General features: G+C 66.6%; 55 protein-coding genes and 1 tRNA gene. 34 read left to right on the top strand and 22 right to left on the bottom strand.

The window, feature by feature from the left end:
- Window positions 1–693 (top strand): amidohydrolase family protein (locus ACFDS3_RS07085; protein ID WP_375261650.1); only part of this gene is annotated, 693 nt, incomplete at its 5' end.
- Window positions 690–1,100 carry a CAP domain-containing protein gene (locus tag ACFDS3_RS07080; RefSeq protein WP_375261649.1) on the top strand — a complete coding sequence of 137 codons (411 nt, stop codon included), beginning with the start codon at window positions 690–692 and terminating at the stop codon, window positions 1,098–1,100. The genes ACFDS3_RS07085 and ACFDS3_RS07080, both read left to right, overlap by 4 nt.
- Here ACFDS3_RS07080 and guaD read toward each other — a convergent pair.
- Window positions 1,097–2,383: a guanine deaminase gene (gene guaD / locus ACFDS3_RS07075; protein WP_375261648.1), complete on the bottom strand. Its 1,287-nt coding sequence runs from the start codon at window positions 2,381–2,383 to the stop codon at window positions 1,097–1,099. The genes ACFDS3_RS07080 and guaD overlap by 4 nt on opposite strands.
- Before the next feature lie 265 nt (window positions 2,384–2,648).
- Here guaD and mgtE point away from each other — a divergent pair, with 265 nt between their 5' ends.
- The 9 genes from mgtE (at window position 2,649) to ACFDS3_RS07030 (ending at window position 11,438) form a co-directional block, all read left to right on the top strand.
- On the top strand, window positions 2,649–4,028 hold the full coding sequence (gene mgtE, locus ACFDS3_RS07070) for a magnesium transporter (RefSeq protein WP_375261647.1): 1,380 nt from the start codon (window positions 2,649–2,651) through the stop codon (window positions 4,026–4,028).
- On the top strand, window positions 4,025–4,582 hold the full coding sequence (locus tag ACFDS3_RS07065) for a 5-formyltetrahydrofolate cyclo-ligase (protein WP_375261646.1): 558 nt from the start codon (window positions 4,025–4,027) through the stop codon (window positions 4,580–4,582). The genes mgtE and ACFDS3_RS07065 overlap by 4 nt, the downstream gene beginning before the upstream one ends.
- Window positions 4,583–4,669: 87 nt before the next feature.
- Window positions 4,670–6,301: a glycerol-3-phosphate dehydrogenase gene (gene glpD / locus ACFDS3_RS07060; protein WP_375261645.1), complete on the top strand. Its 1,632-nt coding sequence runs from the start codon at window positions 4,670–4,672 to the stop codon at window positions 6,299–6,301.
- Window positions 6,302–6,389: 88 nt separating this feature from the next.
- Window positions 6,390–7,877 (top strand): glycerol kinase GlpK, encoded by a 1,488-nt coding sequence (gene glpK, locus ACFDS3_RS07055; protein ID WP_375261644.1) that lies wholly within the window; start codon window positions 6,390–6,392, stop codon window positions 7,875–7,877.
- 162 nt (window positions 7,878–8,039) lie between these two features.
- The gene (locus tag ACFDS3_RS07050) at window positions 8,040–8,669 is read left to right on the top strand and encodes an ATP-dependent Clp protease proteolytic subunit (protein ID WP_375261643.1); all 630 of its coding nucleotides are present in this window, start codon (window positions 8,040–8,042) and stop codon (window positions 8,667–8,669) included.
- Window positions 8,670–8,805: 136 nt separating this feature from the next.
- Window positions 8,806–10,062 (top strand): ATP-dependent Clp protease ATP-binding subunit ClpX, encoded by a 1,257-nt coding sequence (gene clpX, locus ACFDS3_RS07045; RefSeq protein WP_375261642.1) that lies wholly within the window; start codon window positions 8,806–8,808, stop codon window positions 10,060–10,062.
- Between the two features lie 81 nt (window positions 10,063–10,143).
- Window positions 10,144–10,500 carry a RidA family protein gene (locus ACFDS3_RS07040; protein ID WP_375261641.1) on the top strand — a complete coding sequence of 119 codons (357 nt, stop codon included), beginning with the start codon at window positions 10,144–10,146 and terminating at the stop codon, window positions 10,498–10,500.
- A gap of 69 nt (window positions 10,501–10,569) precedes the next feature.
- Window positions 10,570–10,953, top strand: a complete 384-nt coding sequence (locus tag ACFDS3_RS07035) for an NADH:ubiquinone oxidoreductase subunit NDUFA12 (protein ID WP_375261640.1) — start codon at window positions 10,570–10,572, stop codon at window positions 10,951–10,953.
- Window positions 10,950–11,438, top strand: coding sequence for a DUF2155 domain-containing protein (locus ACFDS3_RS07030; protein WP_375261639.1), 489 nt, complete (start codon window positions 10,950–10,952; stop codon window positions 11,436–11,438). Before ACFDS3_RS07035 ends, ACFDS3_RS07030 begins: the two co-directional genes overlap by 4 nt.
- Here the strand turns inward: ACFDS3_RS07030 and aat are convergent.
- From aat to accB, 3 genes are read right to left on the bottom strand one after another with little or no spacing between them, the layout of a single operon-like run.
- Window positions 11,405–12,046: a leucyl/phenylalanyl-tRNA--protein transferase gene (aat, locus tag ACFDS3_RS07025; RefSeq protein ID WP_375261638.1), complete on the bottom strand. Its 642-nt coding sequence runs from the start codon at window positions 12,044–12,046 to the stop codon at window positions 11,405–11,407. The genes ACFDS3_RS07030 and aat overlap by 34 nt on opposite strands.
- The gene (gene accC / locus ACFDS3_RS07020; RefSeq protein ID WP_375261637.1) at window positions 12,043–13,389 is read right to left on the bottom strand and encodes an acetyl-CoA carboxylase biotin carboxylase subunit; all 1,347 of its coding nucleotides are present in this window, start codon (window positions 13,387–13,389) and stop codon (window positions 12,043–12,045) included. The genes aat and accC overlap by 4 nt, the downstream gene beginning before the upstream one ends.
- Before the next feature lie 7 nt (window positions 13,390–13,396).
- Window positions 13,397–13,885: an acetyl-CoA carboxylase biotin carboxyl carrier protein gene (accB, locus tag ACFDS3_RS07015; protein ID WP_375261636.1), complete on the bottom strand. Its 489-nt coding sequence runs from the start codon at window positions 13,883–13,885 to the stop codon at window positions 13,397–13,399.
- Window positions 13,886–14,175: 290 nt separating this feature from the next.
- Between accB and ACFDS3_RS07010 the strand changes: the two genes are divergently transcribed.
- Window positions 14,176–14,451, top strand: a complete 276-nt coding sequence (locus ACFDS3_RS07010) for a hypothetical protein (protein ID WP_375261635.1) — start codon at window positions 14,176–14,178, stop codon at window positions 14,449–14,451.
- Entirely contained in the window at window positions 14,444–15,259 is an 816-nt protein-coding gene (locus ACFDS3_RS07005) for an urea carboxylase-associated family protein (RefSeq protein WP_375261634.1), read from the top strand. Before ACFDS3_RS07010 ends, ACFDS3_RS07005 begins: the two co-directional genes overlap by 8 nt.
- Before the next feature lie 93 nt (window positions 15,260–15,352).
- On the opposite strand, the gene ACFDS3_RS07000 is transcribed toward ACFDS3_RS07005, so the two are convergent.
- The gene (locus tag ACFDS3_RS07000; protein WP_375261633.1) at window positions 15,353–16,852 is read right to left on the bottom strand and encodes a CoA-acylating methylmalonate-semialdehyde dehydrogenase; all 1,500 of its coding nucleotides are present in this window, start codon (window positions 16,850–16,852) and stop codon (window positions 15,353–15,355) included.
- A gap of 105 nt (window positions 16,853–16,957) precedes the next feature.
- Between ACFDS3_RS07000 and ACFDS3_RS06995 the strand changes: the two genes are divergently transcribed.
- From ACFDS3_RS06995 to ACFDS3_RS06975, 5 genes are all read left to right on the top strand, one after another.
- Window positions 16,958–17,836, top strand: a complete 879-nt coding sequence (locus ACFDS3_RS06995) for a LysR family transcriptional regulator (protein WP_375261632.1) — start codon at window positions 16,958–16,960, stop codon at window positions 17,834–17,836.
- Between the two features lie 59 nt (window positions 17,837–17,895).
- Window positions 17,896–18,327, top strand: a complete 432-nt coding sequence (locus tag ACFDS3_RS06990; RefSeq protein ID WP_375261631.1) for a CBS domain-containing protein — start codon at window positions 17,896–17,898, stop codon at window positions 18,325–18,327.
- 63 nt (window positions 18,328–18,390) lie between these two features.
- Window positions 18,391–18,882 carry a pantetheine-phosphate adenylyltransferase gene (gene coaD, locus ACFDS3_RS06985; protein ID WP_375261630.1) on the top strand — a complete coding sequence of 164 codons (492 nt, stop codon included), beginning with the start codon at window positions 18,391–18,393 and terminating at the stop codon, window positions 18,880–18,882.
- Between the two features lie 52 nt (window positions 18,883–18,934).
- A tRNA-Val gene (locus ACFDS3_RS06980) sits at window positions 18,935–19,010 on the top strand.
- Window positions 19,011–19,039: 29 nt separating this feature from the next.
- Entirely contained in the window at window positions 19,040–19,498 is a 459-nt protein-coding gene (locus ACFDS3_RS06975; RefSeq protein ID WP_375261629.1) for a GNAT family N-acetyltransferase, read from the top strand.
- A 3-nt stretch (window positions 19,499–19,501) separates the two neighbouring features.
- Here ACFDS3_RS06975 and ACFDS3_RS06970 read toward each other — a convergent pair whose 3' ends face one another.
- Entirely contained in the window at window positions 19,502–20,515 is a 1,014-nt protein-coding gene (locus tag ACFDS3_RS06970) for an aldose epimerase family protein (RefSeq protein ID WP_375261628.1), read from the bottom strand.
- Between the two features lie 103 nt (window positions 20,516–20,618).
- On the opposite strand from ACFDS3_RS06970, the gene ACFDS3_RS06965 reads away from it, so the two are divergent.
- On the top strand, window positions 20,619–20,741 hold the full coding sequence (locus ACFDS3_RS06965; protein WP_375261627.1) for a hypothetical protein: 123 nt from the start codon (window positions 20,619–20,621) through the stop codon (window positions 20,739–20,741).
- Window positions 20,742–20,753: 12 nt separating this feature from the next.
- On the top strand, window positions 20,754–21,269 hold the full coding sequence (locus ACFDS3_RS06960; RefSeq protein WP_375261626.1) for a DUF1236 domain-containing protein: 516 nt from the start codon (window positions 20,754–20,756) through the stop codon (window positions 21,267–21,269).
- 61 nt (window positions 21,270–21,330) lie between these two features.
- Here ACFDS3_RS06960 and ACFDS3_RS06955 read toward each other — a convergent pair whose 3' ends face one another.
- The 7 genes from ACFDS3_RS06955 to ACFDS3_RS06925 form a co-directional block, all read right to left on the bottom strand.
- A complete protein-coding gene (locus ACFDS3_RS06955) occupies window positions 21,331–22,191 on the bottom strand; it encodes an SMP-30/gluconolactonase/LRE family protein (protein WP_375261625.1) in 861 nt (286 codons plus the stop codon).
- On the bottom strand, window positions 22,188–22,793 hold the full coding sequence (locus ACFDS3_RS06950) for a 2-dehydro-3-deoxy-6-phosphogalactonate aldolase (RefSeq protein ID WP_375261624.1): 606 nt from the start codon (window positions 22,791–22,793) through the stop codon (window positions 22,188–22,190). Before ACFDS3_RS06950 ends, ACFDS3_RS06955 begins: the two co-directional genes overlap by 4 nt.
- 4 nt (window positions 22,794–22,797) lie before the next feature.
- Complete coding sequence (locus ACFDS3_RS06945; RefSeq protein ID WP_375261623.1) at window positions 22,798–23,688, bottom strand: 2-dehydro-3-deoxygalactonokinase; 891 nt, start codon at window positions 23,686–23,688, stop codon at window positions 22,798–22,800.
- Window positions 23,689–23,760: 72 nt separating this feature from the next.
- Entirely contained in the window at window positions 23,761–24,612 is an 852-nt protein-coding gene (locus tag ACFDS3_RS06940; RefSeq protein ID WP_375261622.1) for a dimethyl sulfoxide reductase anchor subunit family protein, read from the bottom strand.
- Between the two features lie 58 nt (window positions 24,613–24,670).
- Window positions 24,671–25,411 carry a 4Fe-4S dicluster domain-containing protein gene (locus tag ACFDS3_RS06935; RefSeq protein WP_375261621.1) on the bottom strand — a complete coding sequence of 247 codons (741 nt, stop codon included), beginning with the start codon at window positions 25,409–25,411 and terminating at the stop codon, window positions 24,671–24,673.
- Between the two features lie 37 nt (window positions 25,412–25,448).
- Window positions 25,449–28,322, bottom strand: a complete 2,874-nt coding sequence (locus ACFDS3_RS06930; protein WP_375261620.1) for a molybdopterin-dependent oxidoreductase — start codon at window positions 28,320–28,322, stop codon at window positions 25,449–25,451.
- Between the two features lie 107 nt (window positions 28,323–28,429).
- Window positions 28,430–29,806 carry an NAD-dependent succinate-semialdehyde dehydrogenase gene (locus tag ACFDS3_RS06925; protein WP_375261619.1) on the bottom strand — a complete coding sequence of 459 codons (1,377 nt, stop codon included), beginning with the start codon at window positions 29,804–29,806 and terminating at the stop codon, window positions 28,430–28,432.
- Between the two features lie 198 nt (window positions 29,807–30,004).
- On the opposite strand from ACFDS3_RS06925, the gene ACFDS3_RS06920 reads away from it, so the two are divergent.
- Window positions 30,005–32,506: an FAD-dependent oxidoreductase gene (locus ACFDS3_RS06920; RefSeq protein WP_375261618.1), complete on the top strand. Its 2,502-nt coding sequence runs from the start codon at window positions 30,005–30,007 to the stop codon at window positions 32,504–32,506.
- A gap of 75 nt (window positions 32,507–32,581) precedes the next feature.
- Window positions 32,582–33,424 (top strand): hypothetical protein, encoded by an 843-nt coding sequence (locus ACFDS3_RS06915; protein WP_375261617.1) that lies wholly within the window; start codon window positions 32,582–32,584, stop codon window positions 33,422–33,424.
- A gap of 6 nt (window positions 33,425–33,430) precedes the next feature.
- On the opposite strand, the gene ACFDS3_RS06910 is transcribed toward ACFDS3_RS06915, so the two are convergent.
- From ACFDS3_RS06910 to ACFDS3_RS06895, 4 genes are all read right to left on the bottom strand, one after another.
- Window positions 33,431–34,201, bottom strand: coding sequence for a GH25 family lysozyme (locus ACFDS3_RS06910; RefSeq protein ID WP_375261616.1), 771 nt, complete (start codon window positions 34,199–34,201; stop codon window positions 33,431–33,433).
- A 109-nt stretch (window positions 34,202–34,310) separates the two neighbouring features.
- A complete protein-coding gene (locus tag ACFDS3_RS06905; protein ID WP_375261615.1) occupies window positions 34,311–35,246 on the bottom strand; it encodes an aldo/keto reductase in 936 nt (311 codons plus the stop codon).
- Window positions 35,247–35,315: 69 nt separating this feature from the next.
- Window positions 35,316–36,212 carry a 1-acyl-sn-glycerol-3-phosphate acyltransferase gene (locus tag ACFDS3_RS06900; RefSeq protein WP_375261614.1) on the bottom strand — a complete coding sequence of 299 codons (897 nt, stop codon included), beginning with the start codon at window positions 36,210–36,212 and terminating at the stop codon, window positions 35,316–35,318.
- Between the two features lie 111 nt (window positions 36,213–36,323).
- Window positions 36,324–36,881 carry a type 1 glutamine amidotransferase domain-containing protein gene (locus ACFDS3_RS06895; RefSeq protein ID WP_375261613.1) on the bottom strand — a complete coding sequence of 186 codons (558 nt, stop codon included), beginning with the start codon at window positions 36,879–36,881 and terminating at the stop codon, window positions 36,324–36,326.
- A 105-nt stretch (window positions 36,882–36,986) separates the two neighbouring features.
- Between ACFDS3_RS06895 and kynU the strand changes: the two genes are divergently transcribed.
- The 5 genes from kynU to hflX all read left to right on the top strand — a co-directional run bounded on the left by kynU (window position 36,987) and on the right by hflX (window position 42,792).
- A complete protein-coding gene (gene kynU, locus ACFDS3_RS06890; RefSeq protein ID WP_375261612.1) occupies window positions 36,987–38,171 on the top strand; it encodes a kynureninase in 1,185 nt (394 codons plus the stop codon).
- A gap of 87 nt (window positions 38,172–38,258) precedes the next feature.
- A complete protein-coding gene (trkA, locus tag ACFDS3_RS06885) occupies window positions 38,259–39,635 on the top strand; it encodes a Trk system potassium transporter TrkA (protein ID WP_375261611.1) in 1,377 nt (458 codons plus the stop codon).
- Window positions 39,635–41,137, top strand: a complete 1,503-nt coding sequence (locus ACFDS3_RS06880) for a TrkH family potassium uptake protein (RefSeq protein ID WP_375261610.1) — start codon at window positions 39,635–39,637, stop codon at window positions 41,135–41,137. The genes trkA and ACFDS3_RS06880 overlap by 1 nt, the downstream gene beginning before the upstream one ends.
- Before the next feature lie 118 nt (window positions 41,138–41,255).
- Window positions 41,256–41,495: an RNA chaperone Hfq gene (gene hfq / locus ACFDS3_RS06875; RefSeq protein WP_375261609.1), complete on the top strand. Its 240-nt coding sequence runs from the start codon at window positions 41,256–41,258 to the stop codon at window positions 41,493–41,495.
- A gap of 40 nt (window positions 41,496–41,535) precedes the next feature.
- The gene (gene hflX, locus ACFDS3_RS06870; protein WP_375261608.1) at window positions 41,536–42,792 is read left to right on the top strand and encodes a GTPase HflX; all 1,257 of its coding nucleotides are present in this window, start codon (window positions 41,536–41,538) and stop codon (window positions 42,790–42,792) included.
- Window positions 42,793–42,907: 115 nt separating this feature from the next.
- Here hflX and ACFDS3_RS06865 read toward each other — a convergent pair whose 3' ends face one another.
- A complete protein-coding gene (locus tag ACFDS3_RS06865; protein ID WP_375261607.1) occupies window positions 42,908–43,474 on the bottom strand; it encodes a YcbK family protein in 567 nt (188 codons plus the stop codon).
- A 328-nt stretch (window positions 43,475–43,802) separates the two neighbouring features.
- Between ACFDS3_RS06865 and ACFDS3_RS06860 the strand changes: the two genes are divergently transcribed.
- From ACFDS3_RS06860 to ACFDS3_RS06845, 4 genes are read left to right on the top strand one after another with little or no spacing between them, the layout of a single operon-like run.
- Window positions 43,803–45,419, top strand: a complete 1,617-nt coding sequence (locus ACFDS3_RS06860) for a murein L,D-transpeptidase (RefSeq protein ID WP_375261606.1) — start codon at window positions 43,803–43,805, stop codon at window positions 45,417–45,419.
- A gap of 38 nt (window positions 45,420–45,457) precedes the next feature.
- Complete coding sequence (locus ACFDS3_RS06855; RefSeq protein WP_375261605.1) at window positions 45,458–46,549, top strand: UDP-3-O-(3-hydroxymyristoyl)glucosamine N-acyltransferase; 1,092 nt, start codon at window positions 45,458–45,460, stop codon at window positions 46,547–46,549.
- 33 nt (window positions 46,550–46,582) lie between these two features.
- On the top strand, window positions 46,583–46,849 hold the full coding sequence (locus ACFDS3_RS06850; RefSeq protein WP_375261604.1) for an acyl carrier protein: 267 nt from the start codon (window positions 46,583–46,585) through the stop codon (window positions 46,847–46,849).
- Window positions 46,846–48,060 (top strand): beta-ketoacyl-[acyl-carrier-protein] synthase family protein, encoded by a 1,215-nt coding sequence (locus tag ACFDS3_RS06845; protein WP_375261603.1) that lies wholly within the window; start codon window positions 46,846–46,848, stop codon window positions 48,058–48,060. The genes ACFDS3_RS06850 and ACFDS3_RS06845 overlap by 4 nt, the downstream gene beginning before the upstream one ends.
- 1 nt (window position 48,061) lies before the next feature.
- On the opposite strand, the gene ACFDS3_RS06840 is transcribed toward ACFDS3_RS06845, so the two are convergent.
- Window positions 48,062–48,262, bottom strand: a complete 201-nt coding sequence (locus ACFDS3_RS06840; RefSeq protein ID WP_375261602.1) for a hypothetical protein — start codon at window positions 48,260–48,262, stop codon at window positions 48,062–48,064.
- 142 nt (window positions 48,263–48,404) lie between these two features.
- Window positions 48,405–49,067, bottom strand: a complete 663-nt coding sequence (locus ACFDS3_RS06835; RefSeq protein WP_375261601.1) for an invasion associated locus B family protein — start codon at window positions 49,065–49,067, stop codon at window positions 48,405–48,407.
- A gap of 412 nt (window positions 49,068–49,479) precedes the next feature.
- Between ACFDS3_RS06835 and ACFDS3_RS06830 the strand changes: the two genes are divergently transcribed.
- On the top strand, window positions 49,480–50,070 hold the full coding sequence (locus tag ACFDS3_RS06830) for an NUDIX domain-containing protein (RefSeq protein ID WP_375261600.1): 591 nt from the start codon (window positions 49,480–49,482) through the stop codon (window positions 50,068–50,070).
- 13 nt (window positions 50,071–50,083) lie between these two features.
- Here ACFDS3_RS06830 and ACFDS3_RS06825 read toward each other — a convergent pair whose 3' ends face one another.
- Window positions 50,084–52,558 (bottom strand): penicillin acylase family protein, encoded by a 2,475-nt coding sequence (locus ACFDS3_RS06825; protein ID WP_375261599.1) that lies wholly within the window; start codon window positions 52,556–52,558, stop codon window positions 50,084–50,086.
- Between the two features lie 85 nt (window positions 52,559–52,643).
- Here ACFDS3_RS06825 and ACFDS3_RS06820 point away from each other — a divergent pair, with 85 nt between their 5' ends.
- Window positions 52,644–53,516, top strand: coding sequence for an NAD(P)-dependent oxidoreductase (locus ACFDS3_RS06820; protein ID WP_375261598.1), 873 nt, complete (start codon window positions 52,644–52,646; stop codon window positions 53,514–53,516).
- On the top strand, window positions 53,513–54,055 hold the full coding sequence (locus tag ACFDS3_RS06815; protein WP_375261597.1) for a histidine phosphatase family protein: 543 nt from the start codon (window positions 53,513–53,515) through the stop codon (window positions 54,053–54,055). The genes ACFDS3_RS06820 and ACFDS3_RS06815 overlap by 4 nt, the downstream gene beginning before the upstream one ends.
- A 6-nt stretch (window positions 54,056–54,061) precedes the next feature.
- Here the strand turns inward: ACFDS3_RS06815 and ACFDS3_RS06810 are convergent, their stop codons facing one another.
- A complete protein-coding gene (locus ACFDS3_RS06810; RefSeq protein ID WP_375261596.1) occupies window positions 54,062–55,063 on the bottom strand; it encodes a hypothetical protein in 1,002 nt (333 codons plus the stop codon).
- Between the last annotated feature and the right edge of the window lie 157 nt (window positions 55,064–55,220).

Raw genomic sequence — 55,220 nt, 5'->3', positions numbered from 1 at the left:
GGCTTCGAAGGGGGCTTCAAAAGAGACACCAAACTGCACACGCACCTGGCCGAGAATGACGAGGACGTGGCCTATTCCCTCGAAAAATTCGGCTGCCGTCCCGGCCAGTACGCCGAGGATCTGGGCTGGACGGGCGACGACGTGTGGCACGCCCATTGCGTCAAGCTCGACGGGGCCGAGATCGACCTCTTCGCGCGCACGCGCACGGGCGTCGCGCATTGCCCCTGCTCGAACTGCCGCCTCGCCTCGGGGATCGCGCCGGTCCGGGCGATGCGCGACGCGGGCGTGCCGGTGGGGCTGGGCGTCGACGGGTCAGCCTCGAATGACGCCGGAGGTCTCGCGGCCGAGGCACGTCAGGCGATGCTGCTGCAACGGGTCGCCGGCGGGGCAGGCGCCATGTCCGCGCGCGAGGCGCTGTGGATCGCCACGCGCGGCGGGGCCGAGATCCTCGGCCGCGACGATTGCGGCCGCATCGCACCCGGCGCCCGTGCCGACCTTGCGATCTGGAACCTGCACCGGGTCGAATCCGCGGGCAACTGGGACCCTGCGGCGCTGCTGCTCGCGGGGCCGATGCAGGTGCGCGACCTCTTCGTCGAGGGGCGGCAGGTCGTGCGCGACAGTCACCTGACGACCGTGGACCTGCCGGCCGTTCTGCAAGACCACCGCCGCCTGACGCAGGAGCTGATGTCGTGATCCGCCCCCTCCTTCTGGCCCTCGCGCTGGCGGCCTGCGGCCCGGCAGAGCGGCACGTGGCGGACGGTGACGTCAACGCGCGCCGCGCCGCGGCTGGTCTGCCACCTGTCACCCGCTCCGTTCGAGCAGACCGCGCGGCGGCCCGCCACGCGCAGGACATGGCGGCGAACGGGTTCTTCGCGCATCAAGGCTCGGACGGGTCGAGCCACACCGACCGCCTTCGCGCTGTCGGCTGCGGACCGGGGGCCGAGAACCTCGCCTGGGGCCAGACCTCGGCCGAGGCGGCAATGGATGCGTGGATGGCGTCCGAGGGGCATCGCCGCAATATCCTGAACCCGGACCTGCGCGCCTATGGCCTCGCCAACGCGGGCGACATCTGGGTCATGGTGCTGGCGACGCGCTGCTAGGCCAGCCGGTCGCCCGCGACCCAGACCGCCCGCACGGCGCGGTCGTCACCCATCATGATGGTCGGGAACACGGCTTCCCACAGGCTCTCGGCGCGGACGGACCGCTGCTGGATCGCCGGCGTCGAGCCGAGGTCGAGCGCCACGAGATCCGCCGCCGTTCCAGGCGCAAGCGTTCCGACCTCGTCCTCCATCCGCATCGCGCGGGCCGAGCCTTCGGTCGCCAGCCACAAAAGCTGGTAGGGATGTAGCGGCGCACCGGTCAGCTGCCCGATCTCGTAAGCCGCCGCCATCGTGCGCAGCATTGAGAAGGACGAGCCCCCGCCCGTGTCGGTGGCCAGCCCCACGGTCATTCCGTCCGCCTTGGCCGCCGCCATGCGAAACAGCCCCGAGCCGATGAAGGTGTTCGATGTCGGGCAATGCACCAGCGACGAGCCGCTCTCGCGCAGCCGGTCCCGCTCACGCGGGTCAAGATGGATGCCGTGGCCGAAAAGTGCGCCAGGGCCGATCAGGCCGAACCGCTCGTACGTGTCGAGGTAGTCGCGCGCGTCCGATTCCAGCGACTTCACCCAGTCGATCTCGTCCACCTGCTCGCTCAGATGGGTCTGCATCGCGCAGGACGGGTTCGCGGCCCAGAGCGCACCCAGCGCTTCCAGCTGCTCGGGCGTCGAGGTCGGCGTAAAGCGCGGCGTGATCGCATAGCGCGCGCGGCCCCGGCGATGCCAGCGCGCCAGCAAGGCGGCGCTTTCGTCATGGGCAGACTGGGCGGTGTCGCGCAGGTTGTCGGGCGCGTTGCGGTCCATGCAGGTGCGCCCGGCCATGACCGCCATCCGCCGCGCCTCGGCCGCCTCGAAGAAGGCGTCGACGCTCGCCTCGTGGATCGTGCAGAAGCTCGCCAGCGTCGTGGTGCCGTTGGCAAGGGCGAGGTCCAGCGTCGTCTCGGCCTGCTGGCGCGCATAGGCGGGGTCTGCGAACTTCGCCTCTTCGGGGAAGGTGTAGGTGTTCAGCCAGTCGATCAGCCGCTTGCCCCAGCTCGCGATCATGCCGGTCTGGGGATAGTGCATGTGCGCGTCGACGAATCCCGGCAGGATCAGCGCCTCGCCCAGCGCCGTCTCGGGCGCGTCCGGCGCCTTGGCGCGCACCTCGTCCACGGGGCCGGCGGCGACGATGCGCCCGTCGTCGATCAGCACCGCACCGTAGGCGTCGTGGATCGCGGCCTCTTCGGGCGGGGCGCCGAAGGGATCGGCGCTGAACCGCAGAAGCTGTCCGCTGACGAGATCGGGCATGGGGCGACACTCCTGTGGGTCTGGCCGCCCTACATCGGCCAAGCCCGCCGGGGGTTCAAGACCGGCCCGTGGTAAGGCCGGCTTTACCCCTTGGCGATATGACCATTCGAGGCCCGGCCACACGCAGGCTCTGGCGCTGTCGGCCTGCTCGGGCCGGGCGCGGGGAACCACGGACACCGGACTTCCGCCGGTTGCCCGGAACCGTCTGGCGCCGCGTCCCGCCTTGTCCTAGACCTGCCCCGCGACCAGCCCCGAGGAGACGCGCATGGCCGAGCCCGAAGAGATCATCGAGCCCGACGAGGATGCCTATGCGCTCGACCGCGAGACGATGCGCGACGTGCGCAGCGCCGTCGAGGCCGAGGATCGGGCGGCGCTGCTCGAGGCGATGGAGCCGCTGCACCCGGCCGACGTGGCCGACCTTCTCGAACAGCTCGACGAGGGGCCGCGGCACAAGCTGATCCAGCTGCTCGGGCACGACTTCAACGGCGCGGTCCTGTCGGAACTCGACGAGGGCCTGCGCGAGGACGTCATCGAGGCGCTGTCGCCCGCCGTCTTGACCGAGGCGGTCCGCGAACTCGACTCGGACGACGTGGTGGACCTGCTCGAAACGCTCGAAGCGCCGCAGCAGGAGACGATCCTCGGCGCTCTCGAACGGCCCGACCGGATCGCGATCGAGCGCGCGATGGCCTTCCCCGAAGGCAGCGCCGGCCGCTTGATGCAGCGCGAGGTCGTCACCGCGCCCGAGCACTGGACCGTGGGCGACGCCATCGACTTCATGCGCGCGTCTCTCGACCTGCCCGAGCAGTTCTACCACATCGTGCTGGTCGATCCGCGCTACCAGCCGATCGGGCAGGTCACGCTGGGCCGCGTCATGTCGTCGGACCGCGTCACGAAGCTCGCCGACCTGACCGAGGAAAGCTACCGCACGATCCCCGTCACCCAGGACGAAGAGGACGTCGCCTACGCCTTCAACCAGTACCACCTGATCTCGGCGCCGGTCGTGGATGACGACGGCCGGCTTGTGGGCGTCATCACCATCGACGACGCGATGATCGTCCTGAGCCAGCAGAACGAGGAAGACCTGCTGCTCCTCGCCGGCGTCGGTGACGAATCCATCGCCGACCGCACGCTTCAGATCGTGCGGCAGCGCTTCCCGTGGCTTCTGGTGAACCTCGGCACCGCGATCCTCGCCTCGATGGTCATCGCCCAGTTCGAGGACGTGCTGGCCGCCATCGTCGCGCTGGCCGTGCTGATGCCCATCGTCGCGTCGATGGGCGGCAACGCAGGCACGCAGTCGATGGCCGTCGCCGTGCGGGCCATCGCAACGCGCGACCTGACGGGATCGAACGCGTGGCGGGTGGTCCGGCGCGAGATCACGGCCGCCTTCCTCAACGGCCTCGTCTTCGCGGTCATCATCGGGATCGTCGGCATGGTCTGGTTCGGCAATCCGATGCTGGGCGCAGTGATCGCGATGGCGATGGTCATCAACCTCGTGGTCGCGGGGCTTGCCGGGGTGATGCTGCCCATCGTGCTCGACAAGGTCGGCGTCGACCCCGCGCTGGCCTCGGGCACCTTCGTCACCACCGTCACGGATGTCGTGGGCTTCTTCGCCTTCCTCGGCCTCGCGGGGATAATCCTGCTATGATCGAGTTCGACAAGTCCGCCGCCCGCAAGGCCGCCTTCGCCCGCCGCAAGACCGCCCGCGCGGCCGCCGGCCCCGTCGTCACGGGTCCCCTCCTGCGGGTGCTGGAAGGACATCGCGGGCGGCCGCTCGCCGGCTTCTCGCCCATCGGGACCGAGATTGACCCGACCCCTGCGATGACGGCCATGGCCGCCGATGGCCCCGTCTGCCTGCCGGTGGTCGAGGGGCCAGATCGCCCCCTGCGCTTCCGCGCCTGGACCCCGGGTTGCGAGATGGTCACAGGCCCGTTCGGCGCCTCGGTGCCCGCCGAAGGCGACTGGATCGTTCCCGAGGTGCTCATCGTGCCGCTTCTGGCCTTCGACCGGCGCGGCGGGCGTCTTGGCTATGGCGGCGGGTTCTACGACCGCACGCTGCCCGGCCTGCGCACCGCCGGTCCGGTGACGGCGATCGGTTTCGCCTATGCGCTGCAAGAGGATGCCGAGGTGCCGCTCGAACCCACGGATGCGCCGCTCGACCTCATCGTGACCGAACGCGAGGTCATCACGCCCACGGCCTGATACGGGGCGAACCGCCTTGCGCCCCCCTGAAAATCCGGCATGCCTTCTATATGGAGGACAAACCCGAATGATCATCGCGAGGATCACATGGCCGCGCACACCGCACTGACCGAAGCCGAATACGACCTCTTCGTCATCGGAGGGGGCATCAACGGAACCGGCATTGCCCGTGACGCGCAGGGCAGGGGCCTCAGCGTCTGCCTGGCCGAGATGGGCGACCTCGGCGGGGCCACCTCGTCGAAATCGACCAAGCTGTTCCACGGCGGGCTGCGCTACCTCGAGTTCTTCGAGTTCGGGCTGGTGAAGAAGGCGCTGGTCGAACGCGAGGTCCTGCTCGAGGCGATGCCGCATATCTCGTGGCCGCTGCGCTTCGTGCTGCCCTACAGCGCCGACATGCGCTTCGAGGGCGAGACGCCGACCTCGAAGCTGCTGAACACCGTGATGCCCTGGACCAAGGGGACGCGACCGGACTGGATCATCCGGATGGGGCTGTTCCTTTACGACAACCTCGGCGGCCGGAAGCATCTGAAGGGGACCGAGACGATCAAGCTGGCAACGGCCCCCGAAGGCGCGCCGCTGAAGGACCGCTTCAACAAGGCCTACGAATATTCCGACTGCTGGATCGAGGATTCGCGCCTCGTCGCGCTGAACGCCCGCGACGCCGAACAGCGCGGCGCCCGCATCCTGCCCCGTACCAGGGTCATCTCGGCCGAGCGGCAGGGCGCGCATTGGCAGGTGACGGTCGAGAATGTCGAGACAGGCAAGGAAGAGATCATCGTCGCCAAGGGCCTCGTGAACGCGAGCGGTCCCTGGGTCGAGAACGTGGTGAAGAACACGGTCCGCATGAACTCGTCCGAGGGCGTGCGCCTGGTGCGCGGCTCGCATATCGTGGTTCCCCGGCTCTACGACCACGGCAAGGCCTATTTCTTCCAGGGCGAAGACGGCCGCATCATCTTCGCCATCCCCTACGAGACCGACTTCACCCTGATCGGCACCACCGACAAGGATCACGGCAACGACCCGTCGGTGAAGCCCGAATGCACGCCCGAAGAGCAGCAATATCTCTGCGACTTCGCCTCGGAATACTTCAAGAAGCCGGTGACGCGCGACGAGATCGTGTGGACCTATTCCGGCGTCCGGCCGCTCTACGACGACGGCGCCAAGTCGGCGACCGCTGCCACCCGCGACTATGTCCTCAGCATCGATGCCGGCCCCGCGACGGATGGCCCGCTGGGCAGCGAGCCGCCGCTCCTGTCGGTCTTCGGCGGCAAGATCACGACCTATCGCAAGCTGGCGGAGCAGGCGATGGCGAAGCTCAAGCCCTACTACCTTCAGATGACGGGCGACTGGACCGCGCGTGTGCCCCTGCCGGGCGGCGACTTCCCGGTGGACGGGGTGGAGCGCCTGATTTCCGACCTGAAGGCCGCGCACCCGTTCCTGTCCGACTACCATGCCCGCCGCCTCGTCCGCGCCTATGGCACCGAGGCGAAGAAAATCTGCGAGGGTGCCACCGAGGCGTCGGATCTCGGCCGCGACTTCGGCGCCACTCTGACCGAGGCCGAGGTGCGCTGGCAGATGGAACACGAATACGCCCGCACCGCCGAGGACGTCATCTGGCGCCGCACCAAGCTCGGCCTGCGGCTGGGCGAGACCGAGGTCGCCGCACTCGACGACTGGATGCGCGAGCGGCGCGAGGGTCTCGCACAGGCCGCGGAGTAGGGCGGAACATCCTACAAAGCTAACACGGGAGTCCGACGAAACTCTTACGGATCTCTCACGCAGAAACAGACGAGGGGGAGGGGCTGAGATGACCCACATCATGGCGATCGACCAAGGCACGACATCGTCCCGCGCGATCATTTTCGACGCCGGCATGAAGATTGTGGCGTCGGCGCAGGAGGAATTCGAGCAGCACTACCCCCAGTCCGGCTGGGTCGAGCACGACCCCTCGGACCTGTGGTCCTCGACCGCTGCGTGCTGCCGTTCGGCGATCGAAAAGGCCGGCGTCCCGGAGACCGACATAGCCGCCATCGGCATCACCAACCAGCGCGAAACCGTCGTCGTCTGGGAGAAGGAGACGGGCAAGCCGATCCACAACGCCATCGTCTGGCAGGACCGGCGGACGTCAGAAATCTGCAACGATCTCAAGGCGCAAGGCTATGAAGAGCAGGTGATCGAAGAGACCGGCCTGCTGCTTGATCCGTATTTCTCGGGCACCAAGCTCAAGTGGATCCTCGACAAGGTCGAGGGCAGCCGCGAGCGGGCGCGCAACGGCGAGTTGCTGTTTGGCACGGTGGACACCTACCTGATCTGGCGGATGACGGGCGGCAAGAGCCACGTCACCGACGCCACGAACGCCTGCCGCACGCTGATGTACAACAGCTTTGAGGGGCGGTGGTCCACGACGATCTGCGAGATGCTCGACATCCCGATGGAGATGCTGCCCCGGGTCTGCGACAGCGCCTGCGAATTCGGCATGACCCGCCACGACCTCTTCGGCCGCGAGATCCCGATCCTGGGCGTCGCGGGCGACCAGCAGGCCGCGACCATCGGGCAGGCGTGCTTCAAGCCCGGCATGATGAAATCCACCTACGGGACGGGCTGCTTTGCTCTTCTGAACACCGGGAACGAGCCGGTGCGGTCGCGCAACCGCCTTCTGACGACTGTTGCCTACCAGCTCGATGGCAAGCCGACCTATGCGCTCGAAGGGTCGATCTTCGTCGCCGGGGCGGTGGTGCAGTGGCTGCGCGACGGGCTGCAGATGATCCGATCGGCCTCGGATACCCAGGGTTTGGCGGAACGTGCCGACCGGGGGCAGGACCTCGTTCTGGTGCCCGCCTTCGTGGGCCTCGGTGCGCCCTACTGGAACGCCGATTGCCGCGGCGCGATCTACGGGCTGACCCGCAATTCGGGCCCAGAGGAGTTCGCCAAGGCGGCGCTGGAATCCGTGGGGTACCAGACGCGCGACCTGCTCGAGGCGATGTCGGACGACTGGCGCGACTTGGGCGAGCCCCAGACCCTGCGCGTCGATGGCGGGATGAGCGCGTCGGACTGGGCCATGCAGTTCCTGTCGGACATCATCGGTGCGCAGGTGGATCGGCCCGAGGTGCTCGAGACGACGGCGCTCGGCGCGGCCTGGCTGGCGGGATGGAAGGCCGGCGTCTATCCCGACATGGACGGCTTCGCCGAGCGCTGGCGCCTTGATCGCGCATTCGAACCGGCGATGAACGATGGCGATCGCGAGCGGAAATACGACCGCTGGAGGCGCGCCGTCGAGGCGACGATGTCGGTCTGAACCCGCCCGATCCGCACAATTCGAACGGAGTATGTCCGCGCCACGGGTTGGCGCGCACGCCCCTCGCGCCCACATAGCAGCGGCGGGGGATTGGCACTCCCGCGCCGGGTGTCTAAGACTCCCCACGATTTGACGGCAGGCAGACGGAAAGGGCCGGTCCCCATGCGCGACCCCTACGAGCACTACATGAACAACCTCGTTCCCATGGTGGTCGAACAGACCAGCCGCGGAGAGCGGGCCTACGACATCTTCTCGCGCCTGCTGAAGGAGCGGATCATCTTCCTTTCGGGTCCCGTCCATGACGGGATGTCGAGCCTCATCGTGGCGCAGCTTCTGCACCTCGAGGCCGAGAACCCCAAGAAAGAGATCTCGATGTACATCAACTCGCCCGGTGGCGTGGTGACGAGCGGGCTGTCGATCTACGATACGATGCAGTACATCCGGCCGAAGGTCTCCACGCTTGTCGTGGGCCAGGCGGCGTCGATGGGCTCGCTGCTTCTGACCGCCGGTGCGCCGGGCATGCGCTTCTCGCTGCCCAACAGCCGGGTGATGGTCCACCAGCCCTCGGGCGGCTACCAGGGTCAGGCGACGGACATCATGATCCACGCCCAGGAGACGCAGAAGCTGAAGGACCGTCTGAACCAGATCTACGTCAAGCACACCGGCCAGGATCTGGAAACGGTCGAGGCCGCGCTCGAGCGCGACCGCTTCATGAGCCCCGAAGACGCCAAGGAATGGGGCCTCATCGACGAGATCGTCGAGAATCGCAAGGAACGCGAAGAGGCTCTTTGAGGCCTCCGCCCGCAATCGCGCCATTAAGATCAACAGGTTTTTTGCGATTGCGGGCGCTTGGCACCCGTCCTAGGTTTGTTGGACACGGTGAGCACGACGTACGAAAAGAGGGGCAGGCGCCCCCGAAGGATGGCCCATGGCGAACAATTCAGGCGACAGCAAGAACACGCTCTACTGTTCCTTCTGCGGGAAGAGCCAGCACGAGGTCCGCAAGCTGATCGCAGGCCCGACGGTTTTCATCTGCGATGAGTGCGTCGAGCTGTGCATGGACATCATCCGTGAAGAGACCAAGTCGGCAGGCCTGAAGGCGACCGACGGGGTCCCCACGCCCAAGGAGATCTGCGAAGTCCTCGACGACTACGTGATCGGGCAGCGGGTGGCCAAGCGCGTGCTCTCTGTCGCCGTACACAACCACTACAAGCGGTTGAACAACGCCGGGAAGTCCGAGATCGAGCTGAGCAAGTCGAACATCCTGCTGATCGGCCCCACCGGCTGCGGCAAGACGCTTCTGGCCCAGACGCTTGCCCGGATCCTCGACGTGCCGTTCACCATGGCCGATGCGACGACGCTGACCGAAGCCGGCTACGTCGGCGAGGATGTCGAGAACATCATCCTCAAGCTGCTGCAGGCGTCGGAATACAACGTCGAACGCGCGCAGCGCGGCATCGTCTATATCGACGAGGTCGACAAGATCACGCGCAAGTCGGACAACCCGAGCATAACGCGCGACGTCTCGGGCGAGGGCGTGCAGCAGGCGCTGCTGAAGATCATGGAGGGCACCGTGGCCTCCGTGCCGCCGCAGGGCGGGCGCAAGCATCCCCAGCAGGAGTTCCTGCAGGTGGACACGACCAACATCCTGTTCATCTGCGGCGGCGCCTTCGCGGGGCTCGAGAAGATCATCGCGCAGCGCGGCAAGGGCTCGTCCATCGGCTTCGGCGCCGAGGTGAAGAACAACGAAGAGCGCGGCGTGGGCGAGATGTTGTCGACGCTCGAGCCCGAGGATCTGCTGAAATTCGGCCTGATCCCCGAGTTCGTCGGCCGTCTGCCGGTGATCGCGACGCTCGAGGATCTGGACGAGGACGCGCTGGTGACGATCCTGACCCAGCCGAAGAACGCGCTGGTCAAGCAGTATCAGCGCCTGTTCGAGCTTGAGGACGTGAAGCTGAGCTTCACCGAGGATGCGCTTTCGGCGATCGCGAAGCGCGCCATCGAGCGCAAGACCGGCGCGCGGGGCCTGCGGTCCATCATGGAGGACATCCTGCTCGACACGATGTTCGACCTGCCGGGGACCGAGGGCGTCGAGGAAGTCGTCGTGAACAACGATGCCGTCAACACCAGCGCTGCGCCCCTGATGATCTATGCGGATCAGAAGGAAAGCGCCTCGGCCGGCTGAGTAACCTCAACGTGTAGCGATAGGCGCCCCGGTCGGCAGGCCGGGGCGTTTCGCGTTTGGCCGTAGTCAGGGAAGAAAAGCATGACGATCGGGCGCATATCCGGAGGCGGACCGTACGAGCAAAAGATCGGCTACACGCGCGCCGTCGTGGCGGGCGGGTTCGTCTTCGTCTCGGGCACCGTCGGACAGGGCGAAACGGCCCCCGAGCAGTGCCTGGACGCGCTCGCGACGATCAAGCGGGCGCTCGAAGAGGCAGGATCGGGCTTCGACAAGGTGGTGCGGGTGACCTACTACCTCAGCGACCGCGCCGAGTTCGAGGCATGTTGGCCGATCCTGCGCGAGACCTTCGGCGCCCACCCTCCGGCGGCGACGATGATCGAATGCGGCTTGATCGACCCCCGCTATCGCGTCGAAATCGAGGTAACCGCGCTGGTATGATGGCGCTGGCGCGGCTGGACCTTCGCCGCCGCTTGCGCCATATGGGGACCAGTCGGAACGGAGTGGACCATGGGCATTCTCAAACGCTTCCTGCAGGCCGTGACCTGGTGGAACGGCGCCACGCTGAACACGCTTCTCGATACGTGGCGACATGGTGAGCGCGTGGGCGAGGACGAAGCCGGCAACATCTTTTACCAGTCCGAGGGCGGGAAGCGTCGCTGGGTCATCTTCAACGGTGAGGCCGAGGCCACGCGCGTGGGCCCCGAATGGCATGGCTGGCTGCACCACACCTGGGACGAACCGCCGACCACGCGGCCCCTTCCGAGGAAGGCGTGGGAAAAGCCGCACCTCCCGAACCTGACCGGTACGCCGGGCGCCTATGCGCCGGCGGGCTCGATCCGTCGTGAATCCCCGGCGGAACGTACGGATTACGAGGCTTGGTCCCCGGAATGATCCGGGCGCTCTGTCTGATGGCGTGCCTTGCCGGCCCCGCGCTCGCGCAGGAGATCGAGGTCACGCCGCTTCCCGGGGCCGAGGACCTGTTCTCGCCCGAGGCAGACCAGGAGACGCTGGAGCGGGATTGGGAGAAGGGTGTTCTCATCCCGCTGAACCGGGATGCCGCCCCCGAAGAGGCACGCGAGCAGGTCGCGCGCGGCTCGGCTGCGGTCCTGCGGACGCTGGACAAGCTGACGGGCGATGTGCGCGACGTGACGCTCGCTGTGAGCGAGACCGCGACCGTGGGGCGTATGCAGGTCGCCTTGGGCGAATGTCGTTATCCGGTGCAGAATCCCGCCGGCAACGCCTATGCCTACCTGACGATCCGGGAAGACGGAGATCAGGAGCCCGATTTCACAGGATGGATGATTGCTCAGGCGCCCGCGCTGAACGCGCTGGACCACCCGCGCTATGACGTCTGGGTCATGCGCTGTAACACTTGAACCGGTGTGTCGGTGGCACGGGAATTGAACCGGGCCGGGCTGCGGATCGCGGTGTTCAGACGCCGGTGATATTCTTTCCGCGGGATCTCGACCGCGCCCAGCGAGGCGAGGTGTGGCGTGATGAACTGCGTGTCGAACAGTGTGTAGCCGCCCTCGCGTAGCCGGTCGCAGAGGTAGACCAAGGCAATCTTCGAGGCGTCGGTGCGGCGAGAGAACATCGACTCGCCGAAGAACGCGGCCCCCAGCGAGACGCCATAGACCCCGCCGACCAGGTATGAATCGTCCCAGATCTCGATCGAATGGGCTTGGCCGGCGGTGAAGAGGGCGGTGTAGATCGACGCGATCTCGGCGTTGATCCAGGTCTCTTCGCGATCCGCGCAGCCTGCAATCACGCCGGTGAAGTCGCGGTCGAAGGTAATCTCGAACAGCTTGGCCCGGATGCGCCGCCGCAGCGAGCGCGAGATGTGGAGGCCGTCGAGGGGGAGGATCCCGCGCATTCGCGGATCCACCCAATGGATCTCTGGCGCGTCGCGGCCTTCGGCCATGGGAAAGATCCCCTGGCCGTAGGCCGCGAGCACGAGCTCAGGCGTCAACTCCGGAGGATTCACTCCAGCGTCCGGGCCAGCCAATCTTCGAGCCAGTGGATCGTGTAGTCGCCGGTTTGCACCGCCGATTCATCGAGGAGCGCGTGGAACAGCGGCACGGTCGTGTCCACGCCATCCACGATCAGCTCTCCGAGGGCTCTGCGCAGCCGGCCGAGCGCTTCGGGCCGATCGCGGCCGTGGACGATCAGCTTGCCGATCAGCGAGTCGTAGTAGGGCGGAATCCGGTAGCCGTTATACAGCGCCGAATCCATCCGCACGCCAAGGCCGCCCGGCGCGTGGTACTGCGTCACCCGGCCGGGGCTGGGCGAGAAGGAGGGCAGCTTTTCGGCGTTGATGCGCACCTCAATGGCGTGGCCGTTGATCCGCAGGTCCTTCTGGGTGAAGGACAGCGGCTCGCCGGCGGCGATACGGATCTGCTCGCGGACGAGGTCCACGCCGAAGATGGCCTCTGTCACCGGATGTTCGACCTGCAGGCGGGTGTTCATCTCGATGAAGTAGAACTGCCCGTCCTCGTAGAGAAACTCGATCGTGCCGGCGCCGGCATAGCCGATCCGGGCGACGGCGTCGGCGCAGGTGGCGCCGATCTGGGCGCGTTGTTCGGGCGTGATGGCGGGGCCGGGGGCCTCCTCGAACACCTTCTGGTGGCGGCGCTGGAGCGAGCAGTCGCGCTCGCCCAAATGGACGGCGTTGCCCTTGCCGTCGCCGAAGACCTGCACCTCGATATGGCGGGGGGCGCCGAGGTATTTCTCGAGGTAGACCTCGTCATTGCCGAACGCGGCCTTCGCCTCGGAGCGGGCGGTGTAGAATGCATGCTCCAGATCGGCGGGCATGCGGGCCAGCTTCATGCCGCGGCCACCGCCGCCGGCCGTCGCCTTGACGATCAGCGGAAAGCCGATCTCGTCCGCTTCCTTCCGGGCAGCCTCGAGATCCGGCACGCCGCCTTCCGATCCGGGGACGCAAGGAACGCCGAGGGCGCGCATCGTTTCCTTGGCGGTGATCTTGTCGCCCATGATCCGGATGTGCTCGGCCTTGGGGCCGATGAAGGTCAGCTGGTGATCCTCGACGATCTGCACGAAATTCGCGTTCTCGGACAGGAAGCCGTAGCCGGGGTGGATCGCCTGGGCCCCCGTGACTTCGCAGGCCGAGATGATCGAGGGGAAGTTCAGGTAGCTCTGCGCGGCCGAGGGCGGACCGATACACACGGATTCATCGGCCATCCGCACATGCATCGCGTCGGAATCGGCGGTGGAGTGGACGGCCACCGTGCCGATTCCCATCTCGCGGGCGGCCCGGATGATGCGAAGCGCGATCTCGCCGCGGTTGGCGATGAGGATCTTGTCGAACATGCGCGCCTCAACCGAGGATCAGGAGAGGGGCGCCGAACTCGACCGGCGCGCCGTCGTCCACGATGATCTCGCGGACCGTGCCGGAGCGGGGCGCAGGGATGTGGTTCATCGTCTTCATCGCCTCGATGATGAGAAGGGTCTGACCCTCTTCGACGGTGTCGCCGACCTTGATGAAGGATTGCGCACCCGGCTCGGGCGCAAGGTAGACAGTGCCGACCATGGGCGAGGTCACGGCACCGGGGTCGTTCGCCGGATCGGCCGGGGCGGCGGCTTCGGCCTGGGCCGGGGCGGCGGGCGCCTGCGGTGCGGCCGGGGCGGCAGGCACATGGACCTGCTGCGGCGCCGCCTGCGGCTGGATGCGCGACACGCGGACGTCGAGGCTGTCGGCCTCGGCATATTCCCGTTTGACCCGAAGCTCAGAGAGATCGTTCTCGCGCAGAAGCTCCGCGAGCGCCTGAATGAATGCCACGTCGCGATCGTGGGAGGTGTCGCTCATGCCGTCCTCGTCCTTGGCCGGACCCGGGATGGTCGGGTCGTTATCGCGACACCCTATAGGACAGGCGCCGCCGGGTTGGAAGGCGCGAGAGTTACCGCCCTGGAGGCGCAGGTCAATCCCGCGATGTCGCACCGGCTTTTCCAGAGGTCGGTCCGGTCGAAGATGGAGGCCCGATCGCGCGCCGTCGTTTTCGGGTAACGCTCGATCTGCATGTAGATCCGGAACCTTGACCCCTCTCCCCCCGGCCATACCGTCCGGCAGTTGCTAAAGGCCGGAAGGGGTGCCCAATCATGAAGAATATCGTTCTCTGTCTCGCGGCCGTCGCCGGTCTGGCGGGCTGCGTGGTCGAACCCGGCGCTTTGGCGGGCACCGACGAGCCCGACCGGACCTCCAACGTTCCGCGCGATGTCAGCCCGGCGGCCCTTGCGGCCCTGCCTCGGGGCATATCGCCGGAGTTTCTGATCAAGGACGCCTCGGGCTGCTACGGGGTGGCGCTGGAGGCGAGCGAGCCGCTGCGCGGGGTGCCGCTTCTGAACGACGCAGGCCTGCAAGTCTGCGATGTCTGACGCGCCCGCCGATTCGAAGGCCCGCCGCTCCGTCGCCGCGGTGCCCGTCTATACCGCCCCTCCACCGTCCGTGCCCCGGGTGGAGCTTGTGGAGCCGGCGATCGCGACGGTGCGCGTTCCGCCGCGCGATGCGCGGGCGATCCGGGTGCCGGCGGGCCATCTCCTGCGCATCCTGTCGGTCGAAGGCCCCCAGGTCGGGGATCTCAACCTCTTTGCCGCCGACAACCTGTCCGAGCGCTTCTTCTCGGGCAAGACCCGCGCGCTGCATGGCACGCATGTGACGACGGGCGACGCGCTATGGTCCTGCTTTCCCTACCTGCGCCCCATGGCGCAGATCGTCGGGGACAGCCTCGACTGGTACGGTACGGACGAATGGGGGTGCCGCGTTCATGACGTGATCGGCACCCGTTGCGACCCCTATACCGAAAAGATGCTGTCGGGGCGCGACTATCACCGTTGCTGCCATTCCAACCTGACCCGCGCCCTGTCCAATGCGGCGGCGCTGTCGCTGGAAGAGGCCGAGGGGCATGTGCATGACGTGCTCAACGTCTTCATGTGCACCGGCTTCGATGCCGACGGGCGCTACACCATGAAGGCAAGCCCCGTACGCCCCGGCGACCACCTGGACCTGCTGGCGCGGATCGACTTGCTGGCGGTGCTGTCGACATGTCCGGGCGGCGACTGCAGCGCAGGCCACTCGTCTGACGATGCGCCGTGTTACCCGTTGGAGATGCAGGTGCTACGGCCCGAAGGCGCTCTGGTCGAGCCGCCAGCGCCCTCGGCTTACGACCGCTCGCACGGCGTCTGACCCACAGGCGCGCTGTGCAGCGGTGATGAGGAGCCGTCAGGCATAGGGTGGAGCAGAGAACCGCGCTGCGGGACGCAGTTCTCTGCCCTATCGTCAGTCCAGCGCCTTGAAGTTGAACTCGCCGCCGTCCTTGATGCCCGAGAACCACCGCGCCGTGACGGTCTTGGTCTTGGTGTAGAAGCGGAAGGCGTCGGGGCCATACTGGTTCAGGTCGCCAAAGGCCGACTTCTTCCAGCCGCCGAAGGTGTGGTAGGACAGGGGCACCGGGATCGGGAAGTTGATCCCCACCATGCCGACATTGACCCGGTGCGCGAAGTCGCGGGCGGTGTCGCCGTCGCCGGTATAGATCGCCACGCCGTTGCCGTAGTCGTTGTCCATGACGAGCTGCAGCGCTTCTTCGTAGCTGCCGGCGCGGACCTGGCTGAGGACGGGGCCGAAGATCTCCTCGCGGTAGATCTCCATGTCGGGCGTCACGTTGTCGAACAGGGTCGGGCCGAGGAAGAATCCGCTTTCGTAGCCCTGCATCCTGAAGTCGCGCCCGTCGGCCAGCAACGTGGCGCCTTCCTCGACCCCCTTGTCGATCAGGCCCTTCACGCGGTCGCGCGCCGCGCCGGTGATGAGCGGGCCGTAATCCACGTCCTCGCCGGCGGTGTAGGGGCCGACCCGCAGCGCCTCGACCCGGGGCATCAGCTTTTCGATCAGCCGGTCCGCGGTCTCATCGCCCACCGGTACGGCAACCGAGATCGCCATGCAGCGCTCGCCCGCCGCACCGTAGCCCGCACCGATCAGCGCGTCGGCGGCCTTGTCCATGTCGGCATCGGGCATGACGATCAGGTGGTTCTTTGCCCCGCCGAAGCACTGCGCGCGCTTCCCGTTGGTTGCCGCGCGGCCATAGATATACTGCGCGATCGGGGTCGACCCGACGAAGCCCACGCCCTGGACCGTTTCGTTGTCGAGGATGACGTCCACCGCCTCCTTGTCGCCATGCACGACCTGGATCACACCGTCCGGCAGCCCGGCCTCCTTCAAAAGCTCGGCCAGCATCATCGAGCACGAGGGCGTCCGCTCGGACGGCTTGAGGATCATCGCGTTGCCGCAGGTCAGCGCAGGCGCGAGCTTCCACAGCGGGATCATGGCCGGAAAGTTGAACGGGGTGATGCCGGCCACCACGCCCAAGGGCTGCCGCATCGAATAAAGGTCGATGCCCGCGCCGCCGTCGTCGGTGAACTCGCCCTTCAGCATGTGCGGCCCGCCCATGCAGACCTCGACTACCTCGAGGCCGCGCTGCACGTCGCCGCGCGCATCCGGAAGGGTCTTGCCGTGCTCGCGGCTGATCGCCTCGGCCAAGGCGTCCATGTTTTCGTTGATGAGCTGGCCGAACTTCATCATCACCCGCGCGCGGCGCTGAGGATTGGTGGCAGCCCAACCCTTCTGCGCCTCGGCAGCTTTCGCGACGGCTTCGTTAACCTCGTCGGTCGAGGCGAGCGGCACCGTGCCCTGCACCTCGCCGGTCGCGGGGTTGAAGACGTCTGCCGTGCGGCCCGAGCGGCCCGCGACCTGCGCGCCGTCGATCCAGTGCTTGATCTCGTACATGGGGTTCCTCCGGTGAAATGCGTTGCCAAGAGCATGGCCTTGCAGATTGCGCGGCTCAAGACGAAGAATGACGAAGCCGTTTTGCAAAATTGCAAGGATGCCGCCGTGAACTGGGACGACGCCCGCATCTTTTTAAGCGTCGCGCGCGCCGGTGGACTGACGGTGGCAGCTCGGCAGTTGCGTCTGGACCCCGCCACGCTGGGGCGCCGGGTGGCGCGGCTGGAAACGGCGCTTGGCGCGGCGCTGTTCGTGAAAGGGCCGCAGGGATACCGGCTGACAGAAGAGGGCGTGCGCCTTTTCGACCATGCCGAACGCGCCGAAAGCGCGCTCGGCGCAGCCGAGTCCGAACTGCAGGGCGCGCTGTCAGGCGCGGTGCGGATCGGCGCGCCCGAGGGCTGCGCGACCTATCTCCTGCCGGCTGTGACGGCGCGCATGGCCGAGGCGCATCCCGGGATCGAGATCGAGATCGTGGCCCTGCCGCGCGTCTTCGACCTGAATCGGCGAGAGGTGGACATGGCGGTTTCGGTCTCGCGACCGACCACGGGGCGGATCACGGTGCAGAAGGTCGCAGACTACGGCCTCAGCCTTGCCGCACATCGCGACTACCTTGCCACGCGTCCCCTCGACGATGTGGCGGACCTGCCGGCGCACCGGATCGTCGGCTATGTCCCCGACATGATCTTCGACCGCGAACTCGATTACCTGGGCGAGATCGGGGTCGAACGGGTGGATCTCGCCTCGTCTTCCGTGGTCGTGCAGGCCCAATGGATTGCGCGGGGGCAGGGGATCGGCGTCATCCACGACTTCATGCTCGGCCATCTGCCGGGCGTGGTCCGTGTCCTGCCCGAGGACATCGCGCTGACCCGCGCCTTCTGGCTGCTGCGCCCCGCGGGTGACGTCAGGGCCGCCCGGCTCGACGCTTTCGCGGACGAGCTTGTGGCGGGCCTTCGCACGGAAATCCGCCGGACCGACACGCGCGGTTGACAGGTTGCCCGCACCGCGCCCACGCTGGACGTCTGAGCCGTAGGTAGGGAGGAGACCACATGCGGATCGAGCGAGTTATCTCGAACAAGGGCAACGACGTGCTGACGATAGCGCCCGATGCCACCGTCGCCGACGCCGCCACCATGCTGTCAGAGCACCGGATTGGTGCCGTGGTTGTCTGCGCCAAGGGCAAGCCGCCCGAGGGCATCCTGTCTGAGCGCGACATCGTGCGCGAGCTTGGCCGCTCCGGGCTGGACTGCTTGCAGCAACGCGTCGCCGACCTGATGACCCGCACCATCAAGAGCTGCAGTAAGTCTGACACGCTCGACGACGTGCTAGCGGTGATGACCGAAGGGCGTTTCCGCCACATGCCGGTGCTGGAGGACGGCAAGATGATCGGAATCGTCTCCATCGGGGACGTGGTCAAGTCGCGCCTCAGCGAGCTGTCGATGGAGCGCGACGCGCTCCAGGGGATGGTGATGGGACACTGATCGGCTCTTGCACTCTCTGGCGCAATAATGTTGCGTTCCGCGCGAAACGTCAGGGAGGGCGCGATGCGCACCGCATTGTATCCGGGGACCTTCGATCCGGTCACCGAGGGTCACATCGACATCATCAGGCGGGCGACGGCGCTGGTCGACCGCCTGGTGATCGGTGTTGCGATCAACCGCGACAAGGGGCCCCTCTTCAGCCTCGAGGAGCGCGTCGCGCTGATCGAGGCCGAGTGCGGCGACATCGCTCGGGAAACCGGCTGCGAGATCGTCGTCCACCCGTTCGAGAACCTGTTGATCGACTGCGCCCGCGATGTCGGCGCGCGCGTCATCGTCCGCGGCCTGCGGGCGATCGCGGATTTCGAGTACGAGTACCAGATGGTCGGCATGAACCGTCAGCTCGACGATACGATCGAGACGGTGTTTCTTATGGCCGATGCCGAGCATCAGGCCGTGGCCTCGAAGCTGGTCAAGGAGATCGCCCGCCTTGGAGGCGACATCAGCCCCTTCGTTTCGCCCCGCGTCCGCACGGCGCTGATCGCGAAGTACCGCTGAGGGCAGTAGCCCCTTGCACCACCTCCACACCCGGCGCTAGAAGGCCGCGTCCGGGCGGTTAGCTCAGCTGGTAGAGCGCTTCGTTTACACCGAAGATGTCGGGGGTTCGAGCCCCTCACCGCCCACCATTCACCGGACGAAAGACAGGGAGAGCACCTTGCCCAAGCTCAGCCTGCGCCGCAGCCGCCCCTTCGATCCAGACCCGCTGGGCCGGCTTATGGTCGATCCGGTCGACCTCGCCCTCGTGAACCCGAGTGCAAAACAGCCTTTCGATGCGATGGAGTGGCTTGAAACCTGGCTGAACGAGCCCGGCGACGCGGCCTACTACGTGCTGGACGAGACCGGCCGAGACGTGGGGTTCTTTGCCCTGCGCGAAGGCATCGGCCCCGAGCAGCGGCACCTGGTGTTCGTCTTTCTCGTGCCCGAGGTGCGGGGCGGGGCGGGCAGCACCCTGATTGCGCTGGTCGAGGGCGCCGCGCGCGAGCTCGACGCGTTGACGATCACGCTCAAGGTCGAGATCGACAACGCTCCGGCCTTCGCCCTCTACCGCGGCGCCGGGTTCGAGGAACTCGGTCGCTCTGGCGGCATGGCGACGATGCGCAAGGACCTTGGCTAGCGCCTAGAGGCGCGTCACCCGCCACCTGCTGAGCTGGTGGAACGTCTCGTCCGGCGACAGCTCGATGCCGGGCCACTCGGCGCGGCCAGGCGCGTCGGGCCAGTGCTGCGGCTCGAACGCGAAGGCGGCATGGTAGGGGTAGGGATGGCCATGCATCGTCTCGTCATCCTCGACCGAGAACTTGTGCATCCCGAAGACCTGCAGCCCCGGCGCCGTCGTCGACATCTCGATCGCCACGCCCGTCTCGGGGCTTTCCAGCCTTAGCGCGGGCCGCAAGAACCCGGCAGCGCGGGTCAGGCAGAAATTGTGGTCGAAATCGGGGTCCGTCCTGGGGTCGAGCGTGCGGGGTGACCGGAAGTCGAAGGGCGTCCCCTCGACCGGGCGGATCTCTCCGGTCGGCAGGGTCTCGTCGTCCACCGGGAGGTAGGCATCCGCGTGGATCGTCAGCCGCTGGCCGCCCCAGCCCTTCGGCGGCTGTGCAGTCCAGAAGCCGTGCAGCGCCAGGTTCATCAGCGTGGGCTTATCGGTCGTGCCGGTCAGCTCGTGCACCAGCGTGTCACCGTCGAGCGCGTAGCGCGACCGGAGCACGCGGTTGCCCGGATAGCCGCCCTCGCCATCCGGCAGGTCGACGCGCAGAGTGACCTCGGTCTCGTCCTGGCTCTCGATCTCCCAGGTCTTCAGGTGTGCGCCCGCGCCGGCGGAGTGCAGCGTGTTGCGCCCGTTCTCGTTGACCTCGAACTGGTGGCGCCTTCCGTCGATTTCAGCCTCGGCCCCGCTGATGCGGTTGGCGACAGGTCCCATGATCGTGCCGAAAAGCGACATGATGCGCCCGTAGGCGGCCGCATCGGGCGAACCCAGAGACAGCGGGAAGTCCACGCCCGCAAGCCGCAGCTCCTGCAGGCCCGCGCCCAGATCGAGCACCCCGGCGGACAGGATCCCGTTATCCAGCGCCACCCGGCGCACCTTGCGTCCGTCCGGCAAAGAACCGCTCAGCGTGTCATGCGCTTTCTCGCTCATCGTCTGTATCCTCCCCACGGTGATCGGAACGTGCCCTCTGGCCCGCCGTTAGTGCAACGTCTGATCGGGGGAGTCCCGGTCGAAATGCGTAATGGAGTGAAGAATGACCAAGAGTTTCCTGATCGCCGGCGTCTCCGCCATTGCATTCTCGGGTGCGGCCTACGCGCAGACCGCAGCCACTGCGACCACCGACCTCAACGTGCGTGCGGGTCCGGGTCCGAGCTAGGAAGTGGTGGGTGTGATCGACGCCGAAGGCACCGTCGACATCCAGCGCTGCCTCGCAGATGCCAACTGGTGCGAAGTCACCTATGACGGCACGAACGGCTGGGCCTATGCCGAGTATCTCACCGCCGCTGTCGACGAAGAGCCGACGGTTGTCGCCGAGAGCTATGACACGCTGCGGATCGAGCGGGTCGAGCGCGGCAACCTGGGCAATATCGGCGTCGGCGCCACCACAGGCGCGATCGCCGGCGCGCTTCTGGGCGGTCCCGCCGGTGCTGCGGCCGGCTCCGCTGCGGCCGGTGCTCTCGCTGGCGGCGTGATCGGTGCGGACGTGCCGAGCGAGACCATGACCTACGTGCGAGAGAACCCGGTCGACCCGGTCTATCTTGAAGGTGAAGTCGTGGTCGGTGCCGGCATCCCCGAGGGTGTCGAGATCTACACAGTGCCCGAAAACGACTACCGCTATGCCAACGTGAACGGGCAGCTGGTCCTCGTGGACGAAGATCGCCGCATCGTCCACATCGTGCGCTAAGCTGCGATCACGTCTGATGCCACGGGCGGCTCCTTCGGGAGCCGCCTTTTTCATGTCGGGCCTACAGGATGACCCGTGGCTCTGGCAGGCCGCGTCCCGCACCGGGGCTACGGAAGGTGCGCCCATGACCGGGGATCTCCGACACCTCTTCCTCGCTTAGCCCGACCATGGCGGACGTCACGTAAAGTGTCGTCAGGTCGGGTCCACCGAAGGCCGGGCAGGTAATCTGCTTGGCCGGCAGCGCGACTTGCGAAGTCAAGCGGCCCTCAGTGTCGTAGATCGCGATGCGGCTCGATCCCCAGTGCGAGACCCAGAGGTTTCCGTCCGCATCGGTCACCGCGCCGTCGGGGCTGTGGCCATTCGCCGTCTCGTCGATGAACGGCGCGGGATCGCCTTCGGGCGTGCCGTCCTCGCCGAGGCGCCAGCGATAGACGAGGCCGGTGGGCGTGTCGGCGAAGTAGGCCCAGGCGCGGTCCGGGCTGAAGCAGATCGCGTTCGGGATCGTCAGCCCGTCGATCAGCTTGGTGAGGTTGCCTTTGCGGTAGCGATAGATCGCGCCCGCGCCGTCGGGCTTCTCGATGCCCATGGTCGAGACCCAAAAGCCGCCCCAAGGGTCCACCCGGCCGTCATTCGACCGCGTCACCTCGTTCTCGTCCTCGAGCGGGATCACATGCTCCTGCGCGCTGATCTCCAGGTCCAGCAGCGTCAGGTCAGTCTGCGTGCCGACCAGCAGGCGGTTCCTGTCCACCCACGCGAGGCACGAGACGAAGCGGTCGAACTCGTAGCCGCGCGTGCAGCCGTCCTGCACGGTCAGAACGCGACGCGAGAGGATGTCGCACCAGTAGAGCTGCCCGCGCTCGGGGTGCCACAGGGGACCTTCGCCGAGGATGCAGCGTGTGTAGTCCTGGATCTGGATATTCATGAGACGGCCTCGTCGTAAGCAGCAACCATCTCGGCCGCACGGCTGCCGACCTCCGCGGCCGCATCTCCGGGGCGGTAAAGCGACGTGCCGATGCCGAAGCCCGTTGCCCCGGCGGCAATCCATTCGCGGAAGGCAGCGGTCTTCACGCCTCCAACCATGTAGAGCCTTGTTTCGACCGGCAGGACCGCGCGGATGGCCGTCAGCCCGTCGATGCCCATCTGGAACGCGGGAAACACCTTGAGGCCCGTTGCGCCGGCCTTGATGGCGCCGAAGCACTCGGTCGGGGTCAAGACGCCGGGATAGCTCTCCAGCCCCGCCTCGACGGTGGCAGCCACGACCTCGGCGTCGAAATTGGGCGAGACGACCATCTGCCCGCCAGCCTCCTTGACGCGGGCCACGTCCTCGGGCGACAGGACCGTTCCCGCGCCGATTTGCGCGGTCTCGCCGACGGCCTGCGCCATCGCCTCGATCGAGGCGAGGGGCGATGGCGAGTTCAGCGGCACCTCGATCCGGGTGATGCCGGCGGCGATCAGCGCGTCGGCGACCGGTATGGCTTCGTCGGGGTCGATCCCGCGCAGGATGGCGATGATCTCGCGGTGCATGAATTCACTCCTTCCAGGCAGCGTATGCGGTCTTGAGGCCGGCCAATGTGCAGGCATCGCCCTTGGCGATGATCGCTCGAACGCCCTGCGCCTCGAGCGCGGCGGCGTACCGCAGGCCAAGCTGCGGTGCGCCGACGATCGCGACGGGCATTCCCAGCCAGTAGGGCCGGGCGTGGGCAAGCTCGGCGCCGATCAGAAGGCCCGACAGCCGCGCGGCGGCGGTCGCCTCGTCCTTTCCGTTCAGCAGCCCGTCCGCACGGATCTGAAAAGCACGCGCAGCCAGGGCCTCGGGGCGGGACATGCCGTCCGAGACGGCCTCGACAAAGCTCGCCTCGTCCCACTCCGCGCCGATGGCGTGGCGCAGGACCGTGTGGCCCTTCAGGGCGGCGAAGATCTCTCCCGTCATCGCCGTCTGGAAGGAGATCACTTCTCCCGCCGAAATTTGCGCCCACTTGGTGTGGCTGCCCGGCAGGCAGAGCGTGCCGTCGAATTTCGGGTTCAGCGCGAGGAAACCTGCGATCTGCGTTTCTTCGCCGCGCATCACGTCGGGCGGGCGGGTCTGGGACAGACCGGGGATGATGCGGACACGCCATTGCTCGGGCGCGGTCGGTACCCGCACCGGCGGGGTCGCAAGCGGCGCGGTGGGCACGGCGGCATAGCCCGCCTCGGCCCAGCCCTCGCGCGCGCCGATCATGCCGCAGGCCAGCACCGGGCAGGGCTGCGGCAGGTCCCAGCCTTCGGTCAGGGCGGCCAGGGCGGGTGCGTAATCGTCGGCGCCGAGGCTGCCCATCCCCGCCGCCGACTGCGCCTCGGCCAGAACCGCGCCGCCTGCGGACATGGCCCAGGCGCGCACATTGGTGGTGCCCCAGTCGAGGGCGATCCAGTCGGGTTTCATTGGCCTCCCCTCCGTCTTCACGCGTTTGCGCCTGCGTCGGACAGACGCCGGGGGCTGTCAAGCGCTGCCGGGCTAGCGGTAGTACCGCGCCACCACGTGTTCTGCGTCTGCAAAGAAGAGCCAGCGCACGATCAGCGTGCCACACAGGTGCAGCAGCGCGGCCAGCGGCAGCGCCAGGGGCGCCGGCGGAATGGCAAGGCAGGCGAGCGGGGCAAGGTAGGCAAGGGCGAGTCCAATCGAGCGAAGGCGCACCCTGTGCTTGCGGGCGACGACGAACACCATCTCGCGCGTGAGGTAGTTGTCCGAGGTGTGGGGCGCCTCGAACGGGCGGACGTGCGGGCCGAGGCCGGTGGCGCTTTCGCGGGTTGTGGGGCCGGTGCGGCGGTCGCCGGCATGCCACGCGGCGAACTGCGCGACGGCGAGCGCGGTCAGCAGCAACGCCGCTGCCAGGCGGTGCCCGGCCAACAGTGTTCCGGCGGTGATCGCATGGGCGAGGAAGGTCGCGGGCGTCGACCAATGGTGCCAGCGCGGCACACTGCGCAGCTGGGCGTATATCATCGCCGTGGCCGCGACGGTGGCGAGCGACAGAGCCGCTCCGACGAATCCGACCGGCAGCGCAGGCAGCCCGGCAAGACGGAGAGTCGTCGCGATGGCCATGACGGCAAGGGCCGCGACGGCCAGCCACGCCTCGCGGCTGAGCCACGAGCTGCGCCATTCGCGGAACGCCTTCAGCGCGCGTTCGGGTCGGCCGAGGTGGAAGGTCGAGGCGGCGAGGCCGATCAGCGCCAGGGCAAAGCCGAGAGCCGCTTCGGCGAGACCCACCCATCCCGTCGTGCGCGCAAGACCCGCACCGATCATCGCCAGCAGGCCAAAGCCGGCGCCCGAAAGGGTCGAGAAGAGGATGAGTGAGGCGGCAGGATGCATCGGGCCATTTCAACCGGGGCGCCCGCGACAATGCGCTCTCGCGCCCGGCTTGTCGAGGTTACCCCAGCCGGTCGAGCGCTCGGTCGAGCCAGCCGAGCCACCCTTTCGGCTCCTCGGCCACGGGAGTGAGCAGGGGCGCGAGCACGTCGACCTCGTCGCGGGGCCGGGGCGGGAGGTACTTGTTGACTGGTCGGGTACCCTGTTCAGGAGCAAGGTCGATGCCGCCGCGCGCCTCGACCAGCCCAGAGACGTCGCTGTCGGGGTCGGCGAGATCTCCGAAATGGCGCGCCTTCGAGGGGCAGGTGCGGACGCAGGCGGGGATGCGGTCTTCCTGCGGCAGGTTCTCGTTGTCGATCCGGTCGACGCAGAGGGTGCATTTCTTCATCACCTTCGCGGCCGGGTCCTGCTCGCGCGCGCCGTAGGGACAGGCCCAGGCGCAGAGGCCGCAGCCGATGCACTCGGCCTCGTTCACCAGCACGATCCCGTCCTCGCCCCGCTTGTACGAGGCGCCGGTCGGGCAGACGGTGACGCATGGCGCGTCCTCGCAATGCAGGCAGCTTTTCGGGAAGTGGACGATCCGCGGCGGGCCGTCCCCGGTCACCTCATAGGAGTGGATGCGGTTCAGGAATGCACCCGATGGCGCCGCGCCGTGAGCGTCGGTATCGGCGAGGGGCGTGCCGTAGTTCTCGGTGTTCCACGCCTTGCAGGCGACGACACAGGCGTGACAGCCGACGCATGTGTCGAGGTCGATGACGAGGCCGAGCTTCTTTGCCGGCGGGTTGGCGGGCAGGGAGGTCAAGGTTCATCCTTCTTGCCGGGGGCGGATCGCAGCGAGGTCATCTCTTCATCCATCCTCGGATTCGGTCAGCGAGGCTTGGCACGAGGTCCGTCCGCCCTGTGGAGCGTGCGACCATGTGCGGCCCCTGGCCCACGGGGCTGCCCTGTCCCGCAATCGCCGGGTGGGACACGCGGGAACGCGGGACACGCTCGACCTTCACACGGCAGTCGAACCAGGCGGCCTGCCCCGTCACCGGGTCCGAATTCGACCAGCGCAGGCCGTCGCCCTTCTCGGGCAGAAGCTCATGGATCAGGTGGTTGACGAGAAATCCTCGCGTCGCCTCGGGGGCTTTGGGCGACAGGGCCCACGCGCCGCGCCGCTTGCCGATGGCGTTCCACGTCCAGACTGTGTTCTCGTTCAGCGCCGCCATGTGAGCGACGGGCACCGTGATCTCGGCATGGTTCGACGTGACGCGGGCCCAGTCGCCTTCCTCGAACCCTTCGGCCTCCCATAGTTTCGTGGGCAGGTAGAGCACGTTCTCGGCGTGGATCTGCCGCAGCCACGGGTTCTGGCCGCCCCACGAGTGATACATCGCCGCGGGGCGCTGCGTCAGCACGTAGAAGGGGTATTCGACCGGGTCGGCGTGGCCATCCTCGAGCGGGGGATACCAGATCGGCAGGGGATCGTGGGTCAGCCGCATCCGGGCGCGCAAATGCTCGGGCGGCTGACGCTCGCCCACCCCTTCGGCGGCCATCTGGAACCGGCGGAGCGGCTCGGACCAGAGCTCGAACAGGTAGGGCGTGGGGGCGTCGGTGAAGCCCATCTTCTGCGACCACTCCCACCACGCGGTGTTGAATGGCTTCATGTAGCGCGCGGGTTTTGGCACCTGGTATGTCTTGAAGCCGCCCGCGGCGATATACTGCTCGATCTGCCCTTCATTCGGCTCGCCGCGGCCGTCCGTCAGGGCGGTTTCGCCGATGCGCCACCCCGCCAGGGGACCGACACCGGGGCGGCGTTCGTGCATCTGCATGTACTCGGCGTAGTCGGTGTAGAGCGGCTGCCCGCCCTCGACGAAGCCCGGCAGGCCGAGGCGGTTGGCAAGGTCGACCATCACCGACTGAAAGGGGCGCACATTACGGTCGGGTGCCACCACAGGCCAGCGGATCGCGTCGCCCGCGTGGTCAGGGTCCGAGATCGGGCGGTCCAGCAGCGAGATGCAGTCGTGCCGTTCCAGATAGGTCGTGTCGGGCAGCACGATGTCCGCAAAGGCGACCGTCTCGGACGAATAGGCGTCGGCGTGAATGATGAACGGGATGACATAGTCGCCGTTCTCGTCCTTGTCCGACAGCATCTCCATCACGGCTTGCGTATTCATGGACGAGTTCCACGCCATGTTCGCCATGTAGAGGAACAGCGTGTCGATCTTGTAGGGGTCCCCCGCATAGGCGTTCGAGATCGCCATGTGCATCAGCCCGTGGACCGAGATGGGATTCTCCCACGAGAACGCCTTGTCGAGCCGCAGGGGCGCGCCCGCGTCGTCCAACAAGAGTTCCTCGGGTCCCATCGGAAAGCCCAGATGCGGCCCGTCGAGGGGCTGGCCTGCATGGGTATCGGCATGGGGCCGTGGGTGGCTCGCGGCGGATTTCGGATAGGGCGGTTTGAAGCGGCTGGCGCCCGGCACGTCGACGGCACCGATCAGCACCTGCAGCAGGTGAATCGCGCGCGCGGTCTGGAAGCCGTTGGAATGGGCCGAGATGCCGCGCATCGCGTGGATCGAGACGGGGCGGGCGGTGACATGAGAGTGGTGCTCGCCGCGGAAGTCGGTCCAGTCCTGTGGATGGTCCCAGCTCTGGTCAAAGGCGGCGTGAGCGATGCGGGCGGCGGTGCGGTGGATCTGTGCGGGATCGAGGCCGCATTTCGGCCCGACCGCTTCGGGCGCATAGTCGTCGGACAGGTAGCGGTCCGCGAGGGTCAGGAAGACGGAGGCGTGGGTGATCCCGGCGTGGCGCCAGCGCCCCGAGAGGTCGGGCTTTACCCCGGCCGCATTCCAAGGGCGGGGCTTGCGGCTGGCGCGGTCCATGACCAGCGGTCGGCCGCCCTCGTCGCGCAGAATCAGGCCGTAGGTGTCGGACTTCGGATCGCCGTCCAGCAGGCAGGGCGCGTTCGTCCAGCGGGACAGGTAGTCGAGGTCGAACCTTCCTGCCTTCAGAAGGCAGTGGATCAGCGACAGAACGAACAGACCGTCGGTGCCGGGGGTGACGCCCACCCATTCGTCCGCGATGGCATTGTAGCCGGTGCGGATCGGATTGACGGCGATGACAGGGGCGCCGCGCTCCTTCAGCCTGGCCAGACCCAGCTTGATCGGGTTGCTGTCGTGGTCCTCGGCCGTGCCGAACAGCAGGAAAAGCTTGGCGTTCTCCCAGTCGGGGGACATGAACTCCCAGAAGGCGCCGCCGATGGTGTAGATACCCGCGGCGGCCATGTTGACCGAGCAGAAGCCCCCGTGGGCGGCGTAGTTGGGGGTGCCGAACTGCTGCGCCCAATAGCCGGTGAAACTTTGCGACTGGTCGCGCCCGGTGAAGAAGGCAAGCTTCTTCGGGTCCGTCTTGCGGATGCGCCCGAGACGCTCGGACACGAGTGTCAGCGCTTCGTTCCAGTCGATCTCTTCGAACTTGCCCTCGCCGCGTTCGCCCACGCGCTTCAATGGCGCATGCAGGCGGGCGGCCGAGTTGTGCTGCATGATCCCCGCCGCACCCTTGGCGCACAGGACGCCCTTGTTCACCGGGTGGTCGCGGTTGCCCTCGATATAGGCGACTTCGTCGCCCTTCATGTGGACGTCGATCCCGCAGCGACAGGCGCACATGTAGCAGGTGGTCTTGCGGACCGAGTCGCCCGGCGCGGGGGCGGGGTCGAAGTGGCTGTTGTCCTTCATCCCTCATCAGTGGCAGATCGCGCCTTCGCACAAAAGGGGCCGGTCGTTCACATGACGACGCCCCCGCGCCGGTCCCGGCCGGGGGCGCCTGTCGCGAAGGTCGTGCCTCAGCTCATCATGTAGACGGACTTGGCGTTGACGAACTCCTTCATGCCGAAGCCGCCGTGCTCGCGGCCGTAGCCCGAGTTCTTCACGCCGCCGAAGGGCATGTTCGGGATCGCGATGTTGAACCCGTTGATCGAGATCATGCCGGTATCGAACTGATCGGACGCCAGCTTGCGCGCCTTCGCCTCGTCCTTCGAGAAGATGCCGCCGCCAAGGCCGTAGCGGCTGTCATTGGCGATCCGCATCGCGTCCTCGTCGTCCTTCGCCTTGATGATCGAGGCGACGGGGCCGAAGAGCTCGTCGTCATAGGCCGGCTGGCCGGGCTTCACGTCGACAAGGACGGTGGCGGGATACCACGCGCCTACGCGGTCCGGCACTTCGCCGCCCGTCAGGACGCGCGCGCCGTTCTTGATGCTTTCCTGGACTTGCTCGTGCAGCGTGTCGCGCAGGTCGACACGAGCGACGGGGCCGAGCCCGGTATTCTCGTCCGTGGGATCGCCCATCACGATGGCCGCGAACTTCTCGGTGTAGCGCTCGACGAAGGCGTCGTAGTTCTTCTCGGTCACGATGAAACGCTTGCCGTTCACGCAGGTCTCGCCGTTGTTGTAGATCCGGGCGCTGACGCAGGCGTCCACGGCCACGTCGAGATCGGCGTCGTCGAGCACGATATAGGCGTCGTTCGAGCCCAACTCGAGCACCGATTTCTTCAGCTGCTCGGCGGCCTTCTGGCCGACGGTCCGGCCGGCGCGGTCGCTGCCGGTTAGGGTCACGCCGCGCACCAGGTCATGCTCGATCACCTTGTCCGACTGGTCGTGAGAGATGCGCAGGACGGTGAAGAGGTTCTTCGGCAGGCCGGCGCGCTCCATCAGGTCCTTGAGGAACAGGCCTGAGCCGGTGCAGTTCGCAGCGTGCTTCAGGAGGATGCCATTGCCGGCCATGAGGTTGGCGATGGCGTAGCGCACGACCTGGTACGCGGGGAAGTTCCACGGCTGAATGCCGTAGATCACGCCGAGGGGCGCGTAATGGATCACGCCCTTGCCGCCCGGAATGTCGCGCTCTTCATCGGCAAGCTCAGTCGGGCCATTCTCGGCGGTGAACTGGCAGATCTGTGAGCAGAGGGCGATCTCGGACCGGCTGTCGCCGATCAGCTTGCCGACTTCGCGCGTCATCAGCTGGGCGAACTCTTCCTTGCTGTTCTCGAGCTCTTCGCCGATGGCGCGGATGATCTGGGCGCGGTCCTTTGCAGGGCGCGCCTTCCAGTCGTGGAACGCCTCGTTACAGGCCGCGATGGCGTCGTTCATCTCGGTCTCGGACATGTAATCGTAGGTGGCGATTTCTTCGCCGTTCACGGGGTTGATGGTCTTGATCTGGTCGCTCATGAAATGTCTCCGATAGTCGGTTTCGTCCCCCCAACGCGGCCCGGAGACGGTAATTTCCATCGCAAGAGCGTGACGCCACGACAGACGAACGGTCTCGCGCGGACGTGATGTCGCAAATCCGCACCCATCTGTCGGGCGCGCACAACGGCGGCTCAGGTCGCTGCGTTTAGTGGGCGTGACGCGGATTGGAGTGCGACGATGAAGAGCCATGTGAAAGCGCTGGTGGTGGGCGGCGGCGCGGTGGGGACCTCCATCGCCTACCATCTGGCCAAGGCGGGCTGGCAGGATGTGGTGCTGCTGGAGCGGGACGAGCTGACCAGCGGCTCGACCTGGCACGCGGCCGGGCTGCTGCCCTATTTCAACATGAGCTACGCGACGACCTGGATCCACGACTACTCGATCAAGTTCTACAAGACGCTGGAGGAGGAGACGGGGCTCAACGCCGGCTTTTCGGTCGTGGGCAACCTGCGCATGGCGGGCTCGAAAGAGCGCATGGATGAATACATGCTCTACGCCGCCACGGCCGAGACGGTGGGCGTGCCCTTCGAATGGCTGACGCCGAGCCAGGTGAAGGAGCGGTATCCGCTGGTCCACACCGACGACCTTCACGGCGCAATCTTCCACCCCACCGACGGCTACATCAACCCCGCGGACGTGACGATGGCGATGGCCAAGGGCGCCCGCCAGCGCGGCGTCACGATCGAGCGCAAGTGGCAGGTCGACGGCTACGAATGGACCGGATCGGCCTGGAAGGTGACGCTGACCCGGATGGCCGAAAAGGGCGGCAACCTCTTGCCCACCGAAGAACGGCAGGTGATCGAGGCCGAGCACGTGGTGACCGCGACCGGCAACCATTCGCAGCGCACTGCCCGGATGCTGGGGATCAAGATCCCGGCGATCCCGGTCGAGCACCAGTATATCGTGACCGAACCCGACCCTGCGCTGCAGAAATGGCGTTCCGAGGGCAACGGCGAGCACCCCGTCCTGCGCGATGCCGACGCCAAGTGGTATGTCCGCGAAGAGCGCGGCGGCTGGATTCTCGGCCCTTACGAGCGCAACGCGCCAGCCCGGTTCAGCTACGGTGTGCCCGACAGCTTCCGCGCCGACCTCTTCCCGCTGGATCTCGAGCGGATCGAGGCGGAGTACATGTCGTTCATCCACCGCATTCCGTCTTCGGAAGAGGTTGGGCTGAAGGACGATTTCAACGGCCCGATCTGCTACACCCCCGACGGAAACCCGCTGATCGGCCCGGCGCCGGGTCTGCGCAACATGTGGCTGGCCGAGGGCTTCTCGTTCGGCATCACCGCCGCGGGGGGCGCAGGGCACTACCTTGCGCAGATGATGGTCGAGGGCGAGGCCGAGATCGACATGGCGTCTCTCGACCCGAAACGCTTCGGCTCGTGGATCACCACGGACTGGAGCATTGCGAAGGACGAGGAAGCTTACGAGCACGTCTACATCCTCCACCACCCCGACGAGGAGCGTCCCGCCGCGCGCCCCCTGCGCACCGCGCCTTGTTACGATCGGCTGAAGGCCCGCGGCGCGCAGTTCGGCGCAGTCAACGGGTTCGAACGTCCGAACTATTTCGGGCCGCTGGATGCCGACGATCGTTTCGACGAGCACGCGCGGTCCTTCCGCCGGGGCGGCTGGTACGATTACGCGAAAGCCGAGGCCGAGGCGGTGCGGGGCGCCGCCGGGCTGATCGACGCCTCGGCGTTCGCCAAGCATGTCCTGAAGGGGCCGGGGGCGGCCGCGTTCCTTGACTGGTTCACCACCAACCGGCTGCCCAAGGTCGGCCGGATCAACCTGACCTACGCGCTGACCGACGCGGGGACCGTCCGCACGGAATATACCATCGTCCGCCAGGCCGAGGACCAGTTCTACCTGGTCAGCGCCGGCGGCGTGGCTGACTACGACCGCGACTTCTTGACCAAGGCGATGGAGGACAAGGCGGCCGAGTTCGGCCCGATGGTCCTGCAGGACGTCACCACGCAATACGGCACCTTCGCACTGGCCGGGCCGAAGTCCCGCGACATCCTTGCCAACCTCCTGCGCGACGCCGACCCCGAGGGCGCGCTGGGCAACAAGCGCTTCCCGTGGCTGAGCGCGCGCGAGATCGAACTGGGCATGGTGCCCCTCATGGCGATCCGGGTGGCCTATACGGGCGAGCTAGGGTGGGAACTGCACCACCCGATCGAGATGCAGAACCACCTGTTCGACCGTCTGATGGAGGCGGGCGAACCGCATGGCCTGAAGCTGGTGGGGATGCGCGCCCAAAACTGGCTGCGGCAGGAGAAGTCCTATCGCGCCTTTGGCACCGAGCTTGGACGGGATGCGACCCCGCTCGAGGCGGGGCTGGAGCGTTTCGTGGACCAGGGCAAGGCCTACCGCGGGAAGGAGGCAATGGAGGCGACCGGCATCCGGTCGAAATGCGTGACGCTGCTGGTGGACGGGCCGGGCGACGCCGATCCGTGGGGCCGCGAGGCGCTGTTCTCGGGCGACGAGAGGGCCGGCCGGATGACGTCGGGCGGCTACTCAGTCGCTTTCGGCAAGTCCATCGGCATGGGCTATGTCCGGCCTGACATGGCCAAGGTCGGCACGAAGCTGAAAGTGCGCATGTTCCGCGAGCTCTACGACGCCGAGGTGGTCGAGGACTCGCCCTACGACCCGAAGAACGAGCACATCCGCGCGGACGGCTGAGGTGCACACGAGGAGGATCGGCAAGCGCCGCGGGATCCGGTAATCTCGCGGCGAAGACCTTCAGGAGCCTCGACCATGAGTCGCATCCCCCAGTCTGACGCACCTTCGCGGCGGAGGCGCCTTTTGGGGGCCGTGCTGCTGCTCTTGCTGGCAGTTGCCTCGTTCTGGGGCGCGGCTCACCACCGCGAGATGCCGCAGACCGCGCGGGCAGCGGACTATGCGCGCGACATCTCGGTCACCGCCTCGGCGACCTACGTCACCCTTCGCACGCTCAACGCGTTTCTGTCGTCGGCGCAGGAGCTGGAGGTCGGCGTCTCGCTGATCGGCTCGGGCTCGGCGCAGCCCCTGAAGGTGCTGGAACCCATAGACGATACGGTCGAGCGAATCGCCTCGGTGGTGTTCGGCGTCATGGTCGCTTCGGGCGTGCTGGCGGTGACGATGGGGCCGCTGGGTGCGGTGGGCTTCGCGCTGCTGGGGCTGGCTGCGCTGCTCTGGGCCGGGGCGGTGGTCGTGGGGCGGGTTCGCCCGCTGGGTGGCGCGCCGCGGCAACTGGCCGTCTATGGCGGGTTTTTAGGTGTCGGCATCCCGCTGGCGTTCTTGCTGTCCGCCCTAGTGGCCGACCGGCTGACCGCCGAGACCTGGGCCGAGCACAGCCGCGTCATCGCCGAGATCACCGCGACGGTCGAGGAAGAGGGTGTGGACGTCGCCGAGGCCGGCGGTGTGCGGGGCATGATGGATCGGGTCGAGCACTACCAGACGCTCGCCTCGAACCTGACAAGCCGCGCGGACGAACTGGTCGGAAGCCTTATCAGCCTCCTGTCGGTCTATATCTTCAAGGTGCTCGTGCTGCCGGTCATGTTGATCGGCGGGCTGTTCGTCATCGCCCGCAAGCTCGGCTCGCTGCGCCCGGTCGGGTGACGCGGGTCAACGGATCGAGCGGGCGGCGCGCCAGCGCTTCCAGTCGGCGACGCTGCCGTTGAAGCAGTTGAGGTCCACCTCGCCCGCGATGCCCGGAACGGTTCCGGTCGAGCTGTATTGCCAGACGCGCCAAGGGGCGCCCGGATAAACCTCTTCCACCGGCCGGGCGACAGCCCGCAGCCAGCTCTCGGCGCCGAGGCGGCCGATGTCGTTCTCGCGGTAGAACTCCGGCGTCGTATAGATCAGCGGTTGCTGCCCGTAGTGCCGCGTGAGGATCGCGAGGAAGCGGGCGGCGCGGTCGCGCACCTCGGCAGCCGGCGGCCGGACGGTGCAGGTGGGCGAGAACGGCGTCCATTCGAGGTCGAGCACGGGCGGCAGGTCGCCTGCGCGCCGAGGCACATTGCGGATGAACCATTCGGCCTGGCTCTCGGGCGGGCCGCACCAGTAGAAGAAATGGTAGGCTCCGATCGCCACGTCCGCTGCGCGGGCACCGTCGTGATGGTAAGAGAACATCGGATCTATCCGGTCGCTGCCCTCGGTCGCCTTGACCCAGGCGAAGTTGACTCCCGAAGAATGGGCACGACGCCAGTCGATGTTGGTCTGCCAGCGCGACATGTCGATGCCGTGCACCGGATAACGGGCCGGGCCGGGGCCGCCCCAGGCGGTGGGGTCGGTGTCGCCGAAGGCGGGACGGGTGACCGGCACGGGGGCAAGCGTGGTCGTGCGGGGGCTGCCACAGGCGGCGAGCGACAGGCACAGGAAGCTGCGGCGATACATGGGGCGAACTCGCACGAGGACTGGTCCGCGCGACAGTAGCGACTTGGCCGCGAGCGTTGAGAGGGGATCGGCGCGCTCGGCGGAGAGGCGCCGAAGCGGGGCTACGGACTCAGGCGGTTGCCTCGCTGCGGTCAGTTGCGGGTGCGGGGCTGCGGGTCAGCGCGGTCACACGGGCCTCGGTGTCGGCATCCCAATCAAGCGATAGCGCGTCGAGCGACGGCATGAGCTGGTCCACGTTCCGGGCCGAGATGATCGGCGCGGTCACGCCGGGGCGGTGCATCGCCCATCCAACGGCCAGCGTCGCTGGCGAGGTGCGGATGCCGTTCGCCAATGTCGCGAGGTCGGCGGCAGTGTTATGCATCCATTCATCGCGGTACCGGCTGGCATACATCTCGCTGTCGTTGAGCCGCCCTTCGCCGCCGGCGCGGTACTTGCCGGTCAGGAGGCCACCGCCCAGTGGCGAGTAGGGGAAGACCGCGATATTCTGGTCCTGCGCCATGGGCAGAAGCTCGACCTCGGCCTGGCGCTTGACGAGGTTCAGCATGGGCTGGATGGCGTCGATCCGGGTGTCGAACCGCGCCGCCACCGCCTGCGCCTTCATAACCTGCCACGCTGCGAAGTTCGACACGCCGATGGCGCGGATCCAGCCCTTGTTCTTGAGGGTGGAAAGCGCCTCGAAGCTCTCTTCCAGCTCCGTCTGGGGATCGAAGCGGTGCAGGTAGTAGAGGTCTATCGTGTCGATGCCGAGGCGCTTGCGGCTTTCCTCGCAGCTTTCGCGGATCGAGGTGGCGGAGTTCCCGCGCTGGAAGTTGGCCTTGGTGGCGACGATGACCTCGTCCCGCTCCTTCGCGATCAGGCGGCCCAGCATCTCTTCGGAGCGGCCGTCGGTGTAAGTGTGCGCCGTGTCGAACATGTTCACGCCATACTCGCGGCAGGCAAGGTACATGCCGCGCGCATCGTCATCGTCGGCCTTGCCACCGAATTGCATGGCGCCGAAGGACAGGGCGGAGGGCGGGGTGCCGTCGGGCGAGGTCACGTTTTTCATGACCTTGATTCTGCGGCGGCAGGCTCGCTTGGCAAGGGGCGGCCGACTTGCGTCGAGCGCCCCCGCCAATCAGAGCCGCGTGGAGGTGTCAGAAGCGCGGGCCGCGATCCAGCTTGGCCGACGGGTCACGTCCACCAGCGAGACTTCGGGCGCGTGACGTCCGCCGAGATCCAGCGTTGCGTCGCGGAGCCGCGCGATGGCAGCGTCGGCGTCCTTCGGTAGCGCCTTGGGCGAGATCGGCTCACCAACGGCGATGCGGAAGGGCTGCTTTGCCTTGTTCAGCGTTTCGTAGAACAGGGTGATGTCGCGCAGGGACGGGTGGATGAAGTCGAACAGGTAGAACAGCGCCGAGTTGCGCGAGCGGATGTTCATCGGGATGATCGGCACGTCGAACTTGCGCGCGATCATCGCAGCCGAGGACATCCACGGCCGCTCACGCAGACGCAGGCCGCACCGCTTCGCCAGTCGACCCGAAGGAAAGATAATCCCGAGGCGGCCGTCGCCCATTGCCTTGCGGGTGAAGGCCATCGTCTCGCGCGTCTTGGAATGATTGCGCCTGTCGGGGCGCCATTCCACCGGCGCGATCATGGTGTCGAGCTGCGGCACGACCTTCAGCATGTCCGAGTTGGCGTAGAAGAACAGGTCCGGGCGCAGCGGCGAGAGCAGGTGCCACAGGATGATGCCGTCCGCGATCCCCGTGGGATGGTTGCATACGATGAGCGCGCCGCCGTTACGCGGAATGTTGTCGATGCCCGAGATTTCGACGTCACGGGCAAGCATCTCGCCCATCCGGTCCATGATGGCGGGGCCGGACCAGTCCTCCATCTCGATCGCCAGATCCATCGTGCGATCATAGCTGAGAAGCAGGTTCAGAACGCGCCTTGTGGCCTGAACGGCAGGGTTGGGTCGGTCCAGCCAGGCGGCCCGTTCCAGAATCTGCTCGTCGATGCGCTCTTTGATGCCCATGACGGCCCATCCGCGGTTGTTGTCGTCTCCACTATCTGGGCCGGTCAGGTGGGAAAGGCAAGAAATTGGCCGGAACGCACGCTGTCTTGCGCGCGTTCCGGCTGATTTGGATCAGGCCGCGGCGCGGTCGCGATTGCTGGAAACCGCATCCACGATGGCGTTGCAGAAGGCGTCGAGGTCGCCTGGGTTGCGCGAGGTAATCAGATTCCCGGCTTGCGCGACTTCCTCGTCCACGGCCTCGGCACCGGCGTTCTTCAGGTCGGTCCGAATCGATTTGAACGAGGTCAGGCGCTTGCCGCGCACGAGGTCGGCCTCGATCAGCAGCCAGGGCGCGTGGCAGACCGCGGCAAGCGGCTTATCGGTGGCGGCGAAGTCCTTGACCTTCTGCACCACGCTCGCGTCGGCGCGCAGCACGTCGGGGTTGATCTGGCCGCCGGGCAGAACCATCGCGTCATAGGCGGCGACGTCGATATCTTCGATCTTGAGGTCGGCCTTCGTGACATCGCCCCAGTGGTCCTTGTCCCAGCCCTTGATGTCGCTGCCGTCGGGGGTGGCGACGTGGACGGTGGCGCCGGCCTCGGCCAGCTTCTTCTGCGGAGTCGTCAGTTCGACTTGCTCGAACCCGTCGGTGGCGACGATGACGATCTTGGTGTTGTCGATATTGGCCATGAGAATGTCCTCGTATTGGAGTCCTTGGCCCACCTAACCGAAACCGCCGCTGGTGCGTTCCCGCGACATCTTGCCGGGGAGGCGTGCTGCGGCTAGGCCGAGGCCATGACAAATTTCTCCGCCACCCGCGCCCTGTTCGACGTGCCCGAGGGCGTCGCCTACCTCGACGGGAACTCCCTGGGCCCTCTGGTTCGATCCGTGCCCGACCGCGTGGCGCGCGCGGTGCGTGAGGAATGGGGCACGCAGCTGATCCGCGCCTGGAACGATGCGGGCTGGATGGCGATGCCCGACCGGCTGGGCGACCGCATCGCGCCGCTGATCGGTGCGGCGGCGGGGACGCTGACCACGGGTGACACTCTGTCGATCAAGCTGCACCAGGCGCTGTCGGCGGCGCTGACGCTGACCGAACGGCGCGTGATCCTGAGCGATACCGGCAATTTCCCCTCGGACCTTTACATCGCGGACGCTGTGGCGCGGCAGGCCGGAGGGCGGCTGACGAGCGTGGAGCCCGAGGCGGTGGCCGATGCGCTGTCCGAAGAGGTGGGCGTGCTGATGCTGACCGAGGTGGACTACCGGACCGGGCGGCTGCACGACATGGCGGCGCTGACGGCGCGCGCGAAGGCGCTTGGCGTCGTCACCGTCTGGGATCTGGCCCATTCCGCGGGTGCGTTACCGGTGAACATAACGGGCGCCGGTGCGGATTTCGCGGTTGGCTGCAGCTACAAGTACCTCAACGGCGGCCCTGGCGCGCCCGCGTTCATCTACGCCGCGCCGGCGGTGGCGGGGCGGATTGATCCCGCGATCCCGGGTTGGCTGGGTCACGCGGCGCCCTTCGCGTTCGAGCACAGCTACCGCCCGGCCCGCGACGTGGCGCGGTTCCGGGTCGGGACGCCGCCGGTGCTGCAGATGGCCGCGCTGGATGCCGCGATGGATGTTTGGGACGTTGCGGACCTTTCGGACGTGCGGGCGCGCTCGCTGGAGCTAAGCGAGCGGCTGATAGACGGGGTCGAGGCGGCGTGCACCGACCTTGTCCTCGCCTCGCCTCGTGCTGGGAAAGATCGCGGAAGCCAGGTCAGCTTCCGCCACCCCGAGGCTTATCCGATCATGCAGGCGCTCATTGCGCGCGGCGTGGTAGGCGACGTGCGCGCGCCGGACATCCTGCGCTTCGGGGTGACGCCGCTCTATCTCGGCGAGGCCGAGATCGATGCCTGCATCGCCACGTTGGCAGAGGTGATGGACCGGCGGCTGTGGGACGATCCGGCGTATCGGCGGCGGCAGGCTGTTACCTGACAGGCGCAATCTGGCCGGGCGCTTGAACGGCGTGCCGACGCGTGCGAAAAGGCGCACGTTGCCGTCGCGCTCACTGATCGGACCCTCATGCAAATCATCATCTGCGGAGCAGGCCAGGTCGGCTGGCAAATTGCGCGCCACCTGGCGGGCGAGCACAACGACGTCACCATCGTGGACAACAATCCGGACCTCGTGCGCCAGGCGACCGAGGTGCTGGACGTGCAGGGCATCGCGGGCCACGCGAGCTATCCGGACGTGCTAGACCGGGCGGGGGCGCGCGACGCCGACATGATCGTGGCCGCAACCCATTCTGACGAAGTCAACATGGTCACCTGCCAGGTGGCCCATTCTGTTTTTGCCGTCCCACGCAAGATCGCGCGTCTCAGGGCGCAAAGCTACCTCGACGCGATCTACTCCGACCTCTATCGGCGCGATCACCTTCCCATCGACGTGGTCATCAGCCCCGAGCGCGAGGTCGCCGAGGCCGCCCTGCGCCGGCTTGCCGTGCCCGAGGCCTTCGACAACCAGTTCTTTCTGGGCGGCGAGGCGCAGCTTCTGGGCATCCTGCTCGACGAGGCATGCCCGGTGCTGAACACGCCGCTGCGGCAGCTGACCGATCTGTTCTCGACCCTGCGCGCCATCGTCGTGGGCGTGCGTCGGAGTGGCCAGCTCTTCGCGCCCGAGCCGGGGGACCAGCTATTTGCCGGTGACGACATCTACGTGATGACCCACCGCGATGACGCCATGCGCGCGCTCGATATCTTCGGAAAGCAGCCGCGCAAGCAGGAGCGGGTGGTCGTGGTCGGCGGCGGCAACGTGGGCCTCGCCGTGGCGCGCGACCTGGAATCGCGGGCACAGCGGATCCGCGTGAAACTGATCGAGAAGAACCGCCTCGTCGCCGAGCGCGCGGCAGATGCGCTCGACCGGACGATCGTGCTGAACGGCGACGGGCTGAGCCACGAGCTGCTGCGCGAGGCCGCGATCCAGAAGGCGGACTCGATCCTGTGCGTCACCGACGACGACAAGGCGAACCTGCTGACCGCCGTTCGGGCCAAGCAGGAGGGGTGCCGCATGGCGATCTGCCTGGTCAACGACCCCACGCTCGTCGGCATGATGCGGCCCTTGGGGATCGACGCGTCGATCAACCCGCGCTCGACCACCGTCAGTTCGATCCTGCGTCACATCCGCCACGGCCGGGTGCGCGGGGTCTACTCGATCGGCGATGCCGAGGCCGAGGTGATCGAGGCGCAGGTGCTGTCGACCTCGACCATCGCGGGCCAGATGGTGCGCGAGATCGACTTCCCCGAAGGCGCGCTCGTCGGGGCGGTGAAGAAGGGCGACAAGGTCGTCCGGCCCACCGGCACCACCCGCATCGAAGAGGGCGACATCATCGTGATCTTCGCGCTGGCCGCGGACGTGCCGGCGGTGGAGCGACTGTTTCAGGTCGCGATCGACTTCTTCTGATGTGGCGGTCGCTGAAACGGCTGCCGTTCCTCCTCATCCTGCAAGGGCTGGGGGCGGCAGCGATGTTCGTTCCGGCCATCCACGCCTACCGGCTCGACTACATGCACACGGCGCGCTGCTTCTTCTATTCGGGCGCGCTGTTCCTGGTCGTCTTCGTGCTGATGGCGATGGCGTTCGGGGGCCGCGGTCGCGAAGGAACGACGCGAGGCCAACTGATGGGGCTTGTCGGGGCACTGCTCCTGCTGCCGCTCATGCTGGCGGTACCATTTCGCGAGGCGCTGTCGGACAGCCGCATCCTTGCCCCGTGGTTCGAGATGGTCTCGTCCCTTACCACCACCGGGGCAACCCTTTACACCGGCGGCGGGACGCTTCCGCCGTCGCTTCACCTGTGGCGCGCGATGGTCGGCTGGATGGGCGGATTGTTGTTCTGGGTCTCGGCGCTTGCAGTGCTGGCGCCCCTGAGCCTCGGCGGCTTCGAAGTGATCGCGACCGACATCACCGCCGCCGGTCGTGCGGCGCTGCGGGATCGGCAGGCCGGCTGCCCCGGCGAGCGGCTGCGCCGGTATACGGCGCGGCTGGGACCCGTCTATGTCGGCCTGACGATGACGCTGTGGCTTGGCCTCGTCATCACCGGCGTGGCACCGGGGGAGGGGGCGATCCTTGCGATGTCCACCATGGCGACCTCTGGCATCACCTCGGGCGCGTTCACGGGAAACGGATTCCTGTCCGAGCTTCTGGTCTTCGCTTTCCTAGTCTTTGCGATCTCGCGGCTGACCTTCCGCAACGACTACATCACGCGTGAGCGAGGCATCTGGCGCCGCGATCCCGAAATGCGGCTGGCCGTGACGCTGCTGATCGTCGTGCCGGGCTTTCTGTTCACGCGGCATTTCCTGGACGCGATCGAGTCCGAGGGCGACCTTGGTGCCGCCATCGCGGCGCTTTGGGGCGCCTTGTTCATGACCATGTCGTTCCTGACGACGGCGGGTTTCGAAAGCAGCTTCTTCGAAGAAGCACGTTTCTGGTCAGGGCTCGAGACGCCGGGGATCCTGTTCATCGGGCTCAGCCTGATCGGCGGGGGCGTGGCGACGACCGCTGGCGGCGTGAAGCTGCTCCGGGTCTTCGCGCTCTACAAGCACGGCGCACGCGAGATGGAGCGGCTGGTCTTTCCCAGCTCGATCGGGGGCTCCGGCTTCCGGGGCCGAAGACTGCGTCGGGAAGGGGCGTTCGTGGCATGGATCTTCTTCATGCTCTTTGCGCTCACGGTGGCGGTGACGATGGCGGCGCTTGCCTTCGCCGGCGTCGAGTTCGAGGATTCGGTCGTGCTGACCGTCGCGGCCCTGTCGAACAATGGCCCCTTGGCCGAGTTGGGTGCAGAGCAGTCGATCAGCTACGGAAGCCTCTCCAGCGCGGCACAACTGATCCTCGCTTTGGTTATGGTCCTGGGGCGGCTCGAGGCGCTCGCGATCATCGCGCTGTTCAACCAGGACTTCTGGCGCAATTGACAAAGCGGCTTTTTCTTCTGGCGTTTCCTTACCACGATCCTCATACTTGACGCTGACACCTGCGGGTCGTTGATTCTGCGGGCAATAAGAAACGACCTTTTTAAGGGACTGTGTGTCGATGGCCGGAGAAAAGCAGAACCTTCAGGAAACTTTTCTGAATCATGTGCGGAAGACCAAGGTCCCGGTAACGATCTTTCTGATCAACGGTGTGAAGCTTCAGGGCGTCATCACCTGGTTCGACAATTTCTGCGTGTTGCTGCGTCGCGACGGGCAGTCGCAGCTCGTGTTCAAGGGCGCGATCTCGACCATCATGCCGTCGCAGCCGATCCAGCTCTACGAGGGCGACGGACAAGCGTGACTGCGCTGAACCTAATCCCCGCCGAGCGCGTTCGCGCCACATGACGACGAAAGCCTGGGTTCTACACCCCGATATCCAGACCGAGCGTGACCGGCGTGAAGCCGCGCCCGCCTTGGAAGAAGCCATGTCGCTTGCCCATGCCCTGCCGGGGCTCGAAGTCGCGGGCGGCCAGGTCGTACGCCTGCCGCGCGCGCATCCCGGCCACCTGTTCGGCACCGGCAAGATGGACGAGCTGAAGGCGCGCATCGAGGCGGAAGAGATCGGCCTCGTGCTGATCGACGGCCCCGTCTCGCCCGTGCAGCAGCGCAACCTGGAAAAGGCGTGGGGCGTGAAGCTGCTCGACCGGACCGGCCTGATTCTCGAGATCTTCTCGGATCGCGCCCGGACGCGAGAAGGCGTGCTCCAGGTCGAAATGGCGCATCTGAGCTATCAGCGCACACGGCTGGTTCGCGCTTGGACGCACCTTGAGCGTCAGCGCGGCGGCCTTGGATTCGTCGGTGGCCCCGGCGAAACGCAGATCGAGGCCGACCGCCGCGCCATCGACGAGCAGATCGTCCGGCTGAAGAAGCAGCTCGACAAGGTGGTGAAGACCCGCGAACTGCACCGCGCTGCGCGTGCCAAGGTGCCGTTTCCGATCGTCGCGCTGGTCGGTTATACGAACGCTGGAAAGTCTACGCTGTTCAACCGTCTGACGGGGGCAGACGTCATGGCCGAAGACATGCTTTTCGCGACGCTCGATCCGACCATGCGCGCTATCGAGCTGCCGCACGGCAAGCGCGTCATTCTGTCCGACACGGTGGGCTTCATCTCGGACCTGCCGACGCAACTCGTCGCAGCCTTCCGCGCCACGCTCGAAGAAGTGCTGGCGGCGGACCTGATTCTTCATGTGCGCGATGTCAGCCATCCGGGCACCGAAGAGCAGGCCCAGGATGTCGCGCGAATTCTCTCTGATCTGGGGGTGGCTGACGACGTTCCGATGATCGAGGTCTGGAACAAGGTGGACCGCCTGCCCGAGGTGGACCGCGCCACGCTGAACAATCTGGCGGCGCGGCGTGACGAGGTGCAGACACTTTCGGCCCTGACCGGCGAGGGGATGAGCCCGCTACTCGATGCAGTCGAAGAGGCGCTGGATGATGCGCGCAACCGCAAGGAAATCCTCCTGCCGTTCACGGCAGGTCGTCGACGCGCTTGGCTTTATGAGCAAGGGGTGGTCGAGGACGAGACGCAGGAAGAGAACGGCCTGCGCCTGACCGTCAACTGGACCCGCCGGCAAGCTCGGGCATTCCACGACCTTTGAAGCGGGGTCCCGTAAGGGAGACGTCGGCCGTACCCTTTGCTCACCCACCCATTCTGCATACGAAAAGACCCGCTCGCGGCGGGCCTTCTCTAACACATTTCAGGTCGAGCGCGCTTCAGGTGCCCCAGGAGCGGATCGGACCGCAATCCATGTGGACGAAGTTCGACGAGGTGTAGCGGCCGACGCCACCCGCCGCGCAAGCATTGGCGGCGCGGAACATCTGATCGACCGAGCGCGATTTGAGTCGCAGGTCGTTCGCCTGACCCTGCAGGTGACGCGAATTCTTGGCGACGCCCGACGACCGCGCCCGAAGCATCGCGTTGGTCTCGGGGCTGCGGTAGCCCGAGATCAGCATGTAGGGCTCGGTCGTGTCGAGAAGGTTGTGTGCCGCGGCGGTGATGTCGATCGTGCGGGTGTCGATCTCTTTCACCTGGTTGTTCCGCCAGTCGCGCATGAAGAAGTTGATCTCGTTCAGGGCTTCCTTGATGTAGTTGCCCTCGATCCAGTAGATCGTGTCGATGTTCTCACCGGTGCGGCCGTTATACATCCGGATGCGGCGGATGTCGCCGGCGCCGCGCAACAGGCCGAACGCATGAGAGTAGGTCGGTGCCGCTATCACGCTCGTCGCCGCGAAGGCCCCGAGCAGCGTCCGGCGGGTGAGGCCGTTGGTCCCGTTTACCATGATGAGTCGTCCCGTTTACTAGTGAACCTGCATATCGTCTCGCGTTCGCCGCGATGTATGTGCCCCGTCCCCAAGGCCCGCTCTCTATGACACGGGAGCAGGCTCGGAAAAAGGGGCCGCGCGGCAACACTCGGGAAAGTTCCCTGACATTGGCAAAGATTCGCTTAACAAGTGCGTAAGTGAGCCGAGAGCCGCCAAAGCGTTGTTCATGTGTCGGATTTGCAACCGGTCGTCACACAGCTTGATAGATCCCGCCCGGAATCAACTTGCCGGAAATCCCTGGGCTGCCAAAGGGTTGTCATTGGGGATGCAACGTAAGGATTTTCACATGAACGCCGCGATATTCAGGCGTCTGGCGGTGCCGGTCGTCGTCGGATGTTTCGCCATGCCAGCCGCCGTCGTGGCTCAGGTCACGCCCTTCACCCAAGCCATCGCCGTGGCCGCCTCGGGTGATGAGGCTCTCTCCACCTACTACCGCGCGTCCAACTACGAGCCGCTCTGGACTGACGCGGACACCGACGACCGCGCCCGGCGCGAGGCGCTTCTGAGCGCGATCTCGAAGGCTGATCTACATGGCCTTCCCGCGGGACGCTATGATGCCGGGCGCCTGCGCTCCATGATGGGCGATGCGAAAGACGTCCGCGCCCGCGGCAAGCTTGAGGTCGAACTGTCGCGCATCTTTTTGCGGTTTGCGTCCGACATTTCCACCGGCATTCTCGAGCCCACGAAGGTCGTGCCCAAGATCAGGCGCGCCGCGCCCGAGAACAACCGCCTCGACCTGTTGCGGAACCTGTCGTCGGCCCGTCCCCATGCGTTCATGGAAAGCCTGACGCCCGACAGCCTCGAGTACACCCGCCTCGTCCGCGAGCGCCTGCGCCTGGCTGCCGCCGTGCAACAGGGCAGTTGGGGTGAACCGGTCGAGGCCGCGCGCCTCGAAGAGGGCGCGAGCGGTGCCGATGTCGTCCGCCTGGGTGATCGCCTTGCGGCCATGGGCTACCTTGGTCGCTCCGCGACGCAAACCTTCGACGCCGCCATGCGCGAGGCTGTCGAACGCTTCCAGGCCGATCACGGGCTCAAGGTCGATGGCATCGTCGGTGGCAAGACCCGCGACGAGTTGAACGCGTCTCCCGAGGAGCGCCTGGGTTCGATCCTCGTCGCGATGGAGCGTGAGCGTTGGATGAACCGCGATCTGGGCGACCGGCACGTCTGGGTGAACCTGACGGATTTCCGCGCGAAGATCATCGTGGACGGCGAGACCTATTTCGAAACCAAGTCGGTCATCGGGAAGGACATGCCCGACCGCGAGACGCCCGAGTTCTCGGACACCATGGAGCACATGGTGATCAACCCGTACTGGTACGTCCCGCGGTCGATCATCGTGAACGAGTATCTGCCGGGCCTGCGCCGCAACCCTTACGCACATGGCCAGCTTGAGGTCATCAATTCGCGCGGACAGGTGGTCAATCGCGGCAGGGGCTTCTCGAACTATTCGTCGCGCACCTTTCCGTTCTCGATGCGCCAGCCGCCGGGGCCGCAAAACGCCCTGGGTCGCGTGAAGTTCATGTTCCCCAATAAGTACAACATCTACCTCCACGATACGCCGGCGCAGAGCCTGTTCCAGCAGGAGGTCCGGGCCTTCAGTCACGGCTGCATACGGCTGGACGACCCTTATGAGTTTGCCGAAGCATTGTTGCGGCTCGATGGCGTTTTGGACCCAATGGGAATGTTACAAAAGTACCTGAACTCGGGCAACAATACCCGCGTCGGCTTGGTAGAACCGCTGCCGGTACACCTTGTCTACCGCACTGCGATCGCGAAGCCGGGCGGCGGGGTCGAGTATCGCGGCGACATCTATGGCCGCGACGCCCTGATCCTCGACGCGCTGCGCACCGAAGGCGTGGAACTGCCGCAAAGGTCGCTGCGGGTAGCCTCGGCCGCACAGTGAAGCTAGGGTCGCCTCCGCGCGTACAGGCGGAGGCGACATTGACGCACAGGACAGACAAGATTGCGGTGGCGCTGTCGGCCCGGCTGGAAGGCGACGGCGCCGTTTCCGTTTCTGGCGCGGCCGAACCTGCCGATGCAGGACCTGACGATATCGCGCTCGCCATGCAGCCTGCCTATGCCGAACGCCTGTCCGAGGGGCAGGCCCGGGTCGCAATCCTGTGGGAGGGGGCCGACTGGCGGGCCATGGGCCTCGAGGCGGCGCTATTCGTGCAGCGGCCGCGGCTGGCGATGGCGCACCTGACGTCGATCCTCGACCCGGGCCCCGAGATTGCTCCCGGCATCCATCCGGGCGCGATCGTCGACCCCACGGCCGAGATCGGCGAGGGCGCGGCGATCGGCCCCTTCGTCATGATCGGCCGGGACGTCCGGATCGGAGCACGTGCGCGAATCGCGAGTCATGTTTCCGTCGCCGAAGGGGCGAGGATAGGTGACGACGCGCTCTTGATGAACGGGGTCCGGATTGGGGCGCGGGTGGTGATCGGCGACCGGGTTATTCTCCAGCCCGGCGCGGTAATCGGTGCCGACGGCCTGTCCTTCGTCACGCCCGAGACCTCGGGCGTGGAGAAAGCGCGCAAGAATCTTGGCGATCAAGGCGATATCAGGGCGCAAAGCTGGACACGGATCCACTCTCTCGGGACTGTCGTGATTGGTGACGACTGCGAGTTCGGAGCCAATGCGGCCGTCGATCGCGGCACGATCCGCGCGACGCGCATCGGCAACGGGTGCAAGTTCGACAACCTCGTTCACATTGCGCACAACGTCGTCATGGGGAACGACTGCCTGCTTGCCGCGCAGACCGGGATAGCAGGATCGACCGTCGTAGGCGACCGCGTGGTCTGCGGCGGTCAGACCGGGATCGCGGACAACCTGAGCATCGGGTCGGACGTGATCCTGACCGGCGCCACGAAGGTCCTGTCGAACGTGCCTTCGGGCCGGGTGATGATGGGCTATCCGGCGGTGCGAATGGATCAGCACGTGGATATGTACAAAGCCCTGCGGCGGCTGCCGCGGTTGCTTCGTGATGTCGCTGCATCCAAGAAACAGGTTCCAAAACAGGGCGAGGATCATTAAACCCCTGAAACGAAAAACGGGCGCGGGGAACCCATGGCAGACGACGTCAAGGACAAGGTCATCCGCATCATCGCCGAGCAGGCCATGCTCGAGCCGTCTGATATCGAGATGACCCAGAGCCTTCAGGATATCGGCATCGACTCGCTTGGCCTGGTCGAGAGCATCTTCGCCATTGAGGAAGAATTCGACATCCAGGTGCCGTTCAACGCGAACGAGCCCGAGGCGGGCGATTTTGATATCTCTTCCGTCGCGGCCATCGTTGGTGCGGTCGAGGGGCTGGTGGCGGCGCAGAAGTCGTGAAGCGCGTCGTCATCACGGGCGCGGGCACGATCAACGCGATCGGCCAATCGGTCCCCGAGACGATGGAGGCCATGGCAGAAGGACGCTGCGGCATCGGTCCGCTCGACATCCGCGATGTGGACCGCCTGACCGTGCAGATCGGTGCGCAGGTCAAGGGGTACGACGAGCAGGAGCGCTTCAACCGCCAGCAGATCGCGCTCTACGACCGGTTCACCCAGTTCGCGCTGATCGCGGCCGGAGAGGCCGTCGCGCAGGCGGGAATCGAGTTTCAGGGTGAGTTGTCGCAGCGTTCGGGCGTCGTCATGGGCACCTCGGGCGGCGGCCTGACCACTCAAGATGAAAACTACCGCGCTGTCTACGAGGAGGGAAAGAATCGCGTCCATCCCTTCGTCATCCCGAAGCTGATGAACAACGCCGCAGCCAGCCACATCTCCATGCGGTTCAACCTGCAGGGTCCCAGCTTCACGGTGGCCACTGCCTGTGCCTCCTCGAACCACGCGATGGGGCAGGCTTTCGCCATGATCCGCTCGGGACTGGCGGACGCGATGGTCACCGGCGGCACCGAGTCCATGCTGTGCTTTGGCGGCGTCAAGGCTTGGGAAGGCCTGCGCGTCATGTCCAAGGAAGCCTGCCGCCCTTTCTCGGCCACCCGCAACGGGATGGTCCAGGGTGAGGGCGCAGGCATGTTCGTGTTCGAAGAGCTTGAACACGCCAAGGCCCGCGGCGCGAACATCCTGGTCGAGGTGGTGGGGTTCGCCATGTCCTCGGACGCGGCCGATATCGTGATGCCCTCCACGAAGGGCGCCGCGCGGGCCATTGCAGGGGCGTTGAAGGACGGGCGGATCGACCTGGACGCGGTCGGCTACATCAACGCCCACGGCACCGGCACTGCGGCAAACGACAAGACAGAATGTGCTGCTGTCGCCGACGTGTTCGGCCATCACGCCAACGATCTGATGATTTCGTCTACCAAGTCGATGCACGGTCACCTCATTGGCGGCACCGGTGCGGTCGAGCTTCTGGCCTGCATCATGGCGCTGCGAGACGGCATCATCGCGCCCACCATCGGCTACGAAGAACCCGACCCGGAATGTGCGCTCGATGTCGTCCCGAACGAGGCGCGCGAGGCCGAGGTGGACGTGGTGCTGTCCAACGCCTTCGCCTTCGGCGGTCTCAATGCCGTGTTGGCGCTGAAGCGTTTCGCGGTGTGACTCAGGTAACGCGGCGGTAACGGGCCCAGCCGACGAACAGCCCGAGTGCGCAGATCAGCGACAGGAAGTAGCCGACCGGCACGAGCCATTCGGGAAAGACGCCAGGCGCTTCGGCCGCCTCGTTCGCGCCGAGGAACTGTTGCAGCCCCAGGATCACCAGCCCAACGATCAGGATGGCGGTGCATGCGAGCATGGTTCGCATGAGAATCCTCCGTAATCCGACAACGTTGAAACCCATTGCGGCGGCTTTGGGTGCCGTGGCGCGTGGCCATCTCACGGAGCGTAGTCAAAGAAAAAGGGCCGAGGACGCCGCCCCGGCCCTGTCCCGCATTCGTCTGAAAGGATTACTCGGCGGGAGTGGCCTCTTGCACCGCCCCATATCCGGCGGTGAAGCCGGACAGCGAGATCGTCAGGTCGATCTGCTGGTCGGGGGCCGCGGCGGGACGGATCACCATGGTTGCGTTGGCGCCGCGCTTGAATTGTTCGACCTCGGCCTGGGTGAAGCCGACGCGGGAGATGCAGCCCTGTTGCGTGCAGAACTCGAAGGGGTAGCGGCGGGCTTGGTTGCCGTCCACCGTCAGGGTGATGCCGGCGGGCAGGAGCGTCTCAAGCGGGGTGACAATGGTCGCGCCCGCGGTGGCCTCGCGGCCTTCGGGCAACGGGAAGATGCTAATCTCGGCGACCGAGTTGCCGTTCTCATCCTGAAGCAGCTGGTAGAGCTGGCACGGATCGTTGCCTTCGGCCGCGCGCGCGCAGCGCTGCTGCCAGTCGCCGAACTCCTCGGCGGTGTAGGTTGTGCCGGGGGCATTTCCGGCCGTGCCGGTCTCTGCGCCTTCGCCTTCGGCGGGGGCGCCCATGCTCAGATCATCCGCCTCGGGGGCCGCGGTCATGGCCTCGCCCGTGTCCTGCGCCCCGGACGTGTCGGCGGACTCGTTCTCTTGCGCGAAAGCCGGCCCGGACAGGGCGACGAGCGCGGCAAAAGAGAGCGTCTTGAGAAAGTGGGACATGTCGCTTCCATAACTGCCGTTAGAACCGAGCGCGGGTTTAACAGGTCGGATCGGGCGTGTCAGGCCCGATTTCCAGAGCCGGTCGAGACATGGAAAAAGGCCCCGGGAAGGGGCCTTTTCAAGATCTTATCTCCCTGGCGGACTGGCCAGCTTTTATGATTGGCTCGGACGCTAGGAGGTAATCGCGAAACCGTCAACAGGGAAAATGGCAGCTTTCCGCGCAGCGTCAGCAGGAGCGGTGGAAGCTTAAAAAGACCGTGCCCGACGGGCACGGCCAGTCCAACAGGGAGGACCCATGGAAACGATCACCGCTCCATCGGAGAGTCCGTTCTGGCACGGAAAGGTTACGGTACTATTGTCACGATCGAAGCGTCGCATCGATTTCACGGCGCGCCCCAGCGTGGAGACCGTCATGAGCGTCAAGGATCGCATCCGCCTTCATGAGGTCGAGATCCTGTCGGATGCGCACTACACGCTGCGCCGGGCGCGCTTCGCGTGGCGGGGCAGGGACGGGCGGTGGCAGGACCGGACGCGCGAGAGCTTCGACCGGGGCGATTCCTGTGCGGCGCTGCTTTACGACCCGGCGCGGGAAACGGTGATCCTTGTCCGGCAGTTCCGTTGGTCGGCCTACGAGAACGGGCACGACGGCCTGCTGCTCGAGGTTCCGGCGGGGCTGCTCGAAGGAGCCAATCCGGCCAATCGGATGCGTGCCGAGATCGAAGAAGAGACCGGCTACCGCGTGGCAAAAGTCGACTTTCTGTACGACGTCTTCACCAGCCCCGGCGCAGTGACCGAGCGGGTCCACTGTTTCGCAGCCCGCTATATCCCCGACGATTGGACTGGCCCCGGCGGAGGGCTTTCAAGCGAAAGCGAGGACATCGAAGTGGTCGAGCTGTCGCTGACAGAGGCGCTCGACATGGTGCAGCGCGGCGAGATCAGAGACGCGAAGACGGTCATGCTGCTCCAGCACGCCCGCCTCGCGCTCATGCCCGCCGCGACGTAGCACGGGATGAAGTTCACTCGGGCGTCGCGGGTCTGAGGGTGGTGACGCCAACCGCGCCGGCGCGGGCCAGGTCGGGATCGAGCGTCATCGGGATGTATTCGCCGCGCCGCCACAGCTCGCTCAGGTCGTCGTAGTGGCTGGACAGCGGATGCCCCGATTGACCGGTCGAGATGATGAAGACCGACGATTCCGGATCGGCAAAGTCGTAGATCCCCCGGTAGCCGGCCCCGTGCACATTCAGGAACGGGTTGGGCGCTGTGCCCTTGGTGCGGCCGCGCAGCAAGGTGTTGTCGCCACCGCTGGTGGACTGGCGGATGTTGACGATCCAGCCAAGGCCCGGGGCACCGCCGAGCACCGGATGCTCGTGCAACGCCTCGTGTGCGTTGCCCCAGCGGAGCGACTCGAGCCCACGGCCATACGTCTCGGTGATCCAGATCAGCGCTTCGTCGAGCGCCTGCCGCGCAACCTCGGCGCAATCCTCGACCCGCGCGGACTGCACCACGTCGCACCACTCCGCGGCGCCGTCGACATTTCGGTAGACCCGCTCGATGAACAGTGGCTCGACATGGGTGAACTCGTCGGCCAGTGGACCCAGTTCGTCGCGGATCAGCCGGTCCTGAAGCTCGCGCATCCAAGCGGCGTAGATCAGCGGTTCAGGCAGATGTTCGTTCATCTCGCCATTCCAGCTGGCCAGTAGCGCCAGCGCGCGCTGGCGCAGGCGTTCGGGCGTGCCATTCGGCGCGGCCTCGCCGGTGTACCACAGCTCGGCGCCGACGAGCGGCAGAAGCGACCGTGCGGTGGGGCTGACGGTATCGAGCTGCGCCTCCATGAAGCTCTCGCGGGTGTGGACCTCGCGGCCCTGCATCAGGCGCTGCCAACGTTGTACCCGCTGCGTGTCGCCCCAGGAATACGAGACGTGGAGCGGGAAGGGGCGTTCGATGACCTTGTTGTTGGTGTTGCCCAGAATGCCGCCGTCGGGGTTAACGAATTCCGGATTCTGCGAATAGGGCAGCATCCCGTCCCAGCGATTCTCGGCGATCCAGCCGGGTGTGGGCAGGCGCCCCTTGGACTGGTGGCCGTCACGACGGCGGGGCAGGGCGCCGATGGTCTTCATCGCAATGCTCTCGCGGTCGACTACGGTCAGGTTCTGCGACGGAGCGATATAGCTTTCGGACGCCTCCAGCGCTTCCTGGACCGAAGCGGCCTTCATCAGGTTCATCGCCGCCGTCATCGACGTGTCCTTGTCGGTCAACATCGTCCACGCAAGCGAGGCAACGTGACCGGGAGGGGTGATCGTGCCCAGGTTCCAATGCCGGCCGGGCAGGATTGGCCCATTTTCGGACCAGCGGAGCGTCAGCGTCACGTCGGCGCCGTCCTTGATCTCGACGATCGAGGTGCGGGTGCGCATGGGCTTGAAACCTTCGGGTGTCAGCACCTCGGACGGGTTCTCGGGGTTCAGCCGTTCTATATGCACATCCTGATCGTCGGCATAGGACGAGGTCAGGCCCCAGCCGATGTCGTTCGACCGGCCGACGAGGATCACGGGCATCCCCGGGATGGTGCCGCCGATGACGCCGCCGGATTCCAGCTCGATCCGGGCGAGATACCAGACCGAGGGGGCGGTGAGGCCCAGATGCGGGTCGTTCGCCAGAAGCGTCGCTCCGCTGGCCGAGCGTGAGGGCGCTGCCGCCCACACATTCGAGGCGCCTCCCATGCCGCGGGGTGCGAGCGGTGACAGCGGATCGTCCAGAGGCTCGATCGCGGCATAGCGGATGTCCTCCGTGCCGGGGACGAGGCTGGCATAATCCGGAAGGGCCGCGATGGCCGGCCCAGGGATGTCGGGCATGATGTCGGCCAGCCGCGATTCGTCCTCGAGAGCGAGCGAGACGCGGGCGCGCAGAACTTCCTCGGTCACGTGGGACGACAGCTGCAAACCCAGCAGCTTGATGATCGCGAGGCTATCGGCCGGTTGCCACGGCGCGATCTCGGGCGAGAACAGCCAAAACTCGGGCGCGCCGCGGCCGCGGGCGCCTTCGTTGATCTGCGCGAGCCACGCGTTCACGCCGGCCGAATAAGCCTCAAGCGCCTCTTTCGTCGCGTCGTCCTGCACGTCGATCGAGGCGCGTGCGAGGTTGTAGAGGTCGAGCCTGCGCATCAGTTCGTCGGTGCGGGTCGTGCGAGTGCCGAAGAGCTCGGACAGGCGGCCCTGCGCGGTACGGCGCAGCAGCGTCATCTGCCACAGCCGGTCCTGCGCGTGCGCAAAGCCGAGGCCGAAGAACACGTCGGCGTCCGTGTCGCCGAAGATATGGGGCACGTTCTGGGTGTTGCGCACGATCTCGACAGGGGCGGTCACGCCCTCGACCGTGAAGCGCCCCTCGTAGTCGGGGATCGAGCGCGACAGGAACAGGTAGCCCAGGACGACCGACACGATGGCAAGCACGGCGAGGCCGATGAAGATCCGGACGAGCCAGCGAAACAGAGAAACCATGAAAACCTCGAAGCCGCGCCGGTTGACCGGCAGGGGGTCTGCGTTAGGACAACCGCTTAGACAATCGGCGGGCGGAGGTGAAGGCATGGCACAGGTAGCATTTCTGGGATTGGGCGTGATGGGCTATCCCATGGCCGGCCATCTGAAGGCGGCGGGACACGAGGTGACGATCTATAATCGCACCACCTCGAAAGCCGACGCCTGGGTGGCGGAACATGGCGGTTCGTGTGCCGAAACACCCTCTGCCGCGGTTAAAGGGGCGGAATTCGTCTTTACCTGCGTCGGCAACGACGACGACCTGCGCGAGATCTCCACCGGCGCCGATGGGGTCTTCGGCGGCATGTCCGAGGGTGCGATCTTCGTCGATCACACCACCGTGTCGGCCATGGTCACGCGTGAACTGGCCGGGATCGCCGCCGAGAAGGGGATCGGCTATGTCGACGCCCCGATCTCGGGCGGGCAGGCTGGGGCCGAGGGCGGCAGGCTGTCGGTCATGTGTGGCGGCGACGCTGCACACTATGACCGGGCCGAGCCCATCATGACGGCCTATTCCAAGATCTGCCGACGGATCGGCGAGGTCGGCGCGGGCCAGACCACCAAGATGTGCAACCAGATCGCCATCGCCGGGCTGGTGCAGGGGTTGAGCGAGGCGCTCCATTTCGCCGAGAAGTCCGGCCTCGACGGTCGTGCGGTGGTCGAGGTGATCAGCCAGGGCGCCGCGGGCTCGTGGCAGATGGAGAACCGCTACGAGACGATGCTCGACGGAGAATTCGACCATGGATTCGCCATCGATTGGATGCGCAAGGACCTGAACATCTGCCTGACCACGGGCGACGAAATCGGCGCTTCGCTACCGGTCACCGCGCTGGTCGACCAGTTCTACAAGGACGTGCAGAACATGGGCGGCGGGCGGTGGGATACGTCGGCTCTGATTGCACGGCTGAGGAAGCTTGCTTGAAGGCGGTCGTCGCGCTTCTTGCGCTTCTCGCGGCGCCTGTCGCGGCTCAGGACCTGACGCCGCTCGAGGGGCCGGGAGTGGCTGCCCTCATGCGCCACGCCATTGCATCAGGAACGAGCGATCCCGAAGCGTTCGAGATCGACGACTGCGCGACCCAGCGCACCCTGAGCGACACCGGTGAGGAGCAGGCGCGCAAGATCGCGCGCACCCTGCACGAGGCGGGGATCGAGTTCGACCAGGTCTGGTCGAGCCTGTGGTGCCGCGCCTTCAGCACTGCGGAACTGCTGGACGTGGGCGAGGTCGTGCCGTTCCCGCCGCTCAACTCGTTCTTCGACGGGCGGGGCGACAGGGCACGGCAGACCCGTGACGTGCTTCAGGCGCTGGACAAGCTGGACGAGGATGCGCGCGTGCTCCTCGTCACGCACCAGGTGAACATCACCGAGCTGACGGGGATCTTCCCAGGGTCGGGCGAGATCATCGGAGCACGACGCACCGAGGACGGGCTTGAGGTCGTCGGCCGGGTCGCGATCGGTCCCTAGGCGCGGTCAGCGCATCCAGAGGTTGTTGGCCTTCAGGCGGTTGCGGATCGCCTGCTCCTTCCGGGGCAGGTCGTCGCGGTCGAACAGCGTACGAGCCTTGGCGCCCTTGTTCTGCAGGATGAACCGCTTGAAGGGCTCGTACTCCTTCAGGACCTTCTTGACGCGGTTCTCAGACATGACGCCCTCGGCCGCGGCGATGGCCTCGTCGCGCTCACGGGCGTAGAGCAGCGGCAAGGTACGGTAGTGCGTCGTCACCTCTCCATCGAGCCCGTCGAGTTCCGGGCCGGGCCGATCGCCACCGAATGAGTGGATCACGAGCGGCAGGGCGACCTGGTCGAGCCAGGGGTCGACGCTCTGCAACGCGACCGCGTCGGGTGGATCGTCGCGGATCGCGGTCGCGTAGTCGAGAAACCTGCGCCCGAACTCCGGTCCGCACCGACCGAAGAACCAGCCTGCGTTGAAATAGAGATACCTCTCCCAATGCTCATCGGGCTGCGAGAGGTCGAGCGAGTTGTCGACGTCCAGTCCGAAGCGATCGTAGAGCGACCGCCAGATTTCGGTGTAGCCGGGGCCGTAGAGTTCGAGCTGCGGCCACGTCCCCTCGCGCCGCATGGAAGCCGCCGGGCGATCGAAATCGAAGGCCAGGGCGGAAAGGCGGCCGTGGACCAGCGTATCGCTGTCGAAGAAGAGGAAGGGCCGGGCCGGGTCGAGGGCCAGCAGCCCTTCGATCTTGTTGCCGTATGGGTATGCGGCACCGAAGACGGGCGTCTCGAAGGGGCGGATCTCGGCGCGCAGCTCGTTCGTCAGCAGATCGCGCAGGGGCGGTGCCAGACGCGGGTCGTCGGGCCAGGAGGCGCCCGGTTGTGGTTCCAGCACGACCAGCCGTCCACCGAAATCGGGATCGGCGCGGCGCAGCGATGCGGCGAAGAGTGCGGCCTCGTACCCGATCCGGCCGGCTTGGCCCACGATGGCGATGTCGAACGATGCGGTCACTTGAGGCCTGCCCATGTTTGGCGGGCGCTTAGCATGCTGCGGCTGAACACGCCACGGGCGGGATGCCGTCAACATCACGCGGCCCCGAAAGGGGGGGGTTACGCTACTTCGGAAGGAAAATGGTGGGCGACCCTGGAATCGAACCAGGCGTGCGTCTCCGCGAGGGAGTTAC

The sequence above is a fragment of the Palleronia sp. genome, from assembly GCF_042089775.1.
Taxonomy (GTDB): Bacteria; Pseudomonadota; Alphaproteobacteria; order Rhodobacterales; family Rhodobacteraceae; genus Palleronia.
The sequence above is the reverse complement of the archived record's forward strand: the minus strand, read 5'-3'. Positions and strand labels throughout refer to the sequence as shown.

Bases quoted from the DNA above. Each gene is read 5' to 3' on its own strand.
- guaD (WP_375261648.1), bottom strand. From the start codon at position 2,383: ATGCCCGATCTCGTCAGCGGACAGCTTCTGCGGTTCAGCGCCGATCCC.
- mgtE (WP_375261647.1), top strand. From the start codon at position 2,649: ATGGCCGAGCCCGAAGAGATCATCGAGCCCGACGAGGATGCCTATGCG.
- ACFDS3_RS07065 (WP_375261646.1), top strand. From the start codon at position 4,025: ATGATCGAGTTCGACAAGTCCGCCGCCCGCAAGGCCGCCTTCGCCCGC.
- glpD (WP_375261645.1), top strand. From the start codon at position 4,670: ATGGCCGCGCACACCGCACTGACCGAAGCCGAATACGACCTCTTCGTC.
- glpK (WP_375261644.1), top strand. From the start codon at position 6,390: ATGACCCACATCATGGCGATCGACCAAGGCACGACATCGTCCCGCGCG.
- ACFDS3_RS07050 (WP_375261643.1), top strand. From the start codon at position 8,040: ATGCGCGACCCCTACGAGCACTACATGAACAACCTCGTTCCCATGGTG.
- clpX (WP_375261642.1), top strand. From the start codon at position 8,806: ATGGCGAACAATTCAGGCGACAGCAAGAACACGCTCTACTGTTCCTTC.
- ACFDS3_RS07040 (WP_375261641.1), top strand. From the start codon at position 10,144: ATGACGATCGGGCGCATATCCGGAGGCGGACCGTACGAGCAAAAGATC.
- ACFDS3_RS07035 (WP_375261640.1), top strand. From the start codon at position 10,570: ATGGGCATTCTCAAACGCTTCCTGCAGGCCGTGACCTGGTGGAACGGC.
- ACFDS3_RS07030 (WP_375261639.1), top strand. From the start codon at position 10,950: ATGATCCGGGCGCTCTGTCTGATGGCGTGCCTTGCCGGCCCCGCGCTC.
- accC (WP_375261637.1), bottom strand. From the start codon at position 13,389: ATGTTCGACAAGATCCTCATCGCCAACCGCGGCGAGATCGCGCTTCGC.
- accB (WP_375261636.1), bottom strand. From the start codon at position 13,885: ATGAGCGACACCTCCCACGATCGCGACGTGGCATTCATTCAGGCGCTC.
- ACFDS3_RS07010 (WP_375261635.1), top strand. From the start codon at position 14,176: ATGAAGAATATCGTTCTCTGTCTCGCGGCCGTCGCCGGTCTGGCGGGC.
- ACFDS3_RS07005 (WP_375261634.1), top strand. From the start codon at position 14,444: ATGTCTGACGCGCCCGCCGATTCGAAGGCCCGCCGCTCCGTCGCCGCG.
- ACFDS3_RS07000 (WP_375261633.1), bottom strand. From the start codon at position 16,852: ATGTACGAGATCAAGCACTGGATCGACGGCGCGCAGGTCGCGGGCCGC.
- ACFDS3_RS06990 (WP_375261631.1), top strand. From the start codon at position 17,896: ATGCGGATCGAGCGAGTTATCTCGAACAAGGGCAACGACGTGCTGACG.
- coaD (WP_375261630.1), top strand. From the start codon at position 18,391: ATGCGCACCGCATTGTATCCGGGGACCTTCGATCCGGTCACCGAGGGT.
- ACFDS3_RS06970 (WP_375261628.1), bottom strand. From the start codon at position 20,515: ATGAGCGAGAAAGCGCATGACACGCTGAGCGGTTCTTTGCCGGACGGA.
- ACFDS3_RS06965 (WP_375261627.1), top strand. From the start codon at position 20,619: ATGACCAAGAGTTTCCTGATCGCCGGCGTCTCCGCCATTGCATTCTCG.
- ACFDS3_RS06955 (WP_375261625.1), bottom strand. From the start codon at position 22,191: ATGAATATCCAGATCCAGGACTACACACGCTGCATCCTCGGCGAAGGT.
- ACFDS3_RS06950 (WP_375261624.1), bottom strand. From the start codon at position 22,793: ATGCACCGCGAGATCATCGCCATCCTGCGCGGGATCGACCCCGACGAA.
- ACFDS3_RS06945 (WP_375261623.1), bottom strand. From the start codon at position 23,688: ATGAAACCCGACTGGATCGCCCTCGACTGGGGCACCACCAATGTGCGC.
- ACFDS3_RS06940 (WP_375261622.1), bottom strand. From the start codon at position 24,612: ATGCATCCTGCCGCCTCACTCATCCTCTTCTCGACCCTTTCGGGCGCC.
- ACFDS3_RS06930 (WP_375261620.1), bottom strand. From the start codon at position 28,322: ATGAAGGACAACAGCCACTTCGACCCCGCCCCCGCGCCGGGCGACTCG.
- ACFDS3_RS06925 (WP_375261619.1), bottom strand. From the start codon at position 29,806: ATGAGCGACCAGATCAAGACCATCAACCCCGTGAACGGCGAAGAAATC.
- ACFDS3_RS06920 (WP_375261618.1), top strand. From the start codon at position 30,005: ATGAAGAGCCATGTGAAAGCGCTGGTGGTGGGCGGCGGCGCGGTGGGG.
- ACFDS3_RS06915 (WP_375261617.1), top strand. From the start codon at position 32,582: ATGAGTCGCATCCCCCAGTCTGACGCACCTTCGCGGCGGAGGCGCCTT.
- ACFDS3_RS06910 (WP_375261616.1), bottom strand. From the start codon at position 34,201: ATGTATCGCCGCAGCTTCCTGTGCCTGTCGCTCGCCGCCTGTGGCAGC.
- ACFDS3_RS06905 (WP_375261615.1), bottom strand. From the start codon at position 35,246: ATGAAAAACGTGACCTCGCCCGACGGCACCCCGCCCTCCGCCCTGTCC.
- ACFDS3_RS06900 (WP_375261614.1), bottom strand. From the start codon at position 36,212: ATGGGCATCAAAGAGCGCATCGACGAGCAGATTCTGGAACGGGCCGCC.
- ACFDS3_RS06895 (WP_375261613.1), bottom strand. From the start codon at position 36,881: ATGGCCAATATCGACAACACCAAGATCGTCATCGTCGCCACCGACGGG.
- kynU (WP_375261612.1), top strand. From the start codon at position 36,987: ATGACAAATTTCTCCGCCACCCGCGCCCTGTTCGACGTGCCCGAGGGC.
- trkA (WP_375261611.1), top strand. From the start codon at position 38,259: ATGCAAATCATCATCTGCGGAGCAGGCCAGGTCGGCTGGCAAATTGCG.
- ACFDS3_RS06880 (WP_375261610.1), top strand. From the start codon at position 39,635: ATGTGGCGGTCGCTGAAACGGCTGCCGTTCCTCCTCATCCTGCAAGGG.
- hfq (WP_375261609.1), top strand. From the start codon at position 41,256: ATGGCCGGAGAAAAGCAGAACCTTCAGGAAACTTTTCTGAATCATGTG.
- hflX (WP_375261608.1), top strand. From the start codon at position 41,536: ATGACGACGAAAGCCTGGGTTCTACACCCCGATATCCAGACCGAGCGT.
- ACFDS3_RS06865 (WP_375261607.1), bottom strand. From the start codon at position 43,474: ATGGTAAACGGGACCAACGGCCTCACCCGCCGGACGCTGCTCGGGGCC.
- ACFDS3_RS06860 (WP_375261606.1), top strand. From the start codon at position 43,803: ATGAACGCCGCGATATTCAGGCGTCTGGCGGTGCCGGTCGTCGTCGGA.
- ACFDS3_RS06850 (WP_375261604.1), top strand. From the start codon at position 46,583: ATGGCAGACGACGTCAAGGACAAGGTCATCCGCATCATCGCCGAGCAG.
- ACFDS3_RS06840 (WP_375261602.1), bottom strand. From the start codon at position 48,262: ATGCGAACCATGCTCGCATGCACCGCCATCCTGATCGTTGGGCTGGTG.
- ACFDS3_RS06835 (WP_375261601.1), bottom strand. From the start codon at position 49,067: ATGTCCCACTTTCTCAAGACGCTCTCTTTTGCCGCGCTCGTCGCCCTG.
- ACFDS3_RS06830 (WP_375261600.1), top strand. From the start codon at position 49,480: ATGAGCGTCAAGGATCGCATCCGCCTTCATGAGGTCGAGATCCTGTCG.
- ACFDS3_RS06825 (WP_375261599.1), bottom strand. From the start codon at position 52,558: ATGGTTTCTCTGTTTCGCTGGCTCGTCCGGATCTTCATCGGCCTCGCC.
- ACFDS3_RS06820 (WP_375261598.1), top strand. From the start codon at position 52,644: ATGGCACAGGTAGCATTTCTGGGATTGGGCGTGATGGGCTATCCCATG.
- ACFDS3_RS06810 (WP_375261596.1), bottom strand. From the start codon at position 55,063: ATGGGCAGGCCTCAAGTGACCGCATCGTTCGACATCGCCATCGTGGGC.